A 57,671-nucleotide genomic window follows, 5' to 3' on the forward strand; every position below is an offset into this window, starting at 1 on the left:
CCCTGGAAGTGGGCCATTTTACCTTAAATCCCTCAGGAATGTTTAATCGTCGTTGTTCATGCCCAGAATACGCAAAATGGCGAGGAACAGGTTGAGGAAGTCCAGATACAGGGACACGGTGGCGCGGATATAGTTGGTCTCGCCGCCGTTTACGATTCGGCTGGTATCAAACAGGATAAGACCGGTGAACACCAGAGCGGTGGCCCAGGACAGCAACATGTACGCAGTGCTGTTGCCAACAAACAGATTAATCAGGCCACCAATTACAATCACAATCAAACCGGCGAACAAAAAGCCGCCCATGAAAGAGAAGTCTTTTTTGGTGGTGAGGGCATACATGGACAAGCCGATAAAGATGGCTGAAGTCAGGCCAAATGCCTGCATAATCAGCTCAGGGCCGTTGGCCATGCCAGCATAGTGATTCAGGATAAACCCCAGTGACGCACCTTCCATCCCCGTAAAGGCGAATACCCAAAAGAGACCGGCGGCGGTGTCGGCTTTACGCAAGGTAACAAACAGCAGAATAAATCCGCCAATGGCAAAACCCAATGACATCAACGGAGAAATGCCCATCGCCGTGGCAATCCAGGCACAGAGCGCTGAAAATGCCAGCGTCATGGAGAGCAGCATATAGGTGTTCTTAATGAGCTTGTTGACTTCCAGTGTCGACTGCTTGGAAACCAGAATTTCCTGTGACATTTCAATGTCTCCTTAATATGTGACTATCTTGCCTATCATAACTGAATTCCCACTGGAAACCACAGTTATGCCAACCATTCGCGGTGCAGTTTTTCACTGTCGCCAAGGTAATCGAGTACCCAGTTAAGGGCCGGGGAGGGGGAGTCACCGTTCCAGGCAAGGCAACAGGGGCTGGGCGCCTTTGGCTGTTCAAGGGTTTTTTCCATCAACAATCCGGCCTGGATAAAGGGGGCTGCCAGGTGTCTTGGCATATAGCCTATCCCCAAACCGTTGGTAAAACAGTTAATGGCGCGGATCCAATCAGGCACTACCAGGCGGCGCTGGTTATCCAAAAGCCAGGTCGTGCGTTTGGGAATTTCCCTGGAGGTGTCTTCAAGGCAGATTGAGGGGAAAGGCCTCAGCATATCATCGGTCAGGGGCGTCTCTATGGCTGCAAGCGAATGGTTTTTAGACACCAAAAATGCCCAATCAATAACCCCCATATCCCGGTATTGGAACACACCGCCAACGGGAATTGCCGTTGTCGCGCCAATGGCAATATGGCTGCGTCCAGTGGCAAGGGCTTCCCAAACGCCGTTAAATACCTCAATACGGATAATTAACTCAACATCCTGGAAATGCCTATAAAAATCAGCAATTAACACGCTAATCTTGTCAGCGCGGACTATGTTATCCAGGGCAATGGACAGGGTCGGCTGCCAGCCGTTGGCAATCCGCTGTGTTCCGCGTTTAAGCTCATCCAGTTGCGACAACATGGCACGGGCTTCGCGGACAAAATGCTCACCGGCCACGGTCAGGCTGACGCTGCGGTGGTGACGGTTAAACAGCACTACGCCCAATTCATCCTCGATTTGCTTAATGGCATAGCTCACTGCAGAGGGTACCTTGTGCAGCTTTGCCGCGGCAGCGGTAAAACTGCCAACCTGAGCGACTATATCGACCAATTCCAGCGATTGTTCCGACAGCATGGTGAATGTCCTGATGTTAGAAGGGCGCTTTGCCATGAAATTTTTTGTTTGCAGTATGCAAAATTAACCGTTTCACAGCTGTAACACAAGTTATTAGACTCCTCGGCGCTAAGATAAATCCAATATGTGGAGGTACGTTTGATTTCCAATTCTTTGACTAAGCGCAGAAGTTTAGTATTTTTCCCCTATCTCGCACTGCTCAGTATGCTCGGTTTTCTGGCAACCGACATGTACCTTCCTGCATTCAATCAGATTGAAGCTAGTTTAGGTACATCCGCCAGTCTGGTTGCCATGACCCTGACCTGTTTTTTGGGTGGGCTCGCCATGGGGCAACTGGCTTACGGCAGCCTGTGTGACAAATTTGGCAAAAAAAATACCCTGATGATGGGCCTTGGTGTATTTGCATTAAGCAGTATTTTGCTCGGTTTCACCGAAGACATCAGCGTATTTTTTGTGCTCAGGGTGGTACAGGCCTTTGGTGCCTGCAGTGCTGCGGTGATCTGGCAGGCTTTGGTGATGGAAAGGTTTGATGAAGGCGAGGCGAGGAAGGTGTTTTCTTCGATTATGCCCCTCGTTGCACTCTCGCCGGCATTGGCCCCCCTCATGGGCGCCTGGATTAGTGAGCAGTATGGATGGCGCGCTATTTTTATTATCCTCGCCATCGTGGGCATGTTGCTGGCGGCAGTGACGCCAGCGCTGGCGAAAGAATCGGGTATCAAGGAAAAAGCCAGGCCCATTAAGGTTGGCGATATTCTTAAAAACAACGTGTTTCAAAACAACGTGGCCATATTTGGTGCCTGTAGTGCCGCGTTTTTTTGTTATCTGACCCTGTGGCCTGCGGTTATGCAGCATCACGGCTATGCTGCCGCAGAAATTGGGCTTAGCTTTATTCCTCAAACACTCTCTTTCATGCTGGGCGGTTTCGCCTGTAAAAAGGCGCTGAACTCCCACAGTCCCCAGGTCATAAAGAACATGCTCATTACCGGCTTCGTCTCTTTATCTGTTGTGCTCTTTCTTCTGACACAATTGGGAGCGGGTATTGAGGCCGTACTCTGGGTGTTTGCAGTACTTGCCGCTGTCAATGGTGCGGTTTATCCCTTATTGGTCACAGATGCCCTGGCGCCATTTTCCAGCAATGCCACCAAGGCGGCAGGTTGGCAAAACTTTATTCAACTGGGGATGGCATTTATTGCCTCCGCCGCAGTGGCCTTAATTGCCCATTGGTTTGAAAAGGCTATCGGTGCCGGCATTCTGGTGTGTGCCGCTATAGTCTTGGTGGCTTGGTGCAGAATGAACTGGCGCACGTGGCGCAGCAGTTGGTGTTTCCCGGACCCTTCAAGAGTTGGAATTGAGTGGACGGACAAAAGCAGAAAATCGAATAGGCACAATGTGGCAGGCCGCCACAGGGATAACAGTGATCAGAAGCGCGACATTGAATGATGTAAGAAGCGCGATGGGCAGGGGATGTCCGTTGTAATGGTTACGCCATTTATCCGGTAACAATGCCCAGCCCTTTCAGTAACAAAGCACAGCAACCGCTGTGCTTTGTTCATATATGCATGACATAGCGTGTGTGTGTTCAGGCGACCGACAAGACCATGAGCGCATCAGGCCCAGCCACTCGGTTAAGCTCAATACCTACATTCATTATCTGTACGCGATATCTGCACGTGATAGCAGCGTGCCAAGGTCAAACGGAAAACCCAAGAGCGCCCATCCGGCCTTGCGCAAATGCCCGAGAGTTTGATGGCCGCATTGATTTTAGGTGTGCGTATTTTGCCCCATGGCAAACCGGGATATTCCGCTGTTACGTTTACGCCTGCGGCCCACCGAAATCTTGTCTTTTGACATTCAGCTTCATCTATGTGCCGCTGCCAACCCACATCAGCACCCCTCCACCAAGATTAAACCATAACAAATTCAGTCACATAATACATTCAGCCCATGCTGTCTCACTGTCAGCACACTCCTTGTCATGGAGAGAATATGCGGCTGCAAATTTCTGATTGACATTGCCACAGTGGCAAGCTTTAGCCTGCTTTTTGTTCCAATCCGGTGACACCGTTGGAGCGGTTGGAGTAACAAATTTACCCCGTTGATTTTGTGTGGTTGCTGATCGGAGTGAGAAAATGAGAAAAGTGATTCAGGCGGCACCGGTGCTCTTGATTTGCACCATGCTTGTCGTCGCTGGTTGCGGTGGCGGAGAAAATCGCGAAAACACCAATCATGGCATCAGTTTTGACATTGGAACTGATATCCAGCTCAAGGAAGGCCAAACCACGGCACTGAAGCCACGAGTGAACAATGAGCAACCGGGCTATAGCTACCTTTGGCGGCAAATCTCCGGACCCGAGGTTTACATCAGTAATCTCAATCAAAAGCATATACAGGTGACAGCACCTGCACTTGATGAAGATGCGGTGGCTGAAATTGCGCTCACCATTACCGATGCCAATGGCAATGCAGCGACGGACAGCATACATATTTTTCTCAAGGCCAATCGGTCGCCAATAGTCAGTGCTGTTGATGTATTGCTAACTGAAAAATCAAGCGCCTTGCTTAAGATCGACGCACAGGATGTGGATGGAGAGATTGCCTCTATAGAGTGGAACCAGATATCCGGTCCTGCCTTGCAGTACGCGTCTACCAACACCTCTGAGCTTTCTGTCCAGGTCCCCGCTGTAAGCAAGGTCGAATTTGCGTCCTTCTCCATCACAGTTATGGATGAGGACGGGGATATCAAAAGAGTAGAGCACAGCTATCGAATAGAACCTTTGTGGCAGGAAGTGTCAGTGGGAGGGGTTCTTGCCGCAAAAAAAATGGTTGGCGCAGAGATTATCGCCGCAGTCGATGATCAGACGTTCAGGACACAGGCTGATGAAAATGGAAATTATACTCTGCGCCTCAAAATAGATGATGACGCGGTAAATGATTTAGCGCTAATCCGGGCTATTTCCACACAAAAGACGGGAATGGAGCTTTGGACTTCGATACCGTCACTGGGCAGTCTGGATACAACAGCGCCGGTTAATCTCACGGCCTACAGTACCGCAATTTTGGCTCTTGCCACTAGGGTTAATGGCGGGATTGTTCCTAAAAGTCGATTGGCACTTAAGACTGCTGAACTGATGCTGACCCCGGTTGAGGCGGTACTCGCTGCAGTGTCTATCGCTGCCTACGCCGAGCAAGACGTTGTTGGGTTACCACCCGGCCAATTCTCGGTATTTGGGGCGGTAGTAAATACAGAGAGCTTCAGGCGATACAGCGATGATCTGCAGGCTGCAGTACCTGAGTTATTAACTCACCTGGAAAAGGTATTGCCAGCACAGGGTTGGGGTAAAATTAACCTGAACGCCAATGAGTTACTCAGCGGGTTACGATTGACAACGAGTGGGCTTAATTCGCCGGCTGATAAATACACCCGATACTATTTATTCCACCCGCAATCTCAGGCTCAGATAGCGGATGAAAATTTTGCATTTAAGGCTAACTGGGCCATATTGTCCGGTTCAGTCCAAACACAGTCAATATTGGATGAGACACCTGCTTTAAGATTAAAGATAGATCACCCTGATTTGAGCCTGACCGAAGACCAATTAATTATATTGAGAGCCCATGGTGTATTAAGTCTTGACGTTAAACTCACCCTGCTGGCCGAACGCTTAACCAAATTAAGCATGGGGGCGTCAAGGAATTTATTCTTACGGGTAAAGCAAAAGGTCTATGACATTCAACCCGTTATTCTTGGCGGTGAGTTAATGGATTTTTCACCGGTAGAGATTGAGACCCAAGACTATGCCTGGGGGAGTCCACTTAACAGTCAAACTATCAGCATATCAGGGCAGCAGATGCAGGCGGAGTGGCGTATGCCTATGTACAGTCCCAGTGAAGATATTGAGCATTCGAAGTTTCAGCAACAACATGTTTCTTTGGATTCAGATGGCATGGGATACAGCTTTACTTCAGGCGACACTTTTTATTGGGATGTGGGTTCAAATATATCATCAAACACCTATGTCGTTTTGAGATTTTCAAACGGTTATACCATGGCTATGGGATTACTCGATGAAACATCGAATGGATTTAATGCAGATGTGTTTGTACATTCCGAAAATGGTCAATGGCTGGCGGCGACATCAGGCGTTCTGGAGCTCATCCAACCCGGTTTAATCCGTCATTGACATTATCGACACGGGAATGACATCAAAAAATGGAGTCGCAACCGGATTAACTCCTTTTTATTACCGAATTAATTAACCCTCTCTTTTTAGAGATTGAATGAGTGTTAACTGACTCTGGAAACTGACTGTATTTATTTTTAACGAAGCTTTATTTGTAGCAACAAGGTATTAATTATGAGAAGTAAATTTAAGTCCATAGTACTTGGAAGTATTGCTGCTGCCGTCTTATCTGCATGCAACAATCCGGCCCCCATTTCTAATGAGCTCCCTTTGCCTGAGGTCAGTGTGGCCAAGGTTGTTTTTGAGCGCGTTACCGAATGGGATGATTTTACAGGGCGTCTGCAAGCACCGCTGAATGTTAGCTTGACGCCAAAAGTCTCGGGTTACATAGAGCAATTGCACTTCACTGAAGGCGCTCTCGTCAAAAAAGGTGATTTGCTATTTCAAATAGACGCCAGGGCATTTACTGCTGAAGTGACGCGGTTAAAAGCCGAATTACAAAGTGCGAAAAGTGCGTTGGCGCTGGCCGATGCTGAGTATTCTCGTGCATCGACATTAAGCGAGCAACAAGCCATTTCTGCGGAAGAACTGGATAACCGTTTAGCGCGCAAGCAGCAAGCCGCTGCGAATGTAAACGCGTTATTGGCAACACTGGAGCGCGCCGAGCTGGATTTGAGCTACACCCAAGTGACGGCACCCATCAGTGGTCGGGTCTCTTATGCCATGGCGACGGTAGGTAACTATGTCACGGCCGGCCAAACCCAACTGACCAGCCTGGTCTCCACCGACAAAATGTACGCTTACTTTGATGTGGACGAGCAAACTTACCTGAAGTACGCCCGCCTGGCGAAGGACGGTCGACGTGTCGACACCCGTGATGCCCAGGCTAACCCTGTGTATTTGGCGCTGGCCGATGACAGTAATTTCAGCCACGTAGGTTATATCGATTTTGTCGATAACCGCATCGATGCGCAGACCGGCACCATTCGCCTGCGTGCCAGCTTTGCCAATAACGACAATCAGTTGTTACCCGGGCTGTTTGCCAAACTGCGCCTGGCAAGCAGTGCCTCTTACGATGGTGTGTTAATTGATGAAAAGGCCATCGGAACCGATTTAAACAACAAGTTTGTCTTGGTGGTGAACGACTCTAACCTGTTGGAGTACCGGGCAATCGAGCTGGGTGAGAAACTCAATGGTTTGCGCATCGTGAACAAGGGCCTAACGGCTACTGATCGCATCGTGGTGAACGGCCTGCAGCGCGTTCGCCCAAGTATGCAAGTTGAGCCTAAGTTGGTGGACATGGCCACTGCCTCGCAACTGGCGGCGCTAAAGGACGCTCAGCAGATGCTGGATCAGGCGGCATCCTCTTTGGCTGCAACCTCTGATATCGCCCCTAATCGCGGTTAAGGAGTAGAGCATGTTATCGCAATTTTTTATTAAGCGGCCGATCTTTGCCGCTGTAATATCTCTGCTGTTTTTTATTACCGGCGCCATCGCTGTGTGGCAGCTGCCGGTTACTGAATATCCGGAAGTGGTACCACCCACAGTGGTGGTTACCGCCAATTACCCGGGTGCCAATCCGAAAGTGATTGCCGAAACAGTGGCCTCGCCACTGGAGCAGGAAATTAACGGTGTGGAAAACATGCTGTATATGTCCTCTCAGGCCACCTCGGATGGTCGTATGACATTGACCGTCACCTTTGCCATTGGTACCGATGTCAACCTGGCACAAACCCAGGTGCAAAGTCGGGTTGAACGTGCAAAACCGCGCCTGCCGCAGGAAGTACAGCGCTTGGGGGTGGTGACAGAGAAATCATCACCCGACTTAACCATGGTGGTGCATTTAACCTCACCGGATGAGCGTTACGACATGCTGTATCTGTCCAACTATGCCGCGCTGAACGTCAAAGACGAGCTGGCGCGTATTGAAGGCGTGGGTTCGGTGCAACTGTTTGGTGCCGGCGACTACAGTATGCGGATCTGGCTCGATCCGAATAAAGTGGCGGCACTGGGCTTATCGCCGGCACAAATTACCGCTGCCATTCGTGAGCAGAACCAGCAGGCGGCGGCCGGCAGTTTGGGCGCGCAGCCAAGTGGTGCGGCCGAGTTTCAGCTGCTGATCAATGTCAAAGGCCGTTTGGCGGCAGTGGAAGAGTTTGAAAATATCATTATCAAAGTGGGCCAGAACGGTGAAATCAGCCGCTTAAAGGATGTGGCTCGCCTGGAGCTTGGCGCGTCAACCTATGCGCTGCGCTCCTTGCTCAATAACAAGGAAGCGGTTGCCATTCCGATTTTCCAGGCCTCGGGCTCGAATGCGATTCAAATCTCCGATGATGTACGCGCCAAAATGGCCGAGCTGGCAAAAAGCTTCCCCGATGGGCTGAGTTACGACATCGTCTACGACCCAACGGTATTCGTGCGTGGCTCGATTGAAGCGGTAGTCAAAACCCTGCTTGAAGCCGTATTGCTCGTGGTATTGGTGGTTGTGCTGTTTTTACAAACCTGGCGCGCCTCTATTATTCCGCTGGTTGCGGTACCTGTATCGCTGGTCGGTACCTTTGCCTTTATGCAGCTGATGGGCTTTTCACTCAACGCCTTGTCACTGTTTGGCTTGGTGCTCGCCATCGGTATCGTGGTGGATGACGCCATCGTGGTAGTGGAAAACGTTGAACGCAATATCCGCGACGGCTTATCGCCGGTCGCTGCGACACAAAAGGCCATGAAAGAAGTGACCGGTCCGATTGTCGCCACAACGTTGGTACTGGCCGCGGTGTTTATTCCGACAGCTTTTATGTCAGGATTAACCGGTCAGTTTTATAAGCAGTTTGCCCTCACCATTACCATTTCAACCTTTATTTCGGCCATTAATTCGTTAACGCTGAGTCCGGCATTGTCGGCACTGCTGTTAAAAGGTCATGGCGAGAAAAAAGATGGCCTGACCCGCGCCATGGACAAATTGCTGGGCGGTTGGTTATTTGGTCCCTTTAACCGTTTCTTTGCCCGATTGTCCGCAGGTTACGGTTATCTGGTGCGCAAAGTCATCCGTTTCGGTGCCATTGTGGGGGTGTTGTATATCGCACTGGTCGGCTTAACAGGCTTGCAGTTTGCGACTACACCAACAGGTTATGTTCCGGGGCAGGATAAACAGTACCTGGTGGCTTTCGCCCAGCTGCCGGATGCATCCTCGCTGGAACGCACTGATGCTGTGGTCAAGCGCATGTCGTCTATCGCACTGGACCACCTAGGGGTAATAGATGCGATTGCTTTTCCGGGGCTTAATATTAATGGCTTTACCAACAGCCCTAACAGTGCCGTGATATTTGTCGGACTCGACAGCTTTGAGGTTCGCGACAGCGCAGAATTATCGGCCAATGCGATTGCCGGCGCACTGAACCAGAAGTTTGCTGCAATTGAAGATGCCTTTATTGCTATTTTCCCACCACCGCCAGTGGCAGGGCTTGGCACCATTGGTGGCTTCAGATTACAAATCCAGGACCGGGCAAACCTTGGCTACGAAGAGCTGTATAAAGTCACCATGCAGGTAATGATGAAAGCCTGGCAAACGCCTGAGCTGGCGGGGGTGTTCTCCAGTTATCAGGTGAATGTGCCGCAGCTGGATCTGGATATCGATCGAACCAAAGCCAAACAGCAGGGCGTGGCACTGGATGAAGTGTTCCAGACGCTGCAGGCCTATATGGGCTCTGTGTATGTCAATGACTTCAACCAATTTGGTCGTACCTATCAGGTCAATATGCAGGCCGATGAGCAGTTCCGTCAGACGCCGGAGCAAATTGGTCAGCTGAAAGTGCGTAATAACCAGGGCGAAATGATCCCGCTGGCGTCATTTATCAAGGTGACCAACAGCGCGGGCCCGGATCGGGTGATGCACTATAACGGCTTTACTACCGCCGAAATCAATGGTGGACCAGCGCCGGGGATCAGCAGTGGTGAAGCACAGGCTCTGATGGAAAAAATTCTGGCCGAGACTTTGCCAAACGGCATGACCTACGAGTGGACGGAACTCACCTATCAGCAAATTTTGGCTGGTAACGCCGGCATATTTATCTACCCGCTGGTGATCTTGTTGGTGTTTATGGTGCTGGCTGCCCAGTATGAAAGCTTACGTTTACCGCTGGCGATCATCCTGATCATCCCGATGACGTTGCTATCGGCGCTGAGCGGTGTGCTGATTTACGGTGGAGACAACAACATCTTTACCCAGATTGGCCTGATTGTACTGGTTGGTTTGGCGACCAAGAACGCCATTCTGATTGTCGAGTTTGCCAAAGAGCTGCAAGACCACGGCATGAGCGCGCTGGAAGCCATTCTGGAAGCTGGCCGCCTGCGCTTACGTCCCATTCTGATGACCTCCATCGCCTTTATTATGGGTGTGGTGCCTATGGTGTTCTCCAGCGGTGCCGGCGCGGAAATGCGCCAGGCCATGGGGGTGGCAGTATTCGCCGGTATGATAGGCGTGACGATTTTCGGCCTGATTTTAACGCCGCTGTTTTACTACTTGTTGGCGAAAAGAGGCGAGACAAAGGTAAAACAACTGGCTAACGGAAATGATGTTGCGGAGGGTGCCCATGCGTAATCTAATGAAATTGTCGGCCATCGCTCTACTGGTGGCATCAGTCAGTGCCTGTGTCGTCGGGCCGGACTATCAGTCGCCAACTAAGGTGGCGGATATTCATGTCGGCTCAACCTATCAAAGCGCGGATAAGCTGCAAAGCTGGTGGCAGGCGTTTGACGATGTGGCCTTAAATGAGCTGATTTCAGAGGCATTAGCGCAAAACCGTACCCTGGCGCAGGCACAGGCCAACGTTGAACGTGCCTATGCAGTATTTCGCGATGCCAATAATGATTTGCTGCCCAAGGGCAGTCTGGATGCCGGCTATCAGGCCAGTGAAAATGCCACTGTATCAAGCGCCGATAATGAGGTGGTGAGTCGCGGTTATACAACCGGTGGCAATCTGAGCTGGGATCTGGATTTATTCGGCAAGATCCGCCGCGCTGCCGAAGCGGCGCAGGCCAATGCCCAGCAAGCTGAGATGCTTTGGCAGGACGCTCAATTGCAACTGATAAGTCAGGTGGCAAGCAGCTACGGCGATTATCGCGGCGCGCAATTGCGCCTGGTGGTGGCCGAGCAAAACCTGCATAACCTTGAGCAAAGCCGGGGCATTGTGCTGGCGCGGCTGGAGGCCGGCATGGCATCTGAGTTGGAGCTGGCGCAAATCGATGTGCAGCTGCATCAGGTACAGGCTGCTGTGCCGGGGTATCGCACCGCATTGTTAACGGCGGAAGCGACCTTGTCAGCACTGCTTGCAAAGCAGCCCGGCCAGTTAAAGATAACGACGGCGCCGCATCTGCCGGGGCTGAAACAACCGGTAGCTCTGGTCGACGGGGAAAATTACCTGCGTTACCGCGCCGATGTCGCGGTTGCCGAACGTGCACTGGCGGCCAGCACGGCACAAATTGGTGTGGCAACGGCAGATTTATACCCGAGTCTGTCGGTACGCGGCTTTTTGGGGTTTGTCTCAGGCCCGGGCTTAAACCTGAATGGTGATTCACAAAGCTGGTTCGTGGCCCCGACACTGAGTTGGCAAGCCGCCGATTTAGGCTCAGTGAAAGCCCGAATTCGTCAGGCAGATGCGAGCACGCAAATGGCGCTGGCGCAGTTTGAGCAGCAGGTGTTTACTGCGCTGAACGAAATGCAGTTATCACTGAACAGCTACAACTTAAGCCGTGAACAGCAATTGAGCACAGAGCGGCAGTGGCAGGCCAGCAACAAGGCGCTTAACATCGTTCGCGATCGATACAAAGCAGGCACTGTAGGGTTTTTAGCTCTGTTGGATGCCGAGCGTGAACAGCTGCGTGCCCGCGATCAGCTGGCGGTGTTGCAACAGCAAAGCTTTAACCGGTTGGTTGCCATATACCGCAGCTTTGGTGGCGCAATTGCACTGTGAGCTTTACTCAGGGCAGGATCCCACTTTGAGTTGAACTTTTACACAGCCTTATGATCAGATCAGCATTAGTCATAACCAGCTGACAGACATGAATCTTTTGGAACACCTTGAAACACTGCCCGATCCTCGTAAGGAAATCAATCTTAAACACAACTTGGTTGACGTAGTCTTCCTGACACTCTCTGCCGTACTCAGCGGTGCAACCGGCTGGAAGTCGATCCAGGAGTTCGGTGAAGAACAACTCGACTGGTTACGGCAGTACCGCCAGTTTGAGTATGGTATCCCCAGACGACACTGTATCGCCAACATTATCAAAGCCTTGGATAGTGAGCTTCTGCTGCAAACGGTGTTCAGCTGGATCAACGAGAAACGGCAGAGCGAAGGTAAGTCGGTCATCGCTCTTGACGGTAAAACGATGCGCGGTGCGTGGAGTGACGACGTTAAAAATGCACTTCATGTCGTCAGTGCGTTCGATGTCAGCAACGGTGTCACGCTTTATCAGGACAGTTCGAATACCAAAGGCAAAGAAGCCGAGATTGCCCGAAACGTGATTGATGCCTTGGCACTGGATAACGCAATTGTCACGCTCGACGCGTTGCACTGCCAGGTCGCCACCATGAGCACAATTACACAGCGCAAAGGCGATTTCGTGATCCAGGTGAAGTCCAATCAAAAAGCGCTGCTTGAGGAAGTGCAGGCGTCATTCCGTAACCTTTATGACTCAAAGGAACTGGAAACGTATGAACAGTCCAACACCGGTCATGGCCGCAAGGAGTGCAGGACCGTGATGCAAACTGAAGCCGAGTTGTCACCAGACCTGAAAAAGAAATGGCCCCATATAAAGTCACTGATAGAGGTCGCCAGCGAGCGGACTGTTAATGGTAGCACATCATGTTCGTCACGTTGGTACGTCAGCTCCCTGCCAGTGGACGCTGAGGAAGCAGCTCGCACAATCCGCGACCACTGGGCCGTTGAGAACCAACTGCACTGGGTGCTGGACGTTGTTTTTCGCGAGGATGCTTTGAAAGTGTCAGATCCAGAGGGTGCTAAACATTTGGCCCTATTCAACCGTGCGGCACTAAGTGCAATAAAACAGCACAATGGCAAGAAAGACAGCCTTGCAGGTAAGCGCCGGCGTGCAGCTTGGAGCCCTGTATTTCGTTCAGAGCTGCTCTTTGGCTAAATTATGCACAAAGTGGAATCCCGCCCTGGAGCTTTACTGGAAGATATCGAGGTGCTGAATGTTTGGCGTTACTGATCTTTGGTTGTTCGTTGTCTCAGGAATCGCTCTAAATATGATCCCCGGGCCTGATTCTCTATATATTATGGGGCGCAGTGCTGGACAGGGTTTTCGTGCAGGTTCTGTAGCCGCTTTAGGTATCGGTGCGGGCACTTTTATTCATATTTTTGCAGCCGCTTTTGGATTGTCAGCAATGCTAGCTACTTCAGCAATGGCATTCACAATCATTAAAGTGTTAGGCGGTGTTTATCTGCTATACATAGGCTGTGTGATGTTACTTAACAAAGAGAATGATGTTACTGGTGAGCTTCAATCACAGAAAGAGGTGTCATTATCAACAATCTTTTATCAAGGATTTTTGACTAACGTATTAAATCCAAAAGTAGCATTGTTTTTCCTGGCTTTTGTTCCACAATTTATTTCAGTTGATGCGCCAAACAAAGAACTTTCATTCTTGTATTTAGGATTGATTTTCAATGTTAATGCAATGATATGGTGTCACTTTCTAGCATGGTCATCATCATCGATTGGTCGTAGATTGAAACAGGACAAGCGTATTACTAAATACTTAACAAGGTTTACAGGAGGCTTATTTTTATACTTTGGTATAAGACTGGCCTTGAGCAAGCAAAGCTAACGCCTGTGTAACACGCAATACAGAAAGAAACAAAGTACCCAACCTAAATAAAGATTAATCGGGGCTGGGTACTTTTTTATGGATTCGTATTTATAACATGATTTTTATCTGTTATCCGGCATTAAAAGCCCATGAATCGCCTTTAAGATGGCGCATATACCTGAGCAGGAGATCGTCTCACACCAGATATTCGCGAAAAGGGGAGGTGATACCAAGGCCAGTTGAAATAACCTCCAGTACCGCTCCAGCGCATAATGCCTTAAAAACTTTTCCCTCTGTAAGGAGCCAGGATGTACACGCTTTATTATTCTCCGGGGGCTTGCTCCCTCGCAGTGCAAGTCAAATTGCAAGCTACGGGTGTGGCATATAAACCAGAGTTGGTTGACCTTAAAAAAGGCAACCATTTAACCCCGGACTTTGCCAAAGTAAACCCGGTTCAACGTGTTCCTGTGTTGGAATTTTCCGATCACTATCTAACAGAAGCCATGGCAATTCTTCTCTGGCTTGAGCAGCATCCACAGGGATTATTGCCAGGCAATCCTGTTTTACATGCACGTGTATTGCAAAAAATGAACTGGTTATCCAATTCATTACATCAGGATTTCGCGGCGCTGTGGCGGCCCCAAAGGTTCACAGAGAATAGTGATATACAAGCACAGATCTCACATGCGGCCATGCAAAGACTTATTGGCAGTTTTGAGTGTTTGGAACGGGAGTTAGGCCAGTTTACCTATTGGCTGGATGACACACTGACCCTGGCAGATTATTATTTGCTGCCTTTTCTTAGATGGGGCCACGCTGCAGTAGAACAAGTACAACATTTCCATGAGTTAACACGCTATGTAGAAAGGCTTGGTAAATTACCTGAAGTGATATCGGCTCTGGAAGTTGAGCGTATATCATTGCTTAACATCTGAAATTTATCCTACTTAGATAGAATTACGCATAATTGTTTGATCTTTGGCCGAATAATAATATGTTATTCGGTCAGCTAGCGATGTTATTCGTCCTGGCGAATCTGGTTCGAGTTGGCCAATTAATAAGTGCACTGGCAAAATTTACCTAAAATGGGAAAATTCGCCTGGAACAGGACTCAAATTAGCCGCGTAGAAACGATTTTTAGCTGAAAATTGGAAAGTTGAGCTTCAGAACGTAGAAAAGATGATTTGGAAAGTAAGGTAGGGAGAAGCTGACTACTTAATCGCAGCTTCCTTAAGATGATGAGTCAGGCCAAGTCGCTACTAACACGCTTGAAAACCTTTTTTAGCGTTCTCTGGTATTTTTGGCCTTTTTTTCAAATTTTAATTTTGCAAGGGCTACTGCTTCTGATATTAGTGGTTTAAGCCTTTCGAAGGTCTCTACACTTGGATTTAACACCGCAACCCACGACATCCAGCCATAAACCGGGTGTGGTGTGATCTCGTTCAAAGCTTCAAAGTTATGGCCGGTATATACGATTGAGCCTGCCGATGGTCTCTGGGGCGGAGGGCCGAATAGTTTTACAAAGGATGCTTTGCTCAAACCTAAGTTGAGTCGATAAACATTCTCCCGGTTTACATTTGAAGCCTTATCGTTTGGACCATCTTTTTCTTTAATTGTCAGAACATAGATCCCTTTTGGTAATACTTTGCCGGGGTTGTAAAAAACACCTCTCTCACCCCAATTTTTATCTAGGACTAGCCCGTTATACTCCTTAATACAGTAATCAAATATTTCTTCTATTTGCATATGCGCCATAATTACTCCTGCTCTAAAATTACAAATAAACGGCTCAAAAAAGTATCGCTTTTGAGAGTCTCCCAAGATCCTAAGGCTGAATTGCCACCAACATACGAGAAAATCCCCAACCGTGATCGATATCGGGTTTCATATTTTACGTCTGACAGATAATTATTGGAACTATGTTTTCGTTTGCTATTGTAAAACATTTCGATGCAATTAAACACATCACTTCTGGCCTCTGCACGGGTTGAGTAGATTTTACGATTAGTCCTCCCACAATTCAGCAGCTGGAAAAGGTTTCTGCCACAGTATTATCATGGAAGTTGCCTCGCGTGCTTTGTAGTGGTCAAGTAATACTGACCGCAGGTTTATAGCTAGGCCAGTATCTTCTCTCTGGCTCATTTTGGCTTAAATCACCATTGTAATGATGCGGCCTGACTTTGCTGTAATTTCCAGGCACCACTGCTAAGGTCACACAAACACTTAGATATCATATCAGGCACTTATTCATATCTCCCCTAATTGATAATTTTTTTCTATAGGTACCCAAAGAATTCATCATTATTTTAAATCTGGCTGCAATCGTAAACTTCCATGGAAGGTATGTAGATGTCCAGTCAGTGCTCTGTGTGAACTTACAGTTGCCAGATGCAAGACGCAGTTTGCAGCGAATAGTCTTATTTCTTAACGCCGCCGGTACTGCGGTAAGTCATGCCCGGCGGGGTTTTTGATAGCAACGATATTTGGGTGTTATTCAACTTCTACTGGCCTTGGCATGTTTTTCTGGTCGCTTTCAATGCCAGAGTGCCGCCAGGACCTATTAACACTTTCCTTGGAGATTCATATGATTCAAATCGAATTTTTTCATGATGCAGTTTGTGGTTGGTGTTACGTAATGTCACCTCGTCTCAGAAGCATTGTAGCGAGATATCCTGTTAGCATTACTCACAGAGCGTTCGTTTTACAGCGCAACGACCAAGAGATGATTGCAAGGTTTGGTTCATTGGCGCTGGCTAAGATGGAAATTTTGCAACATTGGCAAAGTTGTAAATCTTTTGCCGATGACCCCGGTAGTATAAACATCGAAGGAATGCGTGCGACAAGTTTTAACTATCCGAATGGTTACTTGTCGGCTCTCTATGCCAAAGCGGTAGAGAATGCAGCAGGTCAAGATGCACATTGGGAGTTTTTTGATGCGGTGCAGAAAGCGCATCTTTATTACAACCAGAATATTTCTGATACCTCAGTTTTAGACTCGATCGTAAAGGAACTTAACCTACCTGCCGAGCACATTCACGCTGTTCTAAACTCTGCTGAAAATGTTAACGCTTTAGAGGGAGACCTTGAGCGCGCAGCAAATTTTGGAATTAAGAGTATACCAACATTATTAGTTAATTGCCGCAAGCTCATTTCTCAGTCATTAAGTCTGCCGCAATTAGAGAATTTAATAGAGTCAGAGCTTTCTTTAGTAATTTAACAGAGGGAAACGTATTATGAGAAACAAAAATATTTTAATAGCAGTTTCAGTATTCAACATGTTTTTATCTTCTACAAGCTTTGCTGCTGATTTTCCAGTGCAAAAGGTTGGAAATAGTCCTTGGGGCGAGCATGATGAAATTGGCCGCTTAAACATGATGACTCCAGAATCACGGACTGGCATCATGACAAGAACTGATGCCAGTAAGGTTTATGATCTAGCCGTTGAGTATTTTGTTGGCATGCCGAGCTGGCAAGCAGCAGGTGACCCGCATTATCAATTCTGGATGACTCATACGCCTCGTGGCGCGGTTGTTGATAACGTGCTCAATATGGGGCATGAGGTTAATAGACACGTCAGTTACTCAGGTAGTGCGTTTTCAATGTATAGCCACACCGGCACACACATTGATATGTTTAGTCATTTTGGTCTGGATGGAAAAATCTATAATCACTTTTCAGCTGACCAATATCTTGGAGATAAAGGCTGGCAACGCAGTGGCGCTGAAACCGTTCCGCCAATTATTGCGAGAGGCGTTTTATTGGATTTGCCGAGAGCAAAAGGCGTAAATATGCTGCCAGATAACTATCGTGTGACACCTAATGATATCAAAACTGTCTTGGCAAGTCAGAACATAGAGTTGCAGAAGGGTGATGTTGTCCTAATTAGAACCGGGCGGATGCAAAACTTTGATAACGCAAGTACATATATGAACAACTCACCAGGGCTGGGTATGGATGCTGCTATTTATCTTGCTGAAGAAGCTAATGCCATGATTATTGGTGCGGATAACTTAAGCTTTGAAGCTTTTCCCTCTGAGGTTTCTGGAAACTATGTTCCGGTCCACACTTATCTGTTGACTCAGATGGGAGTACCGATTCTTGAACTGGTTGATTTGGAGTCATTGGCACATGATCAGATTTACGAGTTTGCATTTGTTGCTGCTTCGCTAAAGCTTCGCGGTGCTGATGCCGCCCCGATGAGACCCATAGCATTTCCAATCAGAAAATAAAGGGAATAATTAGGAGCTCTGAATCGTCACTGTGAATCGTCAATGATTTCCTGGGGAAGGTGCGAACATATCCCGGTTGTGAGTGTCGTGACCTGAACCATGGATGAGCATCAGGATGAGCCTGTAACTGACCTTTACCGACAGTGTGTTTTCCCGGAAACGCCATCAGATAAGAAAGGAAGTCCCCCATGGCAGGATCGGGGGCCTCGGATAAACTGTGTGGCGTTTTATGCCTGTGTAACCCAAGGCTGGTATAGGTCGCAGGCCTCATGTGCAGAAAGCCATAGCGTTCATGCCCTGCATACAGCAATGGCACAACCTGAATGATGAAGCCATGGTGAATGTCACTGCCATACCACCAAAAACAAGATAATGGCAGCAGCATGGACATACACCAAAACAAGAAAGGTAATCACCGGTATTTCGCGATGAAAGCGCACATCGGGGGAGACGCCAAAAGCAGCCAAAGAACAAGACCTCGATAAAGTTGGCAAGTTACTGCATTGCGAAGAAATCTTTGTTTCAGCGGATGCCACTTAGCAGGCTGCCGAAAACGCGAGGAACTGAAAAATGCCAGTGCAGACTGGCTTATCCCCGTGCACCCCGAGAAGGTGAATGCGTTGAAGAATTGCCCGCGAAAGAACATGCTGGGACAATCTAATGTCAGTTTGGTTTCGTAAAAGCATGGTATAAGGGGGGAGCTAAAACGACAATCAACTGCGATGTTTTTAACCCTGAGAATCTGGTTTGAGTCAACCATTTTATACAAGCACAGAAGAGCTCTACCTATAATGGGGAAATCGACCCGAAAAGGCTGGTAAGTGGTATGAGTCTGAACAAAAATCTGAAATAAACGAGCTACATTAAGTCGAAAAGATGATTTTGGGCTTCACCGTAGGAAGATGGGCGCTACTTGATCGCGGAGTTCATGGTGTATTGATGGCGCTGCAGTTAGAGATTTATCCTCCCAAATAGACGGAAGGCGATATGCATAAAATTTCTCTTGAACAGTGGCGGACTTTTATAGCGGTGGTGGATTGTGGTGGATTTGCACAAGCTGGTGATTCGCTTCACAAAACACAGCCAACAATAAGTCAGAGTATCAAGAAATTAGAGCAGGTTGTTGGTAAACCGCTGTTTAATTGTAATAGCTCAGACCTGATCTGACAGTTACCCGATTTTGGGGTGCCGTTGTCAGATTAGATTTGGGCTAAATTCTTTTCAGCCCAAACCCGTTTTCCATCAATTAATGTCGCCATCGGTGTGCGACCGCAGCACATTTTGCCCTGATGGGTGCGCTCATTGTTGTACAGCGCCAGCCATTCGTCCAAGTCTTTTTGCAGCTCCTCCAGTGTGCTATACAGCTTTTTGCGGAACGTGACCTGATAGAACTCATTCAGAATGGTCTTGTGGAAACGCTCGCAGATACCGTTTGTCTGTGGATGTCTGGCTTTGGTTTTCGTGTGGTCGATATCATTGATGGCCAGATACAGCTGATAATCGTGCTGCTCAACCTTACCGCAGTACTCGGTGCCCCGGTCAGTGAGAATACGCAGCATCGGCAGCGCCTGAGCTTCGAAAAACGGCAATACTCTGTCGTTCAACAGGTCGGCAGAGGTGATTGGGGTTTTGGTGGTGTAGAGCTTGGCAAAGGCGACCTTACTGTAGGTATCGACGAAGGTCTGCTGGTATATCCGCCCCACACCTTTGAGGTTGCCGACGTAAAAGGTGTCCTGTGAGCCCAGATAGCCAGGATGATGGGTTTCAATTTCACCGCAGGCCTCATCGTCCTGGGCTTTCTTTTCCAGGGCTGCCACCTGCGCTTCTGTCAGAATGATGCCATCGCGCTCCATCTTTGCTTCCAATGCGACCAGGCGCTTCTTGAGGTTTTCCAGCCCGTGCCTGAGCCAAATTGAACGTACGCCGCTGCCGGAAACAAAGACGCCCTGCTTGCGCAGTTCGTTGCTGGTTCGGGTTTGACCATAGGCGGGAAACTCAATGGCGTAATCAATGACAGCTTGCTCTATATGGTCATCAACACGATTTTTCAGATTGGGCGTGCGTCTGGAGCGGTTGATAAGCGCATCAATGCCGCCATCCTCAACCAGTTCACGATAGCGATAGAAGGTGTCACGGGACACGCCCATAACCTTGCAGGCTTTGGAAACGTTGCCGAGCTCCTCAGCGAGATTCAGCAAACCTGCTTTGTGTTTAATGATGGGGTTGTTAGTATGCAGCATGAGAGTTACCTCTTTTGTTTTGATTGAAGATTCGACACCTTTATCAAAACGGGTAACTCTCACCTTTTCAAGATGATGTGTCAGATCAAGTCGCGACTAATACAGTTTAATGTTATTGGAAGAAAGGCTGTAATAACACCTTACGGCGCAAGCCTTCTATCTGCCGCCAGGACGCTGGTGAATCAAGCCGACAGCCTTGAACATGACGCAATTTCTCAGAAAGCAAAAATTCAGTCATCACTCAAAATGGCAGTAGACACGTTATTTCCCCGACCTATTCTTGGCCAAATCTTAAATGAGCTAAATACTCTGTTCCCTGAGCTGAATATTCAATTACATGAAACTACATTATCCCGATGTGCGGAGTTATTAGAAGATGGCACCGTAGATGTAGGGATCGCCAGTCTCATTCCTCGTGGATATACAGGTAGACTGGCAACAACGATCGAGCTTTATGCTGTTGCACATCTGTCACACCCGCTGTTGCAGCAAAAAGATTTGCAACTAAAGGCCCTCGAACCCTATAAACAAATAGTAATCCGTGATGGAGGCTTCAGGTCAAACACTAATTCAGGTTGGTTGGGGAGTACAAGTCGAATAACAGTATCTTCTCTCTCCGAAGCGGTTAGCTGTGTCAAACAGCAACTTGGATTTGCCTGGCTTCCTTTCTGGGTTCTCCAACTTCCCGAAAATAAAGATTTGGCTCAATTACCTCTTCAAAATGGATTAATCCGGACGGTAGCATTACAAACGGTTGTTCGACAGACAGAAACTGAAGATCACTTCATTAAAGAGCTTGGAAGAGTTATGGACAATTTCATAGTAAAACTCAATAAGTACCAAAGCAGGTGCGAATAAGTTTGGCCATAAAGATGGTTGTGTTTCAATAACTTACCCAATGTCGGCTAGCTTGCAAATACCTGCCGTAAGGCAATCTGTTCATTCCTGCTGGCCGCCCCCAATTTAAGCCCATGACATTGATGAGATTTCCAATACGCTGGAGCAAATGGAGAGCTCAACATAAAAAAACGTTACGCCGAAGAACAAATCATCAAGGCCATGTTTTTCTTGAGCAAGGAAACGGGCCTCACAATAGGTTTTATCCAGCTTGGAAAACCCACACAAAACGCTTTTGTGGAAAGCCTGAATGGCAAATTCTGGAACGAATGCCTGAACCACCACTGGTTCAGAACCTTAGAGGAAGCCAGATATAAAATCGAAAGATGGCGTCATCATTACAACCTTGTTCTCCCACGTAGTTCAGTGAACTGCATGTCGCCTGTTGAGTATGCCAAGCAGACAGCTTAAGCCGGACAATCTGATCAAGAGATTGGTACTAATCTCGAGGAAAGGTCAAATATAGGATAGACAGAAAAAGCGCTGGGAATTGGCCTGAATCGATATGCCAATAGCCCAGCGCCTATCTGGTTTAATCAATTAATCCGGCATGGCGAGCTTCTGCAAGATACTGCAGTGGGGACTCTCATCACCACAGCAACTGTCCGCAAGCTCAGTCAGTATCCGCTGCATATGCTGTAACTCAATGATTTTCAGCTTAATGTCATCCAGATGTTGTGTGGCCAGCTGCTTGACGAAGCGGCTTTCCCTGTTTGGGTCCTGCCACAGGCCAAGCAGGGATTGGATGTCATTCAAGGAAAACCCCAGGTTGCGGGCTTGCCTGATGAATCTGAGCTGATTTATCTGTTCGCTGTTATATAGGCGATAGCCTGAGTCTGTCCTTGGGGATTTCTTCAGTAATCCTGTTTGCTCATAATGGCGTATCATCTTGGTGGAGAGTCCGCTGGTTTTCGCAGCTTCTCCAATCGTCAGTAACGCACTCATGTCACACCTCCTAGAAGGTTTTACGCTGCAAGCGTAAAGCATTGGTTATAACCAGCACACTGCTACAAGCCATGGCGGCGCCTGCAATTACCGGATTCAGATACCCCATGGCCGCCAGCGGAATTCCTATGGTATTGAATGCAAAAGCCCAGAACAGATTTTGTTGAATATTGGTGTAGGTAGCCGATGCCAGGTTTAAGGATGAAGCTACCAGTTCCGGGTTCCCTCTCATCAGGGTAATGGCCGCTGCACTGACAGCGACTTCGGTACCAGTCGCCATCGCTATACCAAGATCTGACTGGGCGAGGGCAGGTGCGTCATTTATCCCGTCTCCGACCATTGCGACCTTATAGCCCTGTTGCTGATATAGTGCCACAGCTTCAGCTTTTCCTTGCGGTAATACTTCGGCCTGATAATTATCCAGGTTAAGTTCAGCCGCTATCTGTGCTGCACTGTCCTTGGAGTCTCCGGTCAGCATAGCGACTTTTATCCCTCTTTGCTGAAGCGCTTTCACGGCTTGCTTTGACTCGGGTTTGGCTTTATCGGCAAAGCAGAACAGCCCCAATAGCACGATACCTGAGTCTGTTGACTCGGCTAACCATGATACCGATGCGCCTTTTACCTGAATTTTTTCCATCGGCAGCGCCAGGCCTAATTCACGCATCCAGTGACTGCTGCCAAGCATCAATTTACGATTGTTGACTTCACCTTTTACACCTTTACCTGCCACCACGTTGAATTCATTCACTTCCGGTAAAGGAACGTTATGAAATACAGCATGATTGATAACGGCTTTCGCCAATGGGTGCTCACTGTGCTGTTGCAGTCCATAAGCTTGCTCAATGACGACTTTTTCTTGCTCACCGAATCCGGTGACTTGTACCAGCTCAGGCTTACCTTCGGTGAGGGTACCTGTCTTATCAAAGATGACGTAGTCAATCTTGGTTGCTTGCTCCAGCGCAATGGCGTCCTTAACCAGAATACCGTGTTTTGCCGCAGTACCTGTGCCTGCCATGATGGCGGCTGGCGTTGCCAGACCCAGCGCACAGGGACATGCTATAACCAGTACAGCAACAGCATGCAAGATCCCCTGGGCCCAATCCCCTAAGTACAAGCCCCAGATCAACACCGTGGTAATGGCTATCAATAAAACAACCGGAACAAAAATACTGCTGATTTTGTCAACCAGTGCCTGAACAGGCGCTTTGGCGCCCTGGGCCTGTTCCACCAGACGGATAATTTTTGACAACGTAGACTCGGAGCCAACCGCTGTCGCCTTTATCTCCAACACACCATCCAGGTTAACAGAGCCACCGGTAACCTTTTCTTCAACGGACTTGTGCAGTGGAATGCTTTCTCCGCTGATAAGGGCTTCATCCACGTGGCTGTTACCCCGGATAACCAGACCATCTACCGGAATACGATCGCCGGGAAGGACTTTAACCAGATCTCCGGAGGTCAACTGCGCTGCCGGCAATAATTGCCATTTCTCATTTCGCCAAACCGTGGCAGTGGTTGGCTTTAAATTTTCCAAGGCGTGCAATGCGTCGGTTGTACGGCGTTTGGCCCTTTTCTCCAACAACTTCCCCAACAGAACCAGGGTGAGCACGGCGGCACTGCTTTCAAAATACAGGTGAGGCGCACCATGGTGGCCATCAAAGCTATACCAGAGGTATAACGACAAACCGTAGGCGGCGCTGGTGCCTATGGCAACGAGCAAGTCCATATTGCCACTACCGGCCTTAAGAGCTTTCCAGCCGGCTTTATAGAAACGTGCACCAAAATAAAATTGCACTGGCGTTGCAAGTAGCCACTGCCAAAAAGCAGGCAGCATCCAGTCAGCGCCAAATAACATCCCCATCATGGGGAGTACCAAGGGGAGGGTGAGAATGGCCGAACCAATGACCGGCCAACTATCCTTTTGATAGAAAGCCTGTTGCTTGTCCTGCTTACTCTCAGATTGAACGAGGTCTTGAGTCGTGATCAATTCATAACCTGCATTGCTGACAGCCTCGCTCAAAGTGTCGTTGCTGATGCTTTGCAGCAGCGAAATGCTCACCTGTTCGGTTGCCAGGTTAACACTGGCGCTGTGTACCCCGGCCACCTTCATCAGTGCTTTTTCCACCCGTCCGGCGCAGGAGGCACAGGTCATTCCTTTTACTTCGAATTGACGTGAGTCCATTTCTACTTCGTAGCCAGCATTGATGATGGCGGAAGTGATGTCAGCTGCGTTGGCGAGCCCTTCAACCGTGGCGGTCTCTGTTGCCAAATTGACGTTGGCTTTCACAACACCGCTCACATTGAGCAGTGCCTTTTCGATGCGTGCGGCGCAGGATGCACATGTCATCCCTTTTACTGCGAGTTGCATGGTCGTTGACATTTTACTTACTCCTGGGTGGTTCAGTTGCTGCGATGATTAAAGGCTAAACCTTGCCATTATGGGAAGGTCAAGCAGCCGCCTTAAAAATTTTTTCGAGCCTATTGACATTGCCATCGTGGCAACATTTATCGTGTGGCTCAGATTCACAACAGGAGATCTAAAATGATTGAATTTAATGTAGAAAACATGACCTGCGGACATTGTGCCGGCGTGGTGAACAAAGCCATTATGCAGCTGCAGTCTGATGCCAAGGTTGAAGTCGACTTAATGGCAAAGAAGATAAAAGTATCCAGCGGTCTGACTTCAGACGAAATTATCGAGGCATTGGAAGAGGCCGGCTATCCCGCGAGTGAAGTGAAAGCCACTTGCTGCAATCCTCAGAACTCTTGCCATGCATGATTTGAGTGGCCACTCCCGCAGTGGCCATTATTTTGTGCGTTGGACCCGGTGCAGATAATAGCAGGTGCAGAGCAGGGCAGATGGCCTTTGGTTTTACTCATTTACCTGCATGTATAGATGCGGTTGCTTATAAGGGCGCTGCTGACTATATGAATTGTATGGAAAAGTTTATGCTAAAGCGTTTTGAAGAAGAAGCGGTAGAATTTTACCAAAACACGATTTTTGAATTGGAAAAGCTTGGCATCAGTATCGAACCGATGACGTTAAGCCACCTTGCATTCAGAACCCAATCAACATTGGATTATTTGAGAATGCGGGAATACCTGGAATCCCATGCCATTGCCAATGTTGAAAACTATTGGAATGGTCGACCTATATCAAAAATTCTGCTTAAAGAACCTCTTCGTCTGTCCTATAAAACAAAAGTTCAGTTAATCGAGCTGATCCCTCCACCACATCAGCGAGTTTATCCACTAGGTTTTGAACACTTAGGGATAGTTCTAGGCGAAGAACTGGAAAGTTTTGCCAATAAGCACCAATCGGTAATGACGGGGAGACAATTTCAAAGTGACGTTTGTCGGCCATATTACATTCGATTTGATAGCTATCACCACGTTAAGTTCTACCAATATTCTTTGCAACATGTGTGTGAATTAGAGGGAAAGAGTTTCGAGCATTTCGAGCGTGTTGAGGCGTCAGTCTATCGTTGGCACAGCTCCCCTTATCCAAACACCCATGGTTATTCAAGCTTGGAGCGTTACCTTGACTGAGCAATCGTTTCTCGGGAAAACCGTGTTGGTAACCGCTGTCACTGGTAATGTAGGTGAGAGCATAGCCGAATATTTCCTGCAGCACGGCGCCAATGTCATGTTGAGCTTCAGACGAAATGAAAAGGTTGCTTCAGCGCTTTATGTCAGACTGAAGAAATTAAGCCCCCATGTTTCACTCTGTCAATGTGATTTGACCTGTGAGTTCCAGATCCGCTTTTTGATTGAAAGTACAATAGGGCGGTTTGGTGGTTTGAATGCTGTCGTGAATGCCGCAGGCAGTTATCCTACGCACTCTCTCTTGTCTATGAGCTACCATGACTGGAACTCAGTTATGGATGACAACCTGAACAGCGCATTTCTACTATTACAACACAGTGCCAATCAAATGCGAAAAACAGGCGGAGGCAGCATTATTAACATTGCCTCGTTATCCGCAACGTTTCCCAGTCGAGAGCAATCCCATTACTCCAGTGCCAAGGCCGCACTGGTTATGCTCACCAAAGCGGCGGCGATAGAATTGGCGCCGCACAACATCAGAGTAAATGCCATAAGTCCTGGGTTAGTTTATCGTGATGGTATTGAGGAAGCGTGGCCTGAAGGAGTTAAACGTTGGTCTAAAAATTGTCCTCTTCACAGACTCGTTCGCCCAATCGATATCGCCAAAACCGCCCTGTTTTTAAGTTCAATGGACGCAGATTTTATTACGGGACAGAACTACATTGTCGATGGCGGTGTGTCAGCGGTGAATCCCGGGGCTTAAGATCAAAATGGTAGCAAAACTTATTTAACGCGAGGCTAATTATATGAGCTTGGAAATCATTAATGACAAGAATGTGGAAATATTCGACGCTCTTGTAAAAGGAGTCAGAGAGTATAATGCCGAAATACTCGGCGCTGAAGAGTCTCAACCCTTAACCGTTGTCGCCAGAGATGATGCCGGCAACCTGATTGCCGGTGTATCAGGGCGAACGATTTATCAATGTTTTCTCATTGATGTGGTATGGGTTCACAAGGGATACAGGGGCAGCGGGCTTGGAAGGAAAGTCATGGAACTTGCTGAAAAACAAGCGATACAGAGGGGATGTCATTCTGCCCAGGTTGATACTTTGTCATTTCAGGGGCCGGTGTTCTACGGAAAGCTTGGTTTTAAGGTAGTTGGAACAGTCGAGGATTTCCCTGCTGGCCACGAGCGGTACTTTTTACAAAAACATTATGTTTGAAGAAAAATCCGTGGGGTAGGTGAGTGCGGTTTAGCTAATTAATTCCGGAGGTCTGATGATGTTGGTAAGCGAAACAGAACGCCTGGTTATCAGGCAGTTCGAGTATGAAGATGCCCCTTTTGTTTTGCGTTTATTAAATGAAGAGTCATTTATCAGCTACATAGCCGATAAAAATGTCCGTACCCTTGCCGATGCAGAGCACTATCTTGAAAATGGTCCCATGTCCAGTTATCAGGCTTATGGATTTGGGCTCAATATAGTGTGTTTAAGGGGCTGTAAAACACCTATCGGTATGTGTGGTATTTTGAAAAGAAAAGAGCTGGCGCATCCTGACCTGGGGTATGCATTTTCACCAGAGTTTTGGGGTAGAGGCTATGCCTTAGAGGCCGCCAAGTCTGTTTTGATGACAGAGATGGCCAAATATGCACTGGACACTGTTCTGGCTGTTACATTACCTCATAATATGAGCTCAAACAAATTGCTGATTAATGCAGGTTTTAAAAAGAAGGGAAGCATGGAGCTGTATGGATTCGAAAATAACCTGTACGAGTATAACCTTTGAACGTGCTTGCACTCAGTATTAATTTACTGATGAAGTGGATTAAACCAACATTTGTATCTTATTCTTGGTTATATATTGATACCTGAATATTCAGGTAATGGATAAATTTAAGCGACTTCATACTTACAATGTTGGGGTAAAATAGTGGAAGAATATAACAACGAAAAACAGCTTCTTGCCGCCAATATTTTTAAGCTCGCCGCTCATTTTGGAGAGGAATATATATCCGGTATAGCTCAGCGAGCAGTTGGTCCTGGTAAGTCTGAACTCGATGCGTTGAAACATTTCAATACCGAACTGCCCATAACAGGGGCTAATCCATTTGAGGTGGTAAAGACACTACATCAGTTCGGTTCACCTGCAACAATGGCGACTACCGGTGGCCGTTTTTTTGGCCTTGTGGTTGGGGGCGTGACTCCTGCAGCTTTGGGGGCATCGGTATTAACGGCAGCCTGGGACCAGGTTGCCATAGTCGAAGCCACAGCACCTTCGGCGATTTATTTGGAGAGGCTTGCCGGCAACTGGCTGTTGCAGCTCTTTAGATTACCGAGCGATTGCAGTGTGGGATTTACTACCGGCACTACAGTTTCAAACCTGGTGTGTTTAGCCGCCGCCAGAAACGAACTCTACGCCAGGCTGGGGTTCGATTTAGCCGAAGATGGGCTCAGTGGCGTTCCGCCACTTAAAGTCCTGGTATCTGAGCAATCCCATGTGACCGTATTTAAAGCCCTGTCTATCCTGGGTATTGGTAATAGCCAAATCCAGCGACTTCCCTGTGACCTTCAGGGACGCATCAATCCTGCAGGATTCTCCGAAGTTGATGAAAGCACCATAGTCTGCTTGCAGGCTGGTAATGTGAATTCCGGTTCCTTTGATCAATTTGATGTCATAGTGCCTCATATTCGCGCAAAGGGCGGCTGGGTGCATGTAGACGGCGCGTTTGGATTATGGGCTGCGGCATCTCCTGACAAGCATCATTTGATCAAGGGCGTGGAACTTGCAGACTCCTGGGCTGTAGATGCACATAAATGGTTGAATACTCCTTATGATTGCGGCATCGCCATCTGCCGCCATGCACAGTCTGTTCATAATGTTATGACTACCCAAGCACCTTATCTGACGCCCAATGTTTGCGTCCCGCCAAAAGATATGGTGCCGGAGTTTTCAAGACGGGCCAGGGGCGTTGAAGTATGGGCTGCCATACAGGAAATGGGTAAAGAAGGGATAAGAGATTTAATCAATCGCTGTTGTGACCATGCAAAGGTACTTTCCGAGGGACTGAAGAGAATAGGGTTTGAGATACTAAACGATGTGGTACTGAATCAGGTCGTCGCCACCATAGGCACAGATGAAGACATAGCCGATATTACCCGAATGGTTCTGGAACAGGGCATTTGCTGGTTTGGCACAACCTACTGGCAGGGCAAAACCGCAATCCGACTGAGCGTTGCATCATGGATGACCACCTCGGATGATATTCATTTAACTCTGGACGCGATAGAAATGGCCACTCATGCGGTGCTCGCCGGAAAGCAGCCACAGTAGAGTGTATTCGCAAGCAATAGCGGTTGGCATAGTTGACCGTTACGGTCACAACACACAATAAACATGATTTAACATAATATACATTGTGCGCATTTAGATGTGAGACTGTTTGTGTGCTTTGGTTCTCAGCACGATTATCCCTGCTATATTTACGATGCTGATCGCGCCCAGTTTACCGGCAGTAACGATAAATCTTCGCGAAGCTTTATTCATATCAAGGGCTAGCAGGTCTTTTCTCGCCACCGACATCACTCGAATACATCTGACCGCCAACTGACGTGCTTGGCGTTGTATCAGGGCTACAATAGCAAGCTTACAATTCTCTCGCTAATGCACGCGTTCATCAGACCTTATGGACCGGTTCCGTTTTATCAGCCAGAGTCTTGCAATCATTGCAGCAATTGCTGCATTCGTTGACAAAAGACATCGGGACTCCAGCCAGAGGTTCACCTGATGCAATTCCAGTGGCACTCGATGTGTCATGCGGCAGCATTTTATTAAAAGTCTCACCGTTCTTGGTGCTCAAAACTGCTTTTTTGCTGCATCCCACTCGCTGTTTGCAGGCCCACAGACAAAGCTGCCAAAGCTGCTGTTTGCTGTCTGCATCGAGACACTGGATGTCTGCCGCACACACTTGCCCTTCGTAGATAAGCTTCGCCAAAACGGAGACCGGAATTCCGATATTTACGAGTTTCATGCTACCCCCTTAAACAGCAAACTACATCAAATGAGAATAGTTATCATATACGGATTTTGACCCGCTGTTAACGTAAAAAATCCACTGGCATGAAATACTTGATCTACACTCAAAAGGAACAAATCTACCCGCGTTTTTAGCTTGAGGCCTGCGAATGCTCATTGATATGGCAAAGAAAAGTCCCTTGTTTTCGGGCAAAAAAAAGGTTGAGTCGGAGGAATCAGGACCAGCATGGAAGATCCTGATCGTCGATGATGAACCCGATGTCCATACGGTGACCAAACTCGCCCTATCGAGATTTAAGTTGGAAGGACGCTCTCTTGCGTTCATCAACGCCTACAGCGGCGAACAGGCTAAGGAAATCCTGAACAGCGAAAGCGATGTTGCTGTGGCCTTTATAGACGTAGTGATGGAAAGCGACCACGCAGGCTTGGAGTTGGTCCGCTGGATACGTGAAGAGCTTAAAAACCGCACTATGCGGATAGTGCTCAGAACCGGCCAACCCGGACAGGCGCCCGAAGAGGACGTTATCGTTAATTACGATATCAACGACTACAAGGCCAAGGCCGAACTCGACTCCCGTAAGCTCGTGACCAGCGTCTATTCCTCACTGCGTTCTTACCGGGACATTATGGAGATTGAACAGTCACGTCAGGTGCAATTTAAGCATCGTAAAGGACTAGAGCGGGTGCTTGAAGCCACGTCTGGATTGTTCGAACTCAGAACGCTGCACAAGTTTGCCGATGGCTTATTGACTCAGGTCGCGAGCCTTTTGAATCTCGACACTGAAACCTTACTGCTGTCCTGCAATGCCATGGATGCCATCAGCGGCAAAATTGGCGCTCACGATCTCGAGATCCTGGCAGGAACAGGACAATTTGCTGCACACCACGACAGAGCCCTCGCGCCCAATATCCTCGCACTGCTTAAAGAGGCCTTATCCCAAAAACGTTGTTTGTATGAGCAAAATTGCTTTGTGGGATACTTCCCCACCAAGAGCGGCTTAATCAATCTGCTGTATATGGACGGTATCGACAAGATAAGCGACCTTGATAAGCAACTGATCGATATCTTTGCCATCAATGTGGGCGTTGCGTTTGAGAACCTGCTGTTGAACCAGGAGGTAGAAGACACCCAGTCAGAGCTAATTTTGCGCTTGGGTGATGTGGTGGAAAGTCGCTCGAAGGAAGCGGCCAATCACGTGAAGCGCATGGCGGCCTATTGCCATGACCTTGCGCTCCTTGCAGGGCTTGCGGATCATGAGGCGGACTTATTGAAGCGGGCGGCTCCCATGCATGACATTGGAAAAATCGCCATTCCCGATGCGGTGCTGCTTAAACCCGGAAAACTCGATACGGACGAGTGGCAAATAATGCGTCAGCATCCAGTGATAGGCCATCAGATCCTGGCCAACTCAGAGCGCCCTATTTTAAATGCGGCGGCTACCATTTCGTTGCAACACCACGAGAAGTTTGACGGCAGCGGCTACCCTGCTGGTCTTCGAGGTGATGACATTCATATTTATGCACGCATAGTGGCGATAGCAGATGTATTTGATGCTTTATCCCATGCCCGTTGCTACAAAGAAGCTTGGCCACTGGACAAGGTGCTGGAAGAAATGAAAAATTGCTCCGGAACCCATTTCGATCCAGTTTTGCTGCAACTCTTTATCGACAATATACAGAACTTCGTTGCCATCAAAGAGTGCTGGAAAGACAGCGGCGAATGATTTCAGCCATTATCGGCGAGAAAATCAAACCAGATTTGCTGAGGCAGCCCTGCTTCCGTGGTAACGCTGAGCCAAAGCCGCCATACCATATAATCACTCGAACAACTGCCGTACACCGCGGTGGCATTAAAGGTGTTTTCATCGGTTTGTTGCCACTTTAATGGGATGACGCCCATAAACATGTCTCGGCCTTCGATTCGGCTTGAGGTTATCTCTATTTTTTGAGTGCTTTTCAGTTTGAATTTCAGCGGTTTTTCACTGGGAGCGCTCGCCGGACTCAAACTCAGTGTGATGATATTTTCACCAATGGAATGTTGGCATTCCCCGGCGTGAAAATCACACAATCCCTGTTCTTTCATCGCCCTTTGCGGGGAAATTTGATTCTGATCACATCCCGACAGGAAAATCAGGGCAAAAAGCACGCTTTTGAATGCGGGATTACGTACGCCTAGCACAATAAATCACCTTATGCTGCAAGATGTTAACATTCTATTGTTCCGGTTGATCCAGATCAACAAACCCATGGCCATCCCGGTATCTTTTTTGACACAGCTCAAGTATCATTGCAAAGCCTTGCGATTGGTAACAATTCCGCGGGCACAGGCATTGACAGCCAGTGTAGAGCCCGATAGGGAACATGCTGAATGTCATTTTAAAAAACCGGTAGAGCTCGTCTTTACTCACATTACAAGTAAAAGTAATAAGCAGTGGAAGCACTATGATGAACCATTCCCAGCCACACGGCGCTGATTACAATTACACTGTCGTGCGCCAATTCGCCTTAACCACAGTTCTGTGGGGCATTGTTGGTATGTCCGTCGGTGTACTGATTGCGGCTCAGTTAATCTGGCCCCAACTGAACTTCGATACCCCTTGGTTAACCTACAGCCGCTTGCGGCCATTACACACCAATGCGGTGATCTTCGCGTTCGGTACCTCAGCGCTTTTCGCCACCTCCTACTATGTTGTTCAACGTACTTGTCAAACCCGTCTGTTTGCGCCAGCTTTGGCGTCATTCACCTTCTGGGGTTGGCAAGCCATCATTCTGGCTGCCGCCATCACTCTGCCACTGGGTATCACCAGCGGTAAAGAATATGCAGAGCTGGAATGGCCAATCGACATCGCTATCGCCGTTGTGTGGGTTAGCTACGCGATTGTATTCTTCGGTACCATTGTTAAGCGCAAGACTTCGCACATTTATGTAGCGAACTGGTTCTTCGGTGCCTTCATCATCACAGTAGCTGTGCTGCACATTGTAAACTCCATGGCTGTGCCTGTTAGCCTGTGGAAGTCTTACTCTATATACGCCGGTGCGGTAGATGCCATGGTGCAATGGTGGTACGGCCACAATGCCGTGGGCTTCCTGCTGACCGCTGGCTTCCTGGGTATGATGTATTACTTCGTGCCTAAGCAAGCCGGTCGTCCGGTTTACTCTTACCGTCTGTCAATCGTGCACTTCTGGGCACTGATTGCACTGTACATCTGGGCCGGTCCTCACCACCTGCACTACACTGCCCTGCCCGACTGGACTCAGTCTCTGGGTATGGTGATGTCACTGATCCTGTTCGCACCTTCCTGGGGCGGTATGATCAACGGCATCATGACCCTGTCAGGCGCCTGGCACAAACTGCGCACTGACCCGGTACTGCGCTTCCTGGTGGTATCTCTGTCCTTCTACGGTATGTCTACCTTCGAAGGTCCTATGATGGCCATCAAGACAGTAAACGCGCTGTCTCACTACACTGACTGGACCGTTGGTCACGTACACTCAGGTGCTCTGGGTTGGGTTGCCATGGTATCTATCGGTTCTCTGTATCACCTGATCCCTAACCTGTTTGGTCACGGCCGCATGTACTCTACCTCTCTGGTGAACGTGCACTTCTGGCTGGCAACTATCGGTACTGTACTGTACATCGTTGCTATGTGGATCTCTGGTGTGATGCAAGGTCTGATGTGGCGTGCAGTGAACTCTGACGGCACCCTGACCTACAGCTTCGTAGAAAGTCTGGAAGCCTCATATCCGTTCTACTTCGTACGCTTCCTGGGCGGCTGCTTCTTCGTAACCGGTATGCTGATCATGGCTTACAACGTATTCCGCACTGTTAAGGCACCTAAAGATTCACTGCCTGAACTGTCAGAAGCCAAAGCTGCATAAGGAGTAGACACGATGAAATTCAACCATGAATTAATTGAGAAAAACATCGGTTTGCTCGGTATCTTCACCGTGCTGGTGATCAGCATCGGTGGTCTGGTGCAAATCACGCCACTGCTGTTCCAGAAAGATACCACCGAGCCAGTGAAAGGCCTGCGCCCCTACACTGCACTCGAGCTCGAAGGCCGTGACATCTATATCCGTGAAGGTTGCTACAACTGCCACAGCCAGATGATCCGTCCCCTGCGTGCTGAAACTGAACGTTATGGCCACTACTCTGTTGCCGGTGAATCAGTATGGGATCATCCCTTCCAGTGGGGCTCCAAGCGTACTGGTCCAGACCTGGCCCGTGTAGGCGGTCGTTACAGCGATAAATGGCACGAAGTTCACCTGATTGATCCTCGCGCCGTGGTTCCTCAGTCCAACATGCCTGCTTTCCCTTGGCTAGCCGACAACAAGCTTGATGGCCAGCATACAGCCCGCAAGATGACCATTTTGCGTGATATGCACAAGGGCGAGAACAACGGCAAAGACCTGTACAGCGATGAAGAAATTGCCAACGCTCAGAAAGCCGTAGAAGGCAAAACTGAGATGGAAGCCATTATCGCTTACCTGCAGTCTTTGGGGCATGCACTCAAATAAGGAGGTAACTATATGGATTACGGCACATTACACGGGATAGTAACCGTTGTTGTAATGCTGACCTTCGTCGGTATATTTGCTTGGGCTTATAGCTCCCGTCGCAAAAAGAGTTTCGACGAGGCGGCTAACCTTGTGTTTTCCGATGAGGAAACCAAGGGAATGAAGGACTCAGGAGAGCAAAAATAATGTTGATGAGTAACTTCTGGAGTATGTGGATTAGCATACTCACTATCCTGGTGATCGTAGGCTGCTTCGTGCTGCTGAAAATCTGTTCCAAGAACACGACGCCTGATATTAAAGAAGGCGAATCAATGGGTCATAGCTTCGACGGTATCGAAGAGCTGAACAACCCGCTGCCAAAGTGGTGGAGCTACATGTTCTACATCACTATCGTGTTCGGTGTGATTTACCTGGCTCTGTATCCAGGTCTGGGGAACTTCAAAGGTTTCCTGGGTTGGAGCAGCTCTAACCAGAGCATTGGTACTGAGCAAGGTATCAAGGCCGACTCTAAAGCAGCCATCGAAAATGCTGCCAAAGACGGTCGCTGGGTTCAGTATGATGTCGAAGTGAAAAGTGCCGACGACAAATACGGTCACATTTTTAAAGAATACGCGGCAACCCCATTGGAAGAGCTGGTGAAAAACCCAGAAGCCTTGAAAGTGGGTGGTCGTCTGTTCCTGCAAAACTGTGCCCAGTGTCACGGCTCTGATGCTCGAGGCAGCACAGGCTTCCCTGACCTGACCGATGCCGATTGGCTCTATGGTGGTGACCTGGCTACTATCAAGGCCAGCATCATGAACGGTCGCCGTGGCATGATGCCACCAAAGGGTGGCTTGCCTATCGACGACAGTGAGATCCCAGGCCTGGCTGAGTATGTTGTCAGTCTCTCGGGCGGTGACCACGATGCCGCACTGGCCGCTCAAGGTCAGGGCTCGTTCATGAAAGGCTGTTTTGCCTGTCACGGTATGGACGGCAAAGGCAACAAATTCATGGGTGCCCCAGATCTGACTGACACTGTTTGGTTATACGGCGGTAGCCGCGGCAAGATTGAAGAGTCAATCAAGTTCGGTCGTACCGGCGTAATGCCAGCATGGAAAGATGTACTGGGCGAAGAAAAAGTCCATGTCATCACTGCCTACGTTTATAGCTTGTCCAACAAGTAATTAACGTCAGTAAAATCAAGGCCCCGAGATAACATCGGGGCCTTTTTTTAAGTGATAACTCAGACATTAAACGATAGAATATCGCTAACGAAACGACCTTTGGTATTACACAATGAATAAGCAGCAAGCCTGGTATAAGCAGTTTTGGCCCTGGTTTTTAATTATCCTTCCCATGTGTGCAGTTATCGCAAGTTTTACCACCCTGAAAATTGCCATGGATAACTCAGATTCGTTGGTAGCCGAGGAATATTACAAAAAGGGCAAGGCCATCAATATGGACCTGTCCAAAATTCAGTATGCACGCCAGATTGGTATGCAGTTTTTGGTTTCAGTCAAAGACGGTGCCATCACCCTCGAACAGCATGGTGGACCCGCCTATGACGCGGCGCTGAATACCAACTTTTATCACCCCACCCTTGCTGAACGCGATTTTGCGGGCATGGTAACCCAGGATGCCGCCAAACTTTATCGCATCACGCCGTCCCAGCCTATTTCAGGCTTTTGGGAAGTCCGCATTGAGAGTTTTGATGGCAAATGGCGCCTGCAAAAGCGCCTTGAGCTCACTGAAGGCATAGAACACTGGCTGAATTGAGTCGTCTATGACCACCATTTCCTGTTTTCACTGTAATGAACCTGTCCTGACCGGTAATCGCTTTATCACCCGAATCGATAATGTCGATCAGATGATGTGTTGCCCTGGATGTCAGGCAGTCTCTCAGGCGATTGTCGACGCCGGCCTGCTCTCCTATTACAAGTACCGCACCGAGCCCGGTAATCGTCAAACGGCACTGGTACCCGATAGCCTCAACCATTTCAGCGCCTATGACCTGCCAGAAGTACAACAGGACTTTGTGCAGGGGCGTGATGGCCGTGAGGAAGTGACCCTCAGTATCGATGGCATCACCTGTGCGGCCTGCGCCTGGCTGATTGAGCATAAGCTGCAAAAGCTTGAAGGCATTGAACGCATTCAGGTGAACTCCACCACTCAGCGCGCTTTTATCCGTTGGAAACCGGGGCTGGTTAAGCTGAGCGATATTCTGTCTGCTATCGGTAGCATTGGCTATAGCGCGGCACCTTTTCAACTGGACGACCAGGAAGTCGTCAGCAAGCGCAACAGCCGCCGTTTCCTGTTGAGACTGGGACTTGCGGGTTTTGCCACCATGCAGGTGATGATGTTCGCGCTGGCGCTTTATGCCGGCTACTTTACCGACCTGGAAACCGAGTACCGCGACTATTTTCGCTGGGTAAGCATGATTTTCGCCGCCCCCGTCGTGTTTTACTCCGCGCAGCCATTTTATTTCAGCGCCATACGCGCCATCCTGGGTGGCAAGCTCAATATGGACGTCTCAGTGTCCATTGCCATTTGCGGCGCTTACATAGCAAGCTGCGTTGCCACCATCAATGGTACCGGCGAGGTCTATTTCGAGTCGGTGTCCATGTTCACCTTCTTTTTGCTTCTTGGCCGCTATTTCGAGCAAAATGCCCGCCAAAAGGCATCGGTCAGCTCAAGTAACCTGCACAAGCTGGTGCCGCTGACGGCATCGTTAGTGACTGAGAATGGCATAGAAGAAATCCCTGCCAAGAAACTCCAGGTCGGCAACATCATTCTGGTCAGCCCCGGGGACGTGATTGCGGCCGATGGTAAAATAATCAGCGGTATCTCCGGCATCAACGAGTCCATGCTCACCGGTGAGCAGTTGCCTGTATCCAAGGCACCCGGCGCAGAGGTGTTTGCAGGCACCATCAATCTTGAACAGCCCATTAAGGTTGAAGTCACCGCCATCGGCCAGGACCAATTGGTTGCTGAAATCATCCGCCTCCAGGAAATGGCCTCCAATGCCAAGCCGGCAATTGCCCTTACCGCAGATAAACTTGCCCGTTACTTCTCGGCTACCATATTGACCATTGCCGCCATCACTTATGTGGTATGGCGCCAGATTTCTCCGGAAGATGCTTTTTGGGTGACACTATCCGTGTTGGTTGCCACCTGCCCCTGTGCCCTCGCCCTTGCCACGCCCACAGCAGTGACCTGCGCCACCGGGCTCTTTACCCGCCTCGGGATCATTTCCCGCCATGGCGCCGTCTTTGAAAAGTTGCCCAGAATAAAGACCGTGGTATTTGATAAAACCGGCACCCTCACCTGCGGCAACTTCAGTTTTGGCGACATCCGGTTGTTCGACAACATAGATAAGGCCCGAGCCCTCAACCTCGCATCCGCATTGGAACAGGGCTCTTTACACCCCATCGCCCGGTTATTCGCAAGAATGCCCACATCACTCGAAGTCCAGGGCCAGCATCATGTGGTGGGATTAGGTGTTGAAGGAACAATCGACGGCAAGCACTACCGGATTGGCAGTGCCGAATATCTTAATATTGCCAAAGACGACATGCAGTCAGGCCAGTGGGTGTACCTGGGCGATGACACAGGCCTGCTTGCCGCGTTTGAGATCCAGGATAAGCTCAGGGACGATGCCAGAGACACCATCAAGGCCTTGAAAGCCAAAAACATCGAACTGCAGATTGCCAGCGGTGATACCTCGGCCCACCTGCAACACGTCGCATCGACTCTCGGTATCGATAAGGTAAGTGGCGGCCTCAAACCCAAAGGAAAGCTCGAGCTTGTCGAGTCCCTTCGACGCCCTGACACTCTTGTTGCCATGTTTGGTGATGGGATTAATGATGCGCCGGTGCTCGCCGGTGCCGACCTTTCAGTGGCAATGGGCAGTGGCAGCGCCATCGCCAAAAACAGTGCCGATCTGATTTTACTCGGTGATCATCTGCACCGTTTTGTTGAAGCCATGAACATCGCATGTAAAACAAATCGTATCATCAGGCAGAATCTTGCCTGGGCATTGGGGTACAATCTGTTGATACTGCCACTTGCAGTGACCGGACATGTGGTTCCCTATATCGCCGCCATAGGCATGTCTGCCAGCTCGCTGATCGTAGTGGGTAACAGCTTGAGATTACTGAGGTTAAAACCGTGAGCATCATCTACATTCTCATTCCCATTGCGATGCTGTTTGTGCTCATTGCGGTTGGTGTCTTCTTTTGGGCCGTTCGAACAGAACAGTTTGATGACCTTGACCGGCAGGGGGCGTCCATTTTGTTTGAAGAAGATACACCCGCCACTCGCGGCGACGCAGCGGCTTCACGCACTGAGCCAACGGATAAACCTTAATGGATTACAGCCTCTCCGGCGCCTTTTTAGTGGGCTTGATGGGCGGTGTCCACTGTTTTGGCATGTGCGGTGGCCTGCTCGGCGCCTTTTCCAGCCAAATTCCAGCGCCTTCCCGGCATGAAAATCCCCTTTCCCACCGCCTCGGCTTTTTATTGGCATACAACGGGGGCCGCATCGCAAGTTACACCCTCGCCGGCGCCATTGCAGGTGGTGCCACAGGCGGGTTAAGCCTGCTGTTTGACGCAGGGCATCTGACCCTTTCTCTTCGATTTTTCGCCGGTATCATGATGATACTGCTTGGACTTTACGTGGCGAAACTTTGGTCCGGTGTCGTTTATATTGAGCAGCTTGGGAAAGGTCTGTGGCGCCTTATTCAACCTTTGGGAAAGCGATTGCTTCCCATAGATACCCGTGCCAAAGCGGTTCTTGCAGGCAGCGTATGGGGTTGGTTACCCTGTGGTCTTGTTTACTCCACACTGACCTGGTCCGTCGCCAGTGCAAATCCCATTGATGGCGCGCTTATCATGCTGTTTTTTGGCTTGGGTACCTTACCGGCACTGCTGAGCGTTGGGGTGGCAGCCAAGTCACTGATGGGGTGGTTACAGCGACGAACCGTTCGCTGGTTCTCCGGGGCGCTACTCGTAGCCTTTGGGGTACAAACCTTATATATTGGTGTCGCCCAGCTTGGCTAGCCCGGCGGGTGCAATTAAGTTAACATGTAGTTAATCAACAGGTTTGGGAACGAATAATGCCAATCGATCAAAATAAACATCGCCGCCCCGCCGCCACTGGTTGCACCATTCACTGTCACGATTGCAGCATGGGCACCCTGTGTATTCCCTTCACGCTCAACGCCAACGAATTGGATCAATTGGATAATATTATTGAGCGTAAAAAGCCCATTCAGAAAGGCGAGCAAATTTTTAAGTCCGGCGACTCACTTAAATCACTCTACGCCATTCGTTCCGGCACCATTAAAAGCTACACCATCACCGAACAAGGCGACGAGCAGATTACCGGTTTCCACCTGGCTGGCGATGTTATCGGTTTTGACGGCATCCACGCCAATACCCACCAAAGTTTTGCCCAGGCGCTGGAAACTTCCATGGTATGTGAAATTCCCTTCAATACACTGGATGAGCTCTCAGGCACCATGCCCAAACTGCGCCAGCAAATTATGCGTTTAATGAGCAACGAAATTATGTCGGATCAGGAGATGATCCTGCTCCTCAGTAAGAAGAATGCTGAAGAGCGTTTGGCGGCTTTTATCGCTAACCTGGCGACCCGTTATGCCAACCGCGGCTTTTCTCAGCGTGAGTTCCGCTTAACCATGACCCGCGGTGACATCGGCAATTATCTGGGCTTAACAGTAGAAACCATCAGCCGTTTATTGGGTCGATTCCAGAAGTCCGAGCTTATCGAAGTCAAAGGCAAGTACATCACCATCATTGACTTTGCGGGGCTGAACGGGCTCGCAGGAAATGCCCGTATCGCGAGATAAAAGCAAGTCATTGATCTAAAGCAATGCAGCATAGCCTGTCCGGTTCATTATGGTAGATGAATGACAGCTACTCAGGAGGCCGCCATGAAGGAATATAAAAAGTTACTGGTCGTTGTTGACCCTACCAAAGATAAGCAACCTGCACTGGAGCGCGCCGTCGCGCTTGCCGAAAAGAATCAGGCCTCTATCACCGTTTTCCTGTCTATCTTCGATTTTTCCTACGAGATGACATCCATCCTGTCCGCCCATGAGCGTGAAGCCATGCGTAAGGGTGTTATCGATCAGCGCGTAGCCTGGCTTGGTGATTTGATAGCCCCCTTCACACGCAATGGGATGGAAATCCAAACTCAGGTGGTGTGGCACAACCGCCCGTTCGAAAGCATCATCAATCATGCCATTGAAGGTAACTTCGACCTGATTGTGAAAGGCACTCACGAGCATGACAAACTCAAAGCCGTGATCTTCACCCCCACTGACTGGCACCTGATGCGTAAAGCCCCTGTTCCCGTGTTGTTGGTCAAGGAACATGATTGGCCAGTCGGCGGTAGAATCCTGTGTGCGGTGAACGTGGCAACAGAAGATCCAGAGCATCAGGCACTGAACGGCAAAGTCATCGAATACGCCCAAAGCCTGGCGGCGCAGTTCGATGCCAAGGTCCATTTGGTCAACGGCTATCCGGGCACGCCGGTTAACCTCGCGATAGAGCTGCCGGACTTTGACGCACACAGCTATAACGAATCCATTCGCATGCAGCACGAGCAGCGGGTGCAATATCTGGCTTCCAGCTACGAGATCCCCATCGAGGCATGCCATGTCAAAGAAGGCTTGCCCGAAGACGTGATCCCCGAGCTTGCAGTTGAGCTTGATGCGGAGTTAGTCATTCTGGGAACGGTGGGCCGCACCGGACTTTCCGCCGCGCTTATCGGCAACACCGCTGAGCACGTAATTGACAGTCTGAATTGCGACTTACTCGCCATCAAACCCGATGGATATAAATCGCCGCTTCAGGAAGGCTAACGCTTTACCCTAAGCCGCTAAGCTGGAATAATACGCGCCCTGAAACCTAGGTTACCGGGCGCTTTTTTATGTCAGATGTAGTGCAAGACGAACTTTCCAAAAAACAAACTACCCGCCTCAATAAACTTCAAAAACGGCTGCGCCGCGAAGTAGGCAGCGCTATTGCTGATTACAACATGATTGAAGAAGGCGACAGAGTCATGTGCTGTCTGTCCGGTGGCAAGGACAGCTATGCCATGCTGGATATTCTCATCAATCTGCAGCAACGTGCCCCCGTTTCTTTTGAAATTGTGGCCGTTAACCTGGACCAGAAGCAGCCGGGTTTTCCTGAGCATGTCTTGCCTGCCTACCTTGAAACCCTGGGCGTGCCTTTTCATATTCTGGAGAAAGACACTTACTCCATCGTTAAAGACAAAATACCGGAAGGCAAAACCACTTGTTCTTTGTGTTCACGCCTGCGTCGAGGCACGCTCTATGGCTTTGCCCAGCGGATTGGTGCCACCAAAATCGCACTGGGGCATCACAGGGATGACATTATCGAAACCCTGTTCCTGAACATGTTCTATGGCGGCAAAATGAAAGCCATGCCGCCCAAGCTCCTCTCGGACGACGGTGCCAACGTGGTGATCCGCCCCCTCGCCTATTGCCGCGAAAAGGACATAGCAGAATACGCAGAGCTCAAACAGTTCCCCATCATTCCCTGCAACCTCTGTGGTTCACAGGAAAATCTTAAGCGCGCCGCGGTAAAAGATATGCTCAAGCAATGGGATCGTCAGCACCCAGGTCGCATTGAAACCATCTTTACCGCCATGCAGAATACTGCGCCTTCTCAGGGCGTAGACCGCGAGCAGTTCGACTTTGTCTCTCTGAAGCAGGATCCGAATGCTGAGTTTCGTGGGGATGTGGCAGAAGCGGACTTACCCGCATTTGACTTTATGGACACTGCCAACAGTGGCCACATCAACCTGGACGAAGCAAGCAAGCGTCAGGGAACACGCATCGATGTGGTGTCGACATTCACCCCCTGATGCCTGCAGGTCACTCAAGACCGACAGTAAAGACATAGTCAAAAACAAAAAGCCCGCATTAAGCGGGCTTTTTGGTAACCTTTATTCGCGCTATTTGGATTGACTGTACCAGGGGCTGACAATGAGTGGAGCTTCTGAAAAACCCAGTTGTGTAATTCGAGCAAGCTCTTCGGTTGTAACAATAAACTCCTTTTGAAGCAGTTTTTCGCTGCCATCAAGTGTGGCAAGCTTGCCCTCTTGGGAGAACTCAAAACGTATGCCATCAGACTCCCTTGCGAAATACTTCATTGGGAAGCCTTGTAACGATGCCTGTAAGCTGTCCATTTCGGATTTCAGTTCAGCAAGCGCTTCCCCCGAATACTGAGCGCGAGGAACCCGCTCCCTGACCTGGAGGCTGAGTCCGCAACGCGATGCATCACCATCGGTTTCTATGTTAACCAGCGCTCTTGCCAGCTTTAAATCGTCATCAAAAGGTACAAACAAGCGCTGATCATCGGTTATGGTGAGCGGGAAACGCTTGGAGTCTGTGGTGATTTCACCCTTTACTATCGTGCAGCCCGGCGTCATAGGCACAGAAAAGGTCAGTTCGGTTTGGGGAAAGTCACCCTTTTTGACCAGTTTTAATCTGTCATGAAATCCGCTGTACTCCAGAGAGACGGTACTGGCTAACGCCGGTACCGACAGCATCAGACTGGACAGCAGACAAAGTTTGATTGTCGGATTCATCTTGGGATTCCAGATAGGCTTTATTGTGCCGCAGCATTTGCAGCAATTCATCGACGTAGGCCTCACGTCGTTCGGAATAGTTAATCAAACCATACACCAGGGCATCTGCCGCAGGCTCTATTCCCTTGGCTCGCTGCTCTGCTCGAATGGCGCGAAATAGTTTGTAGGCCGAATGCGTGTTCAGATTATTGATGTAAGAGGCGATGGCATCTTCAACGGTGTTAAACACCGTGACTTCATGATTCATATCCTGCGCTCTGGCAGAAGGAACCATGCCACAACCTTTGGTGTAACACCATTGCCCGAAAAGATTCAGCCCTTCGCGGGCAAAACGGGAACTGCCCCATCCACTCTCGTTGGCAGCCTGCACCAACACCAGTGATTCAGGGACTATATCAATGCGTTTCAGCAGGCCATGTGCCAGCTGCCTGGATTGGGCTGCGCTGTTTTCCGGGATTTGCTCAGCATCAAGCAGGCCATATTCGACGCCCAAGGAGGATAATCGTTGCAGTTCCTTGTTGGAAAGTGCTTTTCCCGAGTCCAATTTCAACAAGATCTCGGAAACGAAACGTCTTTTTTTGAGCGTCGCTTGGTTGATATCCTGCACTATGGGGCGTAAAAACTCGAAAAACGCACTCTTTTTATCTGCAACGTCGGAATAGGCATCGAAATCAGGCAATCGTGTAGTCTGTGAAAGCGTTGGTAATACTCTCAAAGACTTACCTTTTACTTCCAGTTCCGGGATCAGGCTGACTCTCAACAGCAGAATCACCACGAAGCAGAGTGCGAAAGCGAGGATAAGTGTTGATATTTTACCGGTTTTCAAATAGTTACTCTCACTGTGACTGCGAGTTTGGTGTCGCGGACAAAATTATATGTGATCCTGTTCCCATCGCAAAATTTATGACTGTATAATCTCAGCGGTTTACCTAAACTGTATGGCGTATGTAACCGACAAGGGCTGTCGGTGTTGTAAGTGCATCAAGGAAGCTGAATATGGACATATTGCAATTCAATGAATATCGAAAGGTCGTTGCCATCGGTGGTGGACATGGCCTTGGGCGAGTGCTTTCGAGTCTTTCTTTTCTTGGTCCCAAATTGACCGGCATAGTGGCAACCACAGACAACGGTGGTTCAACGGGTCGTCTGCGCGCTCAACATGATTGCATCGCCTGGGGCGATTTGCGCAACTGCCTGTCACAGCTGGCAGACCGTCCTTCCGTCGGGTCTCTTTTGTTTGAGTATCGCTTTGAAGGTGAGACCGAACTCGGAGGCCATAATCTCGGTAACCTTATCCTTTATGCGCTAGATAGGCTTTGCGTTCGTCCGTTGGATGCGGTAAATCTCATTCGCGGCATGCTTAAAATCGAGTGCAAACTCATCCCCATGTCTGAGCAACCCACTCATTTAGTGGCGCTGGAGGCCTGCGGGAACCGCGTATTTGGTGAATTGGACGTGGATAAGCTCGAGAGCCACCCCATAGCACTGTCTCTGGAGCCCATGGTTGAACCTACCCATGAGGCGTGCCTCGCCATAGAAGAAGCGGATTTAATTGTACTTGGGCCCGGGAGCTTTTTGACCTCTACCCTGCCAGCGCTGCTGCTGCCAAAAATTGCAGAATCAATCCGCCGTGCCAAAGCCAAGGTCATTTTAATAGATAACCTCACTGCCGAAGTTTCTGCCGCAGCAAACCATTTAACCTTGAATGAGCGTATTGAATGGTGTCATCAGTTGATAGGCAAACCCATCATCGAGCGGGTTTTATGCCATGCAGAGCAGGAGTTCACTGATGGGATTTGTCATTATCAGCCGCTACGCAGCAAGCATCATCAAGGATTGCATGATACCCAGGCACTCGCCAAAGCCATCATGGCACCTCTGGGTCGTAAGCGCCTGATTGCCTGAAAGCGCATCGCCTGGCAAAACGTTATGCCCCTCACATAAGCAAAAAAGGCTGCACAGGGCAGCCTTTTTGTATTTATACCAACTTACAGTACTGCGGCAATGGCGCTGCAGATAACAGGCATGTTGGTTTTGGTCATGCCGGCAACACTGATTCGGCCAGAGCCTACTATGTATACACCATACTCAGTTTTGAGTGTTTCTACCTGCGCCTTGTTAAGCCCGGAGAAACTGAACATTCCCATTTGACGGCTGATGAACGAAAAATCCTGTGATACGCCGGCTGCAGCCAGGCTCTCAACAAATAAGGTTCGCATCTGGGCAATACGTTCGCGCATTTCTGCCAGCTCTTGCTCCCATGCAGCTTTAAGCTCAGGACGGCTAAGAATGGTGCTCACAATCAACGCACCGTGGGCCGGCGGGTTGGAATAATTTGCGCGAATGGTACGTTTGATTTGGCTGAATGAGACTTTCGCTTCTTCCGCTGTGGCGGCAACCAGGGTGACAGCGCCAATACGCTCATTGTAAAGACCGAAGTTTTTCGAGAAGGAGTTGGCGATAAGCAGCTCCGGCACCATGGACGCGACCAAACGCAGCCCTTCTGCATCTTCTTCAATGCCACGGCCAAAACCCTGGTAGGCAAAGTCGAACAGAGGAACCAAGCCTTTGGCTGCACAAAGTTCCCCAACCTGTTGCCATTGTGCCAGAGTCAAATCTATTCCGGTTGGGTTATGGCAGCAGCCATGGAGCAACACCAGGTCACCTTGCTCAGCGGCGGCAAGGGAGGTCAGCATGGCGTCAAAATCAATATCATGGTTGGCTGCATCATAGTAGCCGTATTCTTTTACACTGAGGCCAGCTGTTTCAAAAATGTTTTGGTGGTTGGCCCAGGTTGGGTTGCTGACCCAAATTACACGGCTTTGGGTATTACGGACCACAAATTCAGCCGCGACACGCAGCGCGCCGGTTCCACCGGGAGCCTGGGCAGTCACGGCCCGGCCGTCGTCAGTCACCGTGTGGGACGCACCAAACAGCAGCTCCTGCACAACCTTGTTGTACAGGGCAACGCCTTCAATACCCAGGTAGTTTTTGGTGCTCTCTTCGGCGAGCAGGATAGCCTCAGCCTGCTTAACCGATTTCAACACCGGCGTCTGCCCTGCCTCATCTTTATAGATCCCAACCCCAAGATTGACTTTATCGGTCCGGGGATCGGCCTTGAAGGCATCGGTCAGACCTAAAATCGGATCGGCGGGTGCGGGTACAACCTGGGAAAATATCATGGGATCTATCCTTTAGAATGGAGGTAATGAAAACCGCATAGTTATAGCATTGCTGCTTAGCGTAATGTAGCGTTGGCTAAAGATTCTCGATGAAAATCTTTAATAGATGAATATTCATCAAATAATGCGTAAGAAGTGTGACGAAACGAGATTTGCTTTGAGGGGTATTCTGTGACTTTAAAGTGGAGGCGCGACCCGGAGTCGAACCGAGATCGACGGATTTGCAATCCGCAGCATAGCCATTCTGCCATCGCGCCTTAACAGGTCCCTTGAGAAGCTGGAGCGACATATCGGGTTCGAACCGATGACCTATACCTTGGCAAGGTATCGCTCTACCAACTGAGCTAATGTCGCGTCTCTTCGGGGTGACGGTCATCCCGTCAGCGAGATGCATTCTACCTTTTTACCCCCCTCAGTCAATGGCTTTTTTATTCTGGGCAGTCCATGTGCTGCATTATTGTGCTAAGCATAAAAAAGCCCGGCAATGCCGGGCTTTTTGTGTGCCTTGTCTTTATTCAGACAGGGGCAGAGACAGGTGGTTAAGCCCGAGCATTTTCTGCATCACACCCACTACCTGGCAGCTGTAACCAAACTCGTTGTCATACCACACGTACAGAATCGCACGCTTACCATCAGCGATAGTGGCCTGTGAGTCCACTACGCCAGCGTAACGGGAACCCACCAGATCGCTTGATACGATTTCAGTAGAGTTGGTGAAATCGATTTGATTTTGCAGCGGTGAATGCAGCGCCACGTCCAGCAGGTAGTCGTTGATGTCGTCTTTGCTGGTTTCGCTGTTCAAATTCAGGCTCAGAATGGCCATAGACACGTTTGGCGTTGGTACGCGAATGGCGTTACCGGTCAAACGACCTGCCAGTACCGGCAGCGCCTTGGCAACGGCCTTGGCAGCACCGGTTTCAGTGATAACCATGTTCAACGGCGCGCTGCGACCACGGCGATCGGCCTTGTGGTAGTTATCGATAAGATTCTGGTCATTGGTATACGAGTGGATGGTTTCCACGTGACCGTTTTCAATACCGTACTTGTCGTTGATAGCCTTCAGCACAGGGGTGATGGCGTTGGTGGTACAGGATGCGGCGGATACGATAGTGTCTTCATCGAGAATATCGTTATCGTTAACACCAAATACGATGTTCTTGATGTTGCCTTTGGCAGGAGCTGTCAGCAGTACCTTGGCAGCGCCGGGACTCTTCAGGTGCAGACCCAGACCGGATTCATCTTTCCATACGCCCGTATTATCGACAACCAGTGCATTTTTAATACCGTACTTGGTGTAATCCACTTCTTCCGGGCCATTGGCATAGATGATTTGGATGTAGGTACCGTTGGCAATCAACGCGTTGTTTTCTTCGTCGATTTCCACGGAACCATTGAAAGGACCATGTACTGAATCACGACGCAGCAGGCTGGCACGCTTTTCGAGGTCGCCGGCACGGCCACCACGGATAACGATGGCGCGCAGACGCAGCTTATTGCTGCGACCGGTGCGTTCAATCAAAAGGCGCGCCAACAAGCGGCCAATACGACCGAAACCATAAAGCACCACGTCTCTTGGTTCTACTTCATCAGCATGATCGATGGCGCTGGCCAATTCAGAAGCCATGTAGGCCTCGATTTCACTGGCATCGCTGTGGTTGCGCCAGTAATTGACGGCCAATTTGCCGATATCCACTTTACACTGCTTGACTGCCAGTTTGCTCAGCGCCTCAATAAAGGGGAAGCTTTCGCGCAGACGCAGTTTGTCACCCACGTGGCGACGCACCAGACGGTGAGCCTTGATGATATCGATGGTAGAGGCGTTCAGCAAAGGCTTGCCATAGACAACAACTTCTACACCTTGGTTGCGATACAGTTTACCCAGCAGAGGTTGCATAGCCTCGGCCAGTTCAAATCTTTCTTGCCAGCTTTGCAGGTGTTTATCAGCACTCATGTACAGGTCCTTTATCTCACTTTTCTATATTTATTTACAGAAAGGTTTGAGTAACAAACAGAAACGACCATAATCAGATTTATCCGGGACCGCAGTCCCATTTCAGGTCGGCGCTATTGTAATGAAACTTCCTCCGCCTTGCCAGAAAGATATTTTCGCTAAGTTTGTAATTTTATTAGAGAAAGTGCAGTGAAAAGTCACAAAGACAGACCTTTTTTTGTAATGTTTACATCATTTGCGGTTGTCGCAGGTAGTTTTGTGCTTTTTGGCTGCGATAATGACCGAAACTCAGACATGATCTGTAAAAATAATCCCGAACTTTGCGAAGACCTGCACAAGGACAGTTGGTGCCGATATGAGAAAGGTGATCTCATCCGGCAGCGTTTTATCCTCAAAACCACACCCGACCCCACTGGAAAGCAAATTTACGACCAGCTCAGATTTCTTGAGGTTTACTCAAAATGCATTGAGTTGGCTTCCGGGGTACAGCATAAGGTCAATGTTCAGCGCACCAATGACAGATTAAGGGCCTTTGGGGTCAGCGTGCAGAACCTTGAAGAACTTCAGGAATCGACCAAAGGCAGCCAGGATCCCTACCTCGCCTACTACCACTGGTCCCGACTGGACGACGCAAAAAGTCTCTCCGTGCTTATCAATGCGGAAAAAGAAGGGCGAATTTCCGACCCTGAACTCTTATCCAAGCTCGCGATTTACTACCTTAAGACTGACGCTGCGAGGGCCAAAAAGTTGTACCTTGATGTGTTGGGGATGGTGGACGAAAAACATCTCGACCCCGACTGGTTACTCGGGCTTGCAACTGCTTCACGGACCCTCGGAGACTTGGAAGGCAGCTATCTTTATTCCAGGGCAAATATTGTATTGACCAGCCAGAGCGTAAACGAAGCACAAATGTTGGCATTGCTGGCCGGCGATAAAACTAAGGCTGAGTCACTTGATAGCGAGGCAGAGCAACTTGCCAAAGCAGTGATCTCCGGTAATTTCGCCGGGAGCGCTATTGAGAAACGCTTGAGATCGGAACCAGCCACGGAGCGGGCAAAAACTGAGCCAGTTGCCCCATCTACATCACATTAGTGGCTGTTCATTTTTAAAAAGCGAGACCAATGTAAAAATATAACGATTATTGCGGTGAAAAACGGGTTAGAACTGGGATTTAACTTGACGAAATCGAACAATTTGGTAATTTTACTACCAGATATCGTTTATAATCACAGAGGGATATGAAATGACTATCCGCGTAGCAATTAACGGCTATGGCCGTATCGGTCGCAATGTACTGCGTGCACTGTACGAAAGCGACAAAGACTACCCAATCGAAATCGTTGCCATCAATGATCTCGGCGACGCTTCCATCAACGCTCACCTGACCAAGTACGACTCCGTACACGGTCGTTTCAACGCCAAAGTTGAAAACGATGCTGAAGCCATTTATGTCAATGGCGACAAGATCCTCACCTTCTCCGAGCGTGACCCTGCCAAGTTGCCATGGGCCGACCTTAACGTTGACGTGGTGTTTGAATGTACCGGTATCTTCACATCCAAAGAAGCCGTACAGCCACACCTGAATGCCGGTGCCAAGAAAGTGATTATCTCTGCCCCCGGCAAGAACGTTGACGCCACAGTGGTATACGGTGTGAACCAGCAGGTGTTGACCAGTGATATGACTGTGATTTCCAACGCATCATGCACGACCAACTGTCTGGCACCTTTCGCCAAGCCATTAAACGATGCCATTGGTATCGAATCTGGCCTGATGACCACCATCCACGCCTACACCAACGACCAGCGTCTGTCTGACGTGTATCACAGTGACCTGCGCCGCGCCCGAGCTGCTGCCATGTCCATGATCCCAACCAAGACCGGTGCTGCTGCGGCGGTAGGTCTGGTAGTTCCTGAACTGCAAGGCAAGTTCGACGGTCTGGCTGTTCGCGTGCCTACGGTTAACGTGTCTCTGGTTGACCTGTCATTCATCGCTTCACGTGACACCACAGTAGCCGAAGTGAATGAAATCATCGAAAAAGCGCTGGTTGCCGATGAAGTATTGAGCCAGGTTTTGGCAGTAAATAAAGAGCCGCTGGTATCTATCGACTTCAACCACAACGCCTACTCTTCCAACTTTGACGCCACCCAAACCCGCGTGAGTGGTCGTTTGGTAAAAGTGATGGCTTGGTACGACAACGAGTGGGGCTTCAGCAACCGTATGCTGGACAACGCCGTTGCTTTGATGAACGCCAAGTAAAAACGTTCTCAATCATAAAAAGGCCCTTCGGGGCCTTTTTTGTTGCCTGCGTTCCGCTGCTGATGTGGTTTTCAGGCGTTCGCTGCAATTACCAACTATCCCTTACTGCTCACTCCTTACTTCTGCCTAACCGAGAAGTCAGAAGCTGCAAACCTCAGGTCCCTCTATGGCCTTGTTTGGTTGAGCGCCATCGTCAGAGGAGCCGCAGCTATATATGCTGCTATATATTCTGTTATATATAGAACCCAAAGTTGGTATCAGCTGCCCTACTCCGTTTCTTTATTCAGCTTTTAGCCCTGATGGCCAAGCCAAGATAGGAACCAGATAGCTAACAAGCAAAGATGGTTCAGCGTCTGTTGGCCACGTGCTGCTTTGATTATGCTCCGGTCACACAGGCAATGCTCGCCTTAGTACCAAATCCAGAGCAATATCAAGCGTACGCCACTACGCCACATGTCTGCTTTATTCCTTCAACAAGCAGCTATTGATTGCAACGTCATCGTAAGTAGATGCCCATAAAAAAGCCCCGCGGGTGCGGGGCTTTTACGAATCGACTGTTTAAGTGAAGGCGTCAGCTTAGTTCAGGCCGGCCAGCGCTTCTTTACAGAGGCTGGTGATCCTGTCCCAGTCGCCCGCTTCCATTGCATCTGTGGGTGCAATCCAGCTGCCACCAATGCAATCGACATTCTTTAATGCCAGATAATCGCGATAACTTGAAGGCGTGATGCCACCGGTAGGACAAAAACGAATGTCTGCCAGAGGTCCCTGGAATGCTTTCAGTGCATTCACCCCACCCGAAGCTTCTGCAGGGAAAAACTTAAAGTGGCGATAACCAAGGGCCATACCTGCCATCACTTCAGAAATACTGGCGACACCGGGGATGAGAGGCACAGTGCCTTGCATGGCTGTTTTCAAGAGCTCCGGATATGCGCCCGGTGTGATGATAAACTGCGCACCGGCCTCAACCGCCTGACGAAGCTGATCTTCGTTAAGAATGGTACCGGCGCCAACGAGTGCTTCTGGCACTTCAGCGGCAATTTTGCTGATGGCTTCCAGTGCACAGGAAGTGCGCAGCGTTACCTCAAGCACACTTATCCCGCCGGCAACCAGGGCTTTCGCCAATGGCACCGCATGTTCCAGCTTATTGATGACCATAACGGGCACAATCGGACTGCGCTTAAAAATATCTTGTGGTTGCAAAGACCAGTTATTCTCAGACATCGGTTGTATCCTTTCAGGCTCAATAAAGTTCATCGATTGCTTCAGTGCAGCGGGCGCCGGTTTCGGGGCTGCTGAGATTTTGTCTGAGCGCTCCAAAAAGTTCCCTGCCCATGCCGAAACGGGACTTTCTTAATTCCACCGGTGCGGCTGTACGGCTTTCAAGTTCTGTTGCCGAAACCAACAAGGACAATTCACCGGTGATGGCGTTGATACGAATAAGGTCGCCATCCTGCACTTTGGCGATAAGGCCGCCATCCAAAGCTTCTGGTGTGAGATGGATAGCTGCGGGCACCTTGCCTGACGCTCCAGACATACGGCCGTCAGTCATCAGCGCCACCTTAAAGCCTCTGTCCTGCAATGTGCCCAGGATGGGAGTCAACTTGTGCAGTTCGGGCATGCCGTTGGCTTTCGGCCCCTGCCCTTTAACCACCACCACGCAATCGCGATCAAGCTCGCCTGCTTTGAAGAGCGCATCCAGTTTATTCTGGTCGTCAATCACCACCGCAGGGGCTTCCACAATTCGGTGTTGTTCCTGTACCGCTGACACCTTGATAACGGCTCGGCCAAGGTTACCCTTCATCAGTTTCAGGCCGCCATTTGACTGGAACGGCTCTGCAACACCGCGCAGTACTTCGCTGTCCAAACTGGTAACAGGACCATCAACCCAGGTCAGTTGACCATCAATCAGACGGGGTTCCTGGGTGTAACGGCGCAGGCCGAAACCCGCTACAGTGTTCACATCTTCGTGGATAAGCCCCGCATCCAGGAGCTCCTTCATCAGAAACGCCATGCCACCTGCGGCGTGGAAGTGGTTGATATCCGCATGACCATTGGGATAAACCCGGGCAAGCAAAGGCACTGCATCGGACAACTCAGAGAAATCATCCCAGTTGATAATGATGCCGGCGGCTCTCGCCGCAGCCACTATGTGCATGGTCAGGTTGGTTGAACCGCCGGTGGCAAGCAATGCGACTATGCCGTTGACCACGGACTTCTCATTCACTATCTCACCTATGGGTGAATACTGCAGCCCGTGTTCGGTCAAACGGCACACCTGCTTGGCCGCCATCTTGCTGAGTTCATTACGCAGTGGGTCATCCGGGTTCACAAATGAAGAACCAGGCAACTGCAGCCCCATCACCTCAAGCACCAACTGGTTGGAGTTGGCAGTGCCGTAGAAAGTACAGGTACCGGCGCTGTGATAAGAGCTGGCTTCGGCCTCAAGCAGGGCTTCACGGTCTACCTTGCCTTCCGCAAATTTCTGCCGCACACGTGCCTTTTCTTTATTGGGTATGCCAGAGCGCATAGGGCCCGCCGGCACAAACAGCATGGGCAGGTGGCCAAAACTCATGGCGCCAATAAGCAAACCGGGAACGATTTTGTCGCACACCCCAAGTAGCAGCGCGCCATCAAACATGTTGTGGGACAGGCCTACGGCGGTTGCCATGGCAATTACCTCACGGGACAGGAGCGAGAGTTCCATCCCAGGCTGTCCCTGAGTGACGCCATCACACATGGCGGGTACGCCGCCTGCTACCTGTGCAACACTGCCAACCTCATTACAGGCTGCTTTAAGCAGCGCAGGATAATGCTCGTAGGGTTGGTGAGCTGACAGCATATCGTTGAAGGCGGTCACAATACCAATGTTGACCTTGGTCAGTTGGCGCAGTGACTGTTTATCGTCAGCGCCACAGGCCGCAAAACCATGGGCCAAGTTACCGCAGCTCAGAGCTGAGCGGTGAACCTTGCCGCTTCGGGCTTCTTGCAGCGCAGCCAGGTAAGCACTGCGACTTTCTTTACTGCGTTCGATGATCCTGTCGGTCACCGATTTGACTACGGGGTGCATAACTTGCCTCCTTAAGCGCTCCAATACACATCGACTGGTGTCTTGTGTTGACCCAATACCACACGAATTGGCATCGCTTTAACATCGTCGCTTTCGAGCGCCTGGCGATAGACGCTGAGCTTTTGTTCACCCACCAGATGCAAATAGATTTGGCGGGTGTTGAGAATTGCTTTTTTGGTCAGTGTGATCCGCTCATGGGGCGCCGTTGTTGGTGTCACGGCCTCACACAGGGCTTCACTATCGAGCGCCCGATTCAAATCGCCAGAGCAAGGGAACCAGGAACAGGTATGTCCGTCGTTACCCATACCCAGTACAACCACATCGAACGGGCGTGGCACGTTGGCCAAATGTTCAGAAGTCATGGCTGCGCCTTCTTCTGCACTGGCAAACATATTCTTAAGGCCGCGGAATTTGGCTGACGCTGCGCGGTGCTGCAGCAGGTTTTCCCGCACCAGACGCTCGTTCGAATCTTTGTGGTCGTTGTCGACCCAGCGCTCATCCGCCAGCGTCACAAACACTTCATTCCAGTCGATGGCTTTAACGGACAGCGCCTTGAACAGTTTGAGCGGCGTAGAGCCGCCACTCACCACCAGACTCGCCTTGCCACGGGCATCCACAGCATCCTGTAGTTGGCGCGCGATGCGGTCTGCCAGCTGAGTTTCCAGCGAATCTGTGTTATCGAATGATTTAAATACAGCTTCTTTCAGCACCTTGGCCTCCTTATTCATCCCATGAACGCCCGTCTTTGGTAATGAGCGCTACCGAGGCCACTGGTCCCCAAGTGCCGGCTGGATAAGCCTTTGGTCTTTCATTACCCGCTTCCCACGCCTGAATAATGCCATCAACCCAGGTCCACGCCTGCTCGACTTCATCGCGGCGAACAAACAGCGCCTGGTTACCCAACATGGCTTCAAGCAACAAACGTTCGTAAGCATCGGCGATACGCTCGTTTTTGAAGGTGTCTGAGAAACTGAGATCCAGCTTGGTGGTTTGCAGTCGGGTCTTTTGCTCGAGGCCCGGCACCTTATTCATCATCTGGATTTCAACACCTTCATGGGGTTGCAGACGGATAGTCAACTTGTTCGGTGGCAGGTTGCGGTAGCTGGAGCGATACAGGTTGTGCGGTGGGTTTTTAAAGTACACCACAATCTCTGAACTCTTGAACGGCATACGTTTGCCGCTGCGCAGATAAAAAGGCACGCCAGCCCAACGCCAGTTGTCAATATCCACACGCAGTGCCACAAAGGTTTCAGTGTTGGAATTAACGTTGGCGCCTTCTTCTTCGAGGTAGCCGGGAACTGGACTGCCTTTCAGGAAACCCGCGGAATATTGGCCGCGCACGGTGTTTTCATTGACGTTATCCATATTGATGGGGCGCAGTGACTTAAGCACTTTCACCTTTTCATCACGGATAGAGTCAGCATCCAGATTCACCGGGGGATCCATGGCAACCAGTGTGAGTACCTGCAACAGGTGGTTTTGGATCATGTCACGCATCTGGCCAGCTTTATCGAAATAACCCCAGCGGCCCTCAATACCCACTTCCTCAGCGACCGTAATCTGCACATGATCGATAGTGCGGTTATCCCATTTGGAAGCAAAGAGCGAATTGGCAAAACGCAGAGCGATGAGGTTTTGCACCGTCTCTTTACCCAGATAATGGTCAATGCGATAAACCTGATTCTCATTGAAGTATTGAGAAACCTGGTTATTGATAACCCGGGAAGATTCGAGATCGGAGCCTATGGGTTTTTCGAGGACAACGCGGGTATCAGGGAAAATCAGGTTTTGCTCGTGAAGGCAACGGCAGATATCGCCGAAAATGGCAGGTGGCGTAGCAAAGTAGTTCACCATTACCCGCTTTTCAGGCTCGAGCAGCTCGTGGAATGCGCTGTAGCCTTCTGATTCGGTGAAATTGGTACCAACGTAATGACACCGACTGACAAATCTGGCGATGGTGGCTTCACAGAGGGGATCTTTAACGAAGGTGGTCAGCGCTGTTTTAACGAGTTCACGGAATTCTTCAGTAGAGAATGCATCTTTGGCAACACCGATGATTTTGGTGTCGTTGTGAAGCAGTGTTGCTTTATCCAACTGGTATAGAGACGGGAGCAGTTTACGCCTCGCCAAGTCACCTTTGGTACCGAAAAGGACAAAATCACAAGCCTTTGCCCCTGATGTTGTATTGCCCATTGCTGCAAGCTCTCCTTTGTAATCGGCTTAGCCGTATGCTGGACGGCTAGAAGCCCTTTTGTTGTAATATAACAACAGAATCTGATTTATGCATCCATATTTTGAAAAATCGTCTACACCGTCTTACTAGGCAGTTAAACATGAATTCTGTTATTATTTTTGTGCTTAAATTACTGTTGGCAGTAATAAGTTGGTGTGAAATCACCGCGAAAACTGTAAGCGGCAAACCACTTTGTGATCCAGGCAGCAAATTGAAACGCTGTGATCAGAAAATAAAAAAATAACACCTTCATCAATAGCGGACGTACGCGTATGAATACCCTAGAAAAGGTCCAGAAAAGTCTAAACCAATTCAGCAAGTCAGAACGCAAAGTTGCCGAAGTGATTCTGGCCTCTCCCCAAACGGCGATCCACTCCAGTATCGCAACCCTGGCCAAAATGGCCGATGTGAGTGAGCCTACGGTAAACCGTTTCTGCCGTCGCCTTGATACCAAGGGCTTTCCTGATTTTAAGTTACATCTGGCCCAAAGTCTTGCCAACGGCACACCCTATGTCAGCAGACACGTGGAAGAAGACGACTCGCCTGAGTCTTACACCACTAAAATATTCGAATCTTCAATGGCTTCCCTCGATACTGCCCGTCAGAGCCTCGACATGCAGGCCATCAATAAAGCAGTAGATATACTGACACAGGCCAAAACCATTTCGTTCTTCGGCCTCGGGGCTTCGGCCGCTGTGGCCCACGATGCCCAAAATAAATTTTTCCGCTTCAACGTGCCTGTCATTTGCTTCGATGACGTGCTGATGCAGCGCATGAGTTGTATCAACAGCAATGAAGGAGACGTAGTCGTACTTATCTCCCACACAGGTCGCACCAAGTCACTGATTGATATAGCAAGACTCGCCCGCGAAAACGGCGCAGCCGTAATAGGTATTACCGCCAGGAACTCGCCATTATCGGTTGAGTGTACTTTGTCTGTGACCATGGAAGTACCCGAAGATACCGACATGTATCTGCCAATGGCGTCGCGCCTTGCGCAATTAGTTGTAATTGATGTGCTGGCGACTGGATTTACCTTAAGACGCGGTCCAAGATTCAGGGACAGCCTGAAGCGCGTAAAAGAAGCCTTGAAAGAATCCAGGATCAATAAAGACCCGATCCTGTAAGTTGATTCCAACCCAAATTTGGTAGTCAGACACCGCGCTGACTACCATTTACCCGCCGAAAACCGGCGGTTTCTCACAAAAATAAAAAGCTTGAGATAGATCATTTTGTTTGTAACTTTCCTACATAATGCGCCAATGTCTGTTAATATAGTCTTCAGATTAACTTGAAACTTAACGGAGTAACTCATGTTCCGCAGAACCAAAATCGTTACTACCCTTGGCCCAGCCACAGACCGTGACGATAACCTGCGCCGCATTATCGCGGCTGGTGCTAACGTAGTCAGACTCAACTTCTCCCATGGTTCCCCAGAAGATCATCTCGAGCGTGCAACCCGCACCCGCGCGATTGCCAAAGAGCTTGGCGTACATGTCGCCATCCTGGGCGATCTCCAGGGTCCCAAAATCCGTGTTTCCACCTTTAAAGACAACCGTAAAGTTCAGTTGGCCTTAGGTCAGGAATTTATCCTGGATGCGGAGCTGGGCAAGGGCGAAGGCGACGAAACTCAGGTGGGTATCGACTATAAAGAGCTGCCAGACGACGTTAGCATTGGCGATATTCTGATGCTCGACGATGGTCGTGTTCAGCTTAAAGTAGAGCGCGTTGAAGGCCGTAAGGTGTTTACCACTGTGACTGTGGCTGGTCCCCTGTCCAACAACAAGGGCATCAACAAGAAAGGTGGTGGCTTGTCTGCTGCCGCACTGACAGAAAAAGACAAGGCCGACATCATCACTGCTGCCCGCATTAATGTTGATTATTTGGCCGTGTCTTTCCCACGCAGTGGTGCGGACCTCAACTATGCAAGGGATCTGGCCAAAGCAGCAGGTTCCAACGCCATGATTGTTGCCAAGGTTGAACGCGCGGAAGCCGTTGCCACCGAAGAAGCCATGGACGACGTTATCCTGGCATCTGATGCTGTGATGGTTGCCCGTGGCGACCTGGGTGTTGAAATTGGTGACGCCGCGCTGGTGGCGGTTCAAAAGAAACTCATCAGCCGTTCACGTCAGCTCAATCGCGTGGTGATCACTGCAACCCAGATGATGGAGTCTATGATCACCAGCCCAATGCCAACCCGTGCCGAAGTCATGGACGTCGCGAACGCCGTGCTCGATGGCACGGATGCGGTCATGCTGTCAGCCGAAACCGCTGCCGGTGACTTC

51 protein-coding genes, 2 tRNA genes and 3 pseudogenes (1 of these 56 only partly in view) are annotated in these 57,671 nt (G+C 49.6%); 37 read left to right on the forward strand and 19 right to left on the reverse strand.

Translation table 11 applies throughout. The annotated features are described in order from the left end of the window. Positions 1–42: 42 nt before the first annotated feature. Both JQC75_RS08895 and punR read right to left on the reverse strand, forming a co-directional pair. On the reverse strand, positions 43–699 hold the full coding sequence (locus JQC75_RS08895; protein WP_011759895.1) for a Bax inhibitor-1/YccA family protein: 657 nt from the start codon (positions 697–699) through the stop codon (positions 43–45). Positions 700–764: 65 nt separating this feature from the next. Beyond that, positions 765–1,667 (reverse strand): DNA-binding transcriptional activator PunR, encoded by a 903-nt coding sequence (gene punR, locus JQC75_RS08900; protein ID WP_203327021.1) that lies wholly within the window; start codon positions 1,665–1,667, stop codon positions 765–767. Positions 1,668–1,895: 228 nt separating this feature from the next. Between punR and punC the strand changes: the two genes are divergently transcribed. The 8 genes from punC to JQC75_RS08940 all read left to right on the forward strand — a co-directional run bounded on the left by punC (position 1,896) and on the right by JQC75_RS08940 (position 14,608). Beyond that, positions 1,896–3,107: a purine nucleoside transporter PunC gene (gene punC / locus JQC75_RS08905; RefSeq protein WP_275403211.1), complete on the forward strand. Its 1,212-nt coding sequence runs from the start codon at positions 1,896–1,898 to the stop codon at positions 3,105–3,107. A gap of 689 nt (positions 3,108–3,796) precedes the next feature. Then, complete coding sequence (locus tag JQC75_RS08910; protein WP_203327022.1) at positions 3,797–5,848, forward strand: PKD domain-containing protein; 2,052 nt, start codon at positions 3,797–3,799, stop codon at positions 5,846–5,848. 174 nt (positions 5,849–6,022) lie between these two features. Beyond that, on the forward strand, positions 6,023–7,255 hold the full coding sequence (locus tag JQC75_RS08915; RefSeq protein ID WP_203327023.1) for an efflux RND transporter periplasmic adaptor subunit: 1,233 nt from the start codon (positions 6,023–6,025) through the stop codon (positions 7,253–7,255). Positions 7,256–7,265: 10 nt separating this feature from the next. Then, the gene (locus tag JQC75_RS08920; RefSeq protein WP_203327024.1) at positions 7,266–10,442 is read left to right on the forward strand and encodes an efflux RND transporter permease subunit; all 3,177 of its coding nucleotides are present in this window, start codon (positions 7,266–7,268) and stop codon (positions 10,440–10,442) included. Further along, positions 10,435–11,814, forward strand: a complete 1,380-nt coding sequence (locus JQC75_RS08925; protein WP_203327025.1) for an efflux transporter outer membrane subunit — start codon at positions 10,435–10,437, stop codon at positions 11,812–11,814. Before JQC75_RS08920 ends, JQC75_RS08925 begins: the two co-directional genes overlap by 8 nt. 88 nt (positions 11,815–11,902) lie before the next feature. Next, positions 11,903–12,997: an ISAs1 family transposase gene (locus JQC75_RS08930; protein ID WP_203324635.1), complete on the forward strand. Its 1,095-nt coding sequence runs from the start codon at positions 11,903–11,905 to the stop codon at positions 12,995–12,997. 58 nt (positions 12,998–13,055) lie between these two features. Next, on the forward strand, positions 13,056–13,691 hold the full coding sequence (locus JQC75_RS08935; RefSeq protein ID WP_203327026.1) for a LysE family translocator: 636 nt from the start codon (positions 13,056–13,058) through the stop codon (positions 13,689–13,691). A gap of 290 nt (positions 13,692–13,981) precedes the next feature. Then, positions 13,982–14,608, forward strand: coding sequence for a glutathione S-transferase family protein (locus JQC75_RS08940; protein ID WP_203327027.1), 627 nt, complete (start codon positions 13,982–13,984; stop codon positions 14,606–14,608). Positions 14,609–14,954: 346 nt separating this feature from the next. Here the strand turns inward: JQC75_RS08940 and JQC75_RS08945 are convergent, their stop codons facing one another. Together JQC75_RS08945 and JQC75_RS18900 are read right to left on the reverse strand one after the other, a co-directional pair. Continuing rightward, positions 14,955–15,428 carry a DUF6194 family protein gene (locus JQC75_RS08945; protein WP_239002120.1) on the reverse strand — a complete coding sequence of 158 codons (474 nt, stop codon included), beginning with the start codon at positions 15,426–15,428 and terminating at the stop codon, positions 14,955–14,957. Between the two features lie 119 nt (positions 15,429–15,547). Next, positions 15,548–15,750, reverse strand: a pseudogene (locus JQC75_RS18900) (IS3 family transposase); the annotation flags it as partial. A gap of 507 nt (positions 15,751–16,257) precedes the next feature. Between JQC75_RS18900 and JQC75_RS08950 the strand changes: the two are divergent. The 4 genes and pseudogenes from JQC75_RS08950 to JQC75_RS08965 all read left to right on the forward strand — a co-directional run bounded on the left by JQC75_RS08950 (position 16,258) and on the right by JQC75_RS08965 (position 19,069). Then, positions 16,258–16,890: a DsbA family oxidoreductase gene (locus JQC75_RS08950; protein WP_239002121.1), complete on the forward strand. Its 633-nt coding sequence runs from the start codon at positions 16,258–16,260 to the stop codon at positions 16,888–16,890. 16 nt (positions 16,891–16,906) lie between these two features. Next, positions 16,907–17,902, forward strand: coding sequence for a cyclase family protein (locus JQC75_RS08955; protein ID WP_239002122.1), 996 nt, complete (start codon positions 16,907–16,909; stop codon positions 17,900–17,902). 127 nt (positions 17,903–18,029) lie between these two features. Further along, positions 18,030–18,653 (forward strand): annotated as a pseudogene (locus JQC75_RS18905) (hypothetical protein). Positions 18,654–18,889: 236 nt separating this feature from the next. Continuing rightward, complete coding sequence (locus tag JQC75_RS08965) at positions 18,890–19,069, forward strand: helix-turn-helix domain-containing protein (protein WP_203327029.1); 180 nt, start codon at positions 18,890–18,892, stop codon at positions 19,067–19,069. 32 nt (positions 19,070–19,101) lie between these two features. Here JQC75_RS08965 and JQC75_RS08970 read toward each other — a convergent pair whose 3' ends face one another. Further along, the gene (locus JQC75_RS08970) at positions 19,102–20,142 is read right to left on the reverse strand and encodes an IS481 family transposase (RefSeq protein ID WP_203324101.1); all 1,041 of its coding nucleotides are present in this window, start codon (positions 20,140–20,142) and stop codon (positions 19,102–19,104) included. Between the two features lie 177 nt (positions 20,143–20,319). Here JQC75_RS08970 and JQC75_RS08975 point away from each other — a divergent pair, with 177 nt between their 5' ends. Together JQC75_RS08975 and JQC75_RS08980 are read left to right on the forward strand one after the other, a co-directional pair. Beyond that, positions 20,320–21,000, forward strand: coding sequence for a substrate-binding domain-containing protein (locus tag JQC75_RS08975; protein WP_203327030.1), 681 nt, complete (start codon positions 20,320–20,322; stop codon positions 20,998–21,000). Between the two features lie 195 nt (positions 21,001–21,195). Beyond that, a pseudogene (locus JQC75_RS08980) lies at positions 21,196–21,450 on the forward strand (integrase core domain-containing protein); the annotation flags it as partial. 129 nt (positions 21,451–21,579) lie between these two features. On the opposite strand, the gene cueR reads toward JQC75_RS08980, so the two are convergent. Both cueR and JQC75_RS08990 read right to left on the reverse strand, forming a co-directional pair. Further along, a complete protein-coding gene (gene cueR, locus JQC75_RS08985; RefSeq protein WP_203327032.1) occupies positions 21,580–21,984 on the reverse strand; it encodes a Cu(I)-responsive transcriptional regulator in 405 nt (134 codons plus the stop codon). A gap of 10 nt (positions 21,985–21,994) precedes the next feature. Continuing rightward, positions 21,995–24,364, reverse strand: coding sequence for a heavy metal translocating P-type ATPase (locus JQC75_RS08990; protein ID WP_203327033.1), 2,370 nt, complete (start codon positions 24,362–24,364; stop codon positions 21,995–21,997). Between the two features lie 162 nt (positions 24,365–24,526). On the opposite strand from JQC75_RS08990, the gene JQC75_RS08995 reads away from it, so the two are divergent. The 6 genes from JQC75_RS08995 (at position 24,527) to JQC75_RS09020 (ending at position 28,860) form a co-directional block, all read left to right on the forward strand. Further along, the gene (locus JQC75_RS08995; protein ID WP_203327034.1) at positions 24,527–24,763 is read left to right on the forward strand and encodes a heavy-metal-associated domain-containing protein; all 237 of its coding nucleotides are present in this window, start codon (positions 24,527–24,529) and stop codon (positions 24,761–24,763) included. An 80-nt stretch (positions 24,764–24,843) separates the two neighbouring features. Continuing rightward, entirely contained in the window at positions 24,844–25,533 is a 690-nt protein-coding gene (locus tag JQC75_RS09000) for a VOC family protein (protein ID WP_203327035.1), read from the forward strand. Then, the gene (locus JQC75_RS09005; protein ID WP_203327036.1) at positions 25,526–26,293 is read left to right on the forward strand and encodes an SDR family NAD(P)-dependent oxidoreductase; all 768 of its coding nucleotides are present in this window, start codon (positions 25,526–25,528) and stop codon (positions 26,291–26,293) included. Before JQC75_RS09000 ends, JQC75_RS09005 begins: the two co-directional genes overlap by 8 nt. Before the next feature lie 43 nt (positions 26,294–26,336). Further along, positions 26,337–26,753 carry a GNAT family N-acetyltransferase gene (locus tag JQC75_RS09010; protein WP_203327037.1) on the forward strand — a complete coding sequence of 139 codons (417 nt, stop codon included), beginning with the start codon at positions 26,337–26,339 and terminating at the stop codon, positions 26,751–26,753. Positions 26,754–26,808: 55 nt separating this feature from the next. Beyond that, a complete protein-coding gene (locus JQC75_RS09015) occupies positions 26,809–27,315 on the forward strand; it encodes a GNAT family N-acetyltransferase (RefSeq protein ID WP_239002123.1) in 507 nt (168 codons plus the stop codon). Between the two features lie 144 nt (positions 27,316–27,459). Then, positions 27,460–28,860, forward strand: coding sequence for a pyridoxal phosphate-dependent decarboxylase family protein (locus JQC75_RS09020; RefSeq protein WP_203327038.1), 1,401 nt, complete (start codon positions 27,460–27,462; stop codon positions 28,858–28,860). A 343-nt stretch (positions 28,861–29,203) separates the two neighbouring features. Here the strand turns inward: JQC75_RS09020 and JQC75_RS09025 are convergent, their stop codons facing one another. Further along, the gene (locus tag JQC75_RS09025) at positions 29,204–29,557 is read right to left on the reverse strand and encodes a hypothetical protein (protein WP_203327277.1); all 354 of its coding nucleotides are present in this window, start codon (positions 29,555–29,557) and stop codon (positions 29,204–29,206) included. A 154-nt stretch (positions 29,558–29,711) separates the two neighbouring features. Between JQC75_RS09025 and JQC75_RS09030 the strand changes: the two genes are divergently transcribed. Beyond that, on the forward strand, positions 29,712–31,286 hold the full coding sequence (locus JQC75_RS09030) for a DUF3369 domain-containing protein (RefSeq protein ID WP_203327039.1): 1,575 nt from the start codon (positions 29,712–29,714) through the stop codon (positions 31,284–31,286). 2 nt (positions 31,287–31,288) lie between these two features. Here the strand turns inward: JQC75_RS09030 and JQC75_RS09035 are convergent, their stop codons facing one another. Then, positions 31,289–31,708: a hypothetical protein gene (locus JQC75_RS09035; RefSeq protein ID WP_203327040.1), complete on the reverse strand. Its 420-nt coding sequence runs from the start codon at positions 31,706–31,708 to the stop codon at positions 31,289–31,291. A 296-nt stretch (positions 31,709–32,004) separates the two neighbouring features. Between JQC75_RS09035 and ccoN the strand changes: the two genes are divergently transcribed. The 11 genes from ccoN to ttcA all read left to right on the forward strand — a co-directional run bounded on the left by ccoN (position 32,005) and on the right by ttcA (position 41,970). Then, positions 32,005–33,441: a cytochrome-c oxidase, cbb3-type subunit I gene (ccoN, locus tag JQC75_RS09040; protein ID WP_203327041.1), complete on the forward strand. Its 1,437-nt coding sequence runs from the start codon at positions 32,005–32,007 to the stop codon at positions 33,439–33,441. Between the two features lie 12 nt (positions 33,442–33,453). Next, entirely contained in the window at positions 33,454–34,080 is a 627-nt protein-coding gene (ccoO, locus tag JQC75_RS09045; RefSeq protein ID WP_203327042.1) for a cytochrome-c oxidase, cbb3-type subunit II, read from the forward strand. 12 nt (positions 34,081–34,092) lie between these two features. Further along, positions 34,093–34,266, forward strand: a complete 174-nt coding sequence (locus tag JQC75_RS09050; RefSeq protein ID WP_203327043.1) for a cbb3-type cytochrome oxidase subunit 3 — start codon at positions 34,093–34,095, stop codon at positions 34,264–34,266. Positions 34,267–34,271: 5 nt separating this feature from the next. Beyond that, positions 34,272–35,243, forward strand: coding sequence for a cytochrome-c oxidase, cbb3-type subunit III (gene ccoP / locus JQC75_RS09055; RefSeq protein WP_203327182.1), 972 nt, complete (start codon positions 34,272–34,274; stop codon positions 35,241–35,243). 112 nt (positions 35,244–35,355) lie between these two features. Further along, positions 35,356–35,835: a FixH family protein gene (locus tag JQC75_RS09060; protein WP_203327044.1), complete on the forward strand. Its 480-nt coding sequence runs from the start codon at positions 35,356–35,358 to the stop codon at positions 35,833–35,835. Between the two features lie 7 nt (positions 35,836–35,842). Next, entirely contained in the window at positions 35,843–38,230 is a 2,388-nt protein-coding gene (locus JQC75_RS09065; protein WP_203327045.1) for a heavy metal translocating P-type ATPase, read from the forward strand. Continuing rightward, positions 38,227–38,424: a cbb3-type cytochrome oxidase assembly protein CcoS gene (gene ccoS / locus JQC75_RS09070; protein ID WP_203327046.1), complete on the forward strand. Its 198-nt coding sequence runs from the start codon at positions 38,227–38,229 to the stop codon at positions 38,422–38,424. Before JQC75_RS09065 ends, ccoS begins: the two co-directional genes overlap by 4 nt. Next, complete coding sequence (locus JQC75_RS09075; protein WP_203327047.1) at positions 38,424–39,116, forward strand: sulfite exporter TauE/SafE family protein; 693 nt, start codon at positions 38,424–38,426, stop codon at positions 39,114–39,116. The genes ccoS and JQC75_RS09075 overlap by 1 nt, the downstream gene beginning before the upstream one ends. Before the next feature lie 56 nt (positions 39,117–39,172). Further along, positions 39,173–39,925 (forward strand): electron transport transcriptional regulator EtrA, encoded by a 753-nt coding sequence (etrA, locus tag JQC75_RS09080; RefSeq protein WP_203327048.1) that lies wholly within the window; start codon positions 39,173–39,175, stop codon positions 39,923–39,925. A gap of 84 nt (positions 39,926–40,009) precedes the next feature. Then, positions 40,010–40,942: a universal stress protein UspE gene (gene uspE / locus JQC75_RS09085; RefSeq protein WP_203327049.1), complete on the forward strand. Its 933-nt coding sequence runs from the start codon at positions 40,010–40,012 to the stop codon at positions 40,940–40,942. 68 nt (positions 40,943–41,010) lie between these two features. Further along, positions 41,011–41,970 carry a tRNA 2-thiocytidine(32) synthetase TtcA gene (ttcA, locus tag JQC75_RS09090; RefSeq protein ID WP_203327050.1) on the forward strand — a complete coding sequence of 320 codons (960 nt, stop codon included), beginning with the start codon at positions 41,011–41,013 and terminating at the stop codon, positions 41,968–41,970. 90 nt (positions 41,971–42,060) lie between these two features. Here ttcA and JQC75_RS09095 read toward each other — a convergent pair whose 3' ends face one another. Continuing rightward, complete coding sequence (locus tag JQC75_RS09095) at positions 42,061–42,657, reverse strand: DUF2987 domain-containing protein (protein ID WP_203327051.1); 597 nt, start codon at positions 42,655–42,657, stop codon at positions 42,061–42,063. Continuing rightward, positions 42,599–43,522, reverse strand: a complete 924-nt coding sequence (locus JQC75_RS09100) for a glucosaminidase domain-containing protein (RefSeq protein ID WP_203327052.1) — start codon at positions 43,520–43,522, stop codon at positions 42,599–42,601. Before JQC75_RS09100 ends, JQC75_RS09095 begins: the two co-directional genes overlap by 59 nt. A gap of 170 nt (positions 43,523–43,692) precedes the next feature. Between JQC75_RS09100 and yvcK the strand changes: the two genes are divergently transcribed. Then, a complete protein-coding gene (yvcK, locus tag JQC75_RS09105; protein WP_203327053.1) occupies positions 43,693–44,601 on the forward strand; it encodes a uridine diphosphate-N-acetylglucosamine-binding protein YvcK in 909 nt (302 codons plus the stop codon). A gap of 83 nt (positions 44,602–44,684) precedes the next feature. On the opposite strand, the gene JQC75_RS09110 is transcribed toward yvcK, so the two are convergent. From JQC75_RS09110 to JQC75_RS09125, 4 genes are all read right to left on the reverse strand, one after another. Beyond that, positions 44,685–45,878: an amino acid aminotransferase gene (locus JQC75_RS09110; RefSeq protein WP_203327054.1), complete on the reverse strand. Its 1,194-nt coding sequence runs from the start codon at positions 45,876–45,878 to the stop codon at positions 44,685–44,687. A gap of 183 nt (positions 45,879–46,061) precedes the next feature. Next, positions 46,062–46,135 (reverse strand) — tRNA-Cys (locus JQC75_RS09115). 21 nt (positions 46,136–46,156) lie between these two features. After that, a tRNA-Gly gene (locus tag JQC75_RS09120) sits at positions 46,157–46,232 on the reverse strand. A 157-nt stretch (positions 46,233–46,389) separates the two neighbouring features. Continuing rightward, positions 46,390–47,829 (reverse strand): glyceraldehyde-3-phosphate dehydrogenase, encoded by a 1,440-nt coding sequence (locus JQC75_RS09125; protein ID WP_203327055.1) that lies wholly within the window; start codon positions 47,827–47,829, stop codon positions 46,390–46,392. A gap of 189 nt (positions 47,830–48,018) precedes the next feature. Between JQC75_RS09125 and JQC75_RS09130 the strand changes: the two genes are divergently transcribed. Together JQC75_RS09130 and gap are read left to right on the forward strand one after the other, a co-directional pair. After that, complete coding sequence (locus tag JQC75_RS09130; protein WP_338055135.1) at positions 48,019–48,921, forward strand: DUF2989 domain-containing protein; 903 nt, start codon at positions 48,019–48,021, stop codon at positions 48,919–48,921. Positions 48,922–49,072: 151 nt separating this feature from the next. Then, positions 49,073–50,086 carry a type I glyceraldehyde-3-phosphate dehydrogenase gene (gap, locus tag JQC75_RS09135; RefSeq protein WP_203327056.1) on the forward strand — a complete coding sequence of 338 codons (1,014 nt, stop codon included), beginning with the start codon at positions 49,073–49,075 and terminating at the stop codon, positions 50,084–50,086. A gap of 576 nt (positions 50,087–50,662) precedes the next feature. Here gap and JQC75_RS09140 read toward each other — a convergent pair. The 4 genes from JQC75_RS09140 to zwf are packed head-to-tail and all read right to left on the reverse strand — an operon-like array spanning position 50,663 to position 55,346. Further along, complete coding sequence (locus JQC75_RS09140; RefSeq protein WP_203327057.1) at positions 50,663–51,307, reverse strand: bifunctional 4-hydroxy-2-oxoglutarate aldolase/2-dehydro-3-deoxy-phosphogluconate aldolase; 645 nt, start codon at positions 51,305–51,307, stop codon at positions 50,663–50,665. 19 nt (positions 51,308–51,326) lie between these two features. Further along, on the reverse strand, positions 51,327–53,153 hold the full coding sequence (edd, locus tag JQC75_RS09145; RefSeq protein WP_203327058.1) for a phosphogluconate dehydratase: 1,827 nt from the start codon (positions 53,151–53,153) through the stop codon (positions 51,327–51,329). 11 nt (positions 53,154–53,164) lie between these two features. After that, entirely contained in the window at positions 53,165–53,863 is a 699-nt protein-coding gene (pgl, locus tag JQC75_RS09150; protein ID WP_203327059.1) for a 6-phosphogluconolactonase, read from the reverse strand. A gap of 10 nt (positions 53,864–53,873) precedes the next feature. After that, a complete protein-coding gene (gene zwf / locus JQC75_RS09155; protein WP_203327060.1) occupies positions 53,874–55,346 on the reverse strand; it encodes a glucose-6-phosphate dehydrogenase in 1,473 nt (490 codons plus the stop codon). Between the two features lie 312 nt (positions 55,347–55,658). Here zwf and JQC75_RS09160 point away from each other — a divergent pair, with 312 nt between their 5' ends. Both JQC75_RS09160 and pyk read left to right on the forward strand, forming a co-directional pair. Further along, positions 55,659–56,513, forward strand: a complete 855-nt coding sequence (locus tag JQC75_RS09160) for a MurR/RpiR family transcriptional regulator (protein WP_011759926.1) — start codon at positions 55,659–55,661, stop codon at positions 56,511–56,513. A 186-nt stretch (positions 56,514–56,699) separates the two neighbouring features. Next, positions 56,700–57,671 carry the 5' portion of a pyruvate kinase gene (gene pyk / locus JQC75_RS09165; RefSeq protein WP_203327061.1) on the forward strand. The gene runs 468 nt beyond the window's last position, so 972 of the gene's 1,440 nt are visible here — the first part of the coding sequence; it begins with the start codon at positions 56,700–56,702; its stop codon lies off the right edge, out of view.

The sequence above is a fragment of the Shewanella litorisediminis genome, assembly GCF_016834455.1.
In the GTDB taxonomy this organism is placed as follows: domain Bacteria; phylum Pseudomonadota; class Gammaproteobacteria; order Enterobacterales; family Shewanellaceae; genus Shewanella; species Shewanella litorisediminis.

What these genes read in the sequence shown, in the direction of transcription:
- cueR (WP_203327032.1), bottom strand. Translation starts at nt 21,984, where the DNA reads ATGAGTGCGTTACTGACGATTGGAGAAGCTGCGAAAACCAGCGGACTC.
- JQC75_RS08940 (WP_203327027.1), top strand. Translation starts at nt 13,982, where the DNA reads ATGTACACGCTTTATTATTCTCCGGGGGCTTGCTCCCTCGCAGTGCAA.
- JQC75_RS09095 (WP_203327051.1), bottom strand. Translation starts at nt 42,657, where the DNA reads ATGCTGTCGGTACCGGCGTTAGCCAGTACCGTCTCTCTGGAGTACAGC.
- JQC75_RS08990 (WP_203327033.1), bottom strand. Translation starts at nt 24,364, where the DNA reads ATGTCAACGACCATGCAACTCGCAGTAAAAGGGATGACATGTGCATCC.
- punR (WP_203327021.1), bottom strand. Translation starts at nt 1,667, where the DNA reads ATGCTGTCGGAACAATCGCTGGAATTGGTCGATATAGTCGCTCAGGTT.
- JQC75_RS08895 (WP_011759895.1), bottom strand. Translation starts at nt 699, where the DNA reads ATGTCACAGGAAATTCTGGTTTCCAAGCAGTCGACACTGGAAGTCAAC.
- etrA (WP_203327048.1), top strand. Translation starts at nt 39,173, where the DNA reads ATGCCAATCGATCAAAATAAACATCGCCGCCCCGCCGCCACTGGTTGC.
- JQC75_RS08965 (WP_203327029.1), top strand. Translation starts at nt 18,890, where the DNA reads ATGCATAAAATTTCTCTTGAACAGTGGCGGACTTTTATAGCGGTGGTG.
- JQC75_RS08950 (WP_239002121.1), top strand. Translation starts at nt 16,258, where the DNA reads ATGATTCAAATCGAATTTTTTCATGATGCAGTTTGTGGTTGGTGTTAC.
- JQC75_RS09025 (WP_203327277.1), bottom strand. Translation starts at nt 29,557, where the DNA reads ATGAAACTCGTAAATATCGGAATTCCGGTCTCCGTTTTGGCGAAGCTT.
- JQC75_RS09140 (WP_203327057.1), bottom strand. Translation starts at nt 51,307, where the DNA reads ATGTCTGAGAATAACTGGTCTTTGCAACCACAAGATATTTTTAAGCGC.
- JQC75_RS08995 (WP_203327034.1), top strand. Translation starts at nt 24,527, where the DNA reads ATGATTGAATTTAATGTAGAAAACATGACCTGCGGACATTGTGCCGGC.
- JQC75_RS09015 (WP_239002123.1), top strand. Translation starts at nt 26,809, where the DNA reads ATGATGTTGGTAAGCGAAACAGAACGCCTGGTTATCAGGCAGTTCGAG.
- JQC75_RS08925 (WP_203327025.1), top strand. Translation starts at nt 10,435, where the DNA reads ATGCGTAATCTAATGAAATTGTCGGCCATCGCTCTACTGGTGGCATCA.
- JQC75_RS08935 (WP_203327026.1), top strand. Translation starts at nt 13,056, where the DNA reads ATGTTTGGCGTTACTGATCTTTGGTTGTTCGTTGTCTCAGGAATCGCT.
- uspE (WP_203327049.1), top strand. Translation starts at nt 40,010, where the DNA reads ATGAAGGAATATAAAAAGTTACTGGTCGTTGTTGACCCTACCAAAGAT.
- JQC75_RS08910 (WP_203327022.1), top strand. Translation starts at nt 3,797, where the DNA reads ATGAGAAAAGTGATTCAGGCGGCACCGGTGCTCTTGATTTGCACCATG.
- JQC75_RS08955 (WP_239002122.1), top strand. Translation starts at nt 16,907, where the DNA reads ATGAGAAACAAAAATATTTTAATAGCAGTTTCAGTATTCAACATGTTT.
- JQC75_RS09030 (WP_203327039.1), top strand. Translation starts at nt 29,712, where the DNA reads ATGCTCATTGATATGGCAAAGAAAAGTCCCTTGTTTTCGGGCAAAAAA.
- JQC75_RS09000 (WP_203327035.1), top strand. Translation starts at nt 24,844, where the DNA reads ATGGCCTTTGGTTTTACTCATTTACCTGCATGTATAGATGCGGTTGCT.
- JQC75_RS09110 (WP_203327054.1), bottom strand. Translation starts at nt 45,878, where the DNA reads ATGATATTTTCCCAGGTTGTACCCGCACCCGCCGATCCGATTTTAGGT.
- zwf (WP_203327060.1), bottom strand. Translation starts at nt 55,346, where the DNA reads ATGGGCAATACAACATCAGGGGCAAAGGCTTGTGATTTTGTCCTTTTC.
- JQC75_RS09160 (WP_011759926.1), top strand. Translation starts at nt 55,659, where the DNA reads ATGAATACCCTAGAAAAGGTCCAGAAAAGTCTAAACCAATTCAGCAAG.
- JQC75_RS08970 (WP_203324101.1), bottom strand. Translation starts at nt 20,142, where the DNA reads ATGCTGCATACTAACAACCCCATCATTAAACACAAAGCAGGTTTGCTG.
- edd (WP_203327058.1), bottom strand. Translation starts at nt 53,153, where the DNA reads ATGCACCCCGTAGTCAAATCGGTGACCGACAGGATCATCGAACGCAGT.
- JQC75_RS08915 (WP_203327023.1), top strand. Translation starts at nt 6,023, where the DNA reads ATGAGAAGTAAATTTAAGTCCATAGTACTTGGAAGTATTGCTGCTGCC.
- yvcK (WP_203327053.1), top strand. Translation starts at nt 43,693, where the DNA reads ATGGACATATTGCAATTCAATGAATATCGAAAGGTCGTTGCCATCGGT.
- JQC75_RS09125 (WP_203327055.1), bottom strand. Translation starts at nt 47,829, where the DNA reads ATGAGTGCTGATAAACACCTGCAAAGCTGGCAAGAAAGATTTGAACTG.
- JQC75_RS08945 (WP_239002120.1), bottom strand. Translation starts at nt 15,428, where the DNA reads ATGGCGCATATGCAAATAGAAGAAATATTTGATTACTGTATTAAGGAG.
- JQC75_RS09060 (WP_203327044.1), top strand. Translation starts at nt 35,356, where the DNA reads ATGAATAAGCAGCAAGCCTGGTATAAGCAGTTTTGGCCCTGGTTTTTA.
- JQC75_RS09010 (WP_203327037.1), top strand. Translation starts at nt 26,337, where the DNA reads ATGAGCTTGGAAATCATTAATGACAAGAATGTGGAAATATTCGACGCT.
- ccoP (WP_203327182.1), top strand. Translation starts at nt 34,272, where the DNA reads ATGAGTAACTTCTGGAGTATGTGGATTAGCATACTCACTATCCTGGTG.
- ttcA (WP_203327050.1), top strand. Translation starts at nt 41,011, where the DNA reads ATGTCAGATGTAGTGCAAGACGAACTTTCCAAAAAACAAACTACCCGC.
- JQC75_RS08920 (WP_203327024.1), top strand. Translation starts at nt 7,266, where the DNA reads ATGTTATCGCAATTTTTTATTAAGCGGCCGATCTTTGCCGCTGTAATA.
- JQC75_RS08930 (WP_203324635.1), top strand. Translation starts at nt 11,903, where the DNA reads ATGAATCTTTTGGAACACCTTGAAACACTGCCCGATCCTCGTAAGGAA.
- JQC75_RS09065 (WP_203327045.1), top strand. Translation starts at nt 35,843, where the DNA reads ATGACCACCATTTCCTGTTTTCACTGTAATGAACCTGTCCTGACCGGT.
- ccoO (WP_203327042.1), top strand. Translation starts at nt 33,454, where the DNA reads ATGAAATTCAACCATGAATTAATTGAGAAAAACATCGGTTTGCTCGGT.
- punC (WP_275403211.1), top strand. Translation starts at nt 1,896, where the DNA reads ATGTACCTTCCTGCATTCAATCAGATTGAAGCTAGTTTAGGTACATCC.
- JQC75_RS09075 (WP_203327047.1), top strand. Translation starts at nt 38,424, where the DNA reads ATGGATTACAGCCTCTCCGGCGCCTTTTTAGTGGGCTTGATGGGCGGT.
- JQC75_RS09050 (WP_203327043.1), top strand. Translation starts at nt 34,093, where the DNA reads ATGGATTACGGCACATTACACGGGATAGTAACCGTTGTTGTAATGCTG.
- gap (WP_203327056.1), top strand. Translation starts at nt 49,073, where the DNA reads ATGACTATCCGCGTAGCAATTAACGGCTATGGCCGTATCGGTCGCAAT.
- ccoN (WP_203327041.1), top strand. Translation starts at nt 32,005, where the DNA reads ATGATGAACCATTCCCAGCCACACGGCGCTGATTACAATTACACTGTC.